The following is a 47,696-nucleotide window of genomic DNA, read 5'->3' as shown; positions in this document are numbered from 1 at the left end:
CGGCCTCATCCATTGCGGCGGTCGCCAGCACCGCCTCGAACCGGGCCGTCGCTGTCCAGGCCCGCTCGCGAGCGGGCCTGGACAGCGCATCCGCGCGCCAGCGTTCGAGTGTTGACGTCGAAATACTCAGCTCGTTGGCAACCGCTTCCACCGAGGCACTCTCGGGCGGCAACAACCGCGCTACAGCTTTGTCTTTAAATGCTTGTCCGTATCTGGCCACTTCATCTTTCCGTTATCGCCCCACAGTTTCAGATTCTAACGAGGCGACATCCATTCTGACTCCGGGGGGACACACGATCCACATCGCGTCACGCATGGAAGGTATCGCCACGCCCACGTCGATCCTGGTGAGCGAATCGACGCACAAGCTCGCCGAAGGCTATTTCGAGTTCAAGGCACTGGGGGCAGCCCAGGTCAAGGGCATTCCCGAGCCGCTCCCGGTGTATGAGGTGCTGGGCCCCGGGGCGCTGCGCACGCGGTTGCAACTGTCGGCATATCGCGGGCTCGCGGGGTTCGTCGGACGCGAGAGCGAAATGGCACACCTGGATCAGGCGCTGAAAATGGCGCAGGCGGGGCAGGGCCAGATCGTCTCTGTGATCGGCGAAGCGGGTGTCGGGAAGTCACGACTCTTTCACGAATTTAAGGAGCGTTCGCGGAGAGGGTGTCTGGTGCTGGAAACGTTTTCTGTTTCGCATGGCAAGGCGTTCGCCAATTTGCCGCTGATCGAGCTCTTGAAAAGCTATTTTCAGATCACCGCGCGGGACGATGAACAACGCTGCCGTGAGAAGGCCGTCGGCAAGGTGTTGACGCTCGAGCGAAGTTTCGAGGATCTCATGCCCTACCTGCTCTATCTGCTGGGCACGGGCGAAGCAAATTCAGCGCTGGCGGATATGGATCCAAAGGTTCGGCGGGACCGGACGTTCAACGCAATCACGCTACTTCTGACGCGCGAAAGTCAGAGGCAGCCGATTGAGTTGCTGTTCGAAGACCTGCAATGGCTGGACCGGGAGACCGAGGCCTTCCTAATCTACCTTGCCGAGCGCGTGCCGGGTACGCGTATCCTGTTGCTCGTGAACTATCGGCCGGAGTATCAGCCTGCCTGGAAGTGCGGCCAGCTCCGCCTCGAATCGCTCGGGCCGGTGGAAGCCCGCGGACTCCTCGCGGCCCTGCTCGGCAACGATGTCTCCCTCTTGCCCCTCAAGCAACTCATCCTCGAAAAGACGGACGGCAACCCGTTCTTCATGGAGGAAGTGGTCCAGACGCTGGCGCAGGAGAGTTCCCTCCTTGGCGAACCCGGGCGATACCGGGTCGAACGAACACCAACCGCCCTTCACATCCCGACCACCGTGCAGGGTGTGCTCGCCGCACGTATTGACAGGCTTCCGCTCGCGGAGAAGGAGATGTTGCAGACGCTCGCGGTGATCGGCAAGGAGTTTCCATTCAGCCTGATCCAGCGTATCTGTGCCGGGCGACTCGCGCGTACGGACGACGATCTGCGCTCATTGCTTGGCCACCTGGAAGCGTTGGAGTTCATTTACGGGCGGCCCGCTTTCCCAGAGGTGGAATATTCGTTCAAACATGCACTGACGCAGGAGGTGGCAGGCCACTCGCTGCTAACTGAGCGGCGCACCGCGTTGCACGAGCGCACTGCGAAGGCCATCGAAGCGCTGTTCCCCACGCGAATCGCGGACTACTGCAGCGAGCTTGCACATCACTACAGTTTGAGCGGCAATATTCCGAAGGCTGTGGAGTACCTACACCGTGCCGCGCAGCAGGCGCTCAGGCATGGGGCCCATCCGGTTGCGATGCATCACCTCGGTGCCGCGTTGGGTCTGCTCGAGCGACTGCCCGATACGCCGGCACGCGCGTCCCGCGAGCTGATGCTGCTGCTTGCACTCGGTCCCGCCTTGATGGATGTACGCGGCTATAGCGCGCCGGAGGTGGGTCTGACCTATACGCGTGCACGGCAATTGTGCGAGCAGCTCGATGAGACGTCGCAGCTTTTCGCGGTGCTGCTTGGATTGAGAATCCACTACGTCTCGCGCGCACAGCACGCAGACGCGCGCGAGGTCGGCGAACAGATGCTTCGCATGGCGCTGCGAGCACAGGACGCGGATTGGCTCGTGGAGGCGCACGGTGCACTCGGTGCTTGTCTGTTCTACCAAGGCGAGTTGGGCTCAGCGGTCGCACACGAGGAACAGGCGCTCGCCCTCTATGATCCCAAGCGGCATCAGGCCCATGCCTTTGCTCATGGCGTTGATCCAGGCGTCCGGGCATTGAACTTTCTGGCCTTGATTCTGTGGCTCCAAGGATATCCCGAACAGGCGCGCAAACGAAGTCTCGAGTCGCTTGCACTTGCGCAGAAGCTCGCCCACGGTCCGACGCTGGCGTTCGCGCTGGCGTACTCGGCCGAGTTGCATCAACTGCGTCGAGAGGCATCGCTGGTTCGAGAGCGGGCCGAAGCGGTCATCGCCGTCTCGAGTGAGCAGCGGTTGCCATACTGGCTTGCGTGGGGAAACATTTTCCGTGGCTGGGCGACGACTGCAACGGAAAGCATGCAAGACGGAATCACTCAGTTGCGTGAAGGCTTGAACACCGAACAGTCTACAGGCGGCGAGGAACATAGCTCATATATTCGGACCATCCTTGCCGACTGCCAGTGGCGGACCGGCGACCGGGAGGGCGGCCTGCGCACGATCGAAGAAGCCATAGCGAACGTGGACGCAACCGGTGAACGTTGCTACGAGGCCGAATTGTATAGGCTAAAGGGAATCATTATGCTCGGAGTGTTGGGTGAAGACGAGCATGTCCCCGCGTGCAGTGAAGCGGCACAAGCTTGTTTTCTCAAGGCGATTGCAGTGGCTCGCGCCCAGGGCGCCAGATCACTGGAACTGCGCGCGGCGTCGAGTCTGGTCCGCCTGTGGCAGCGTGCAGGCAGATCAACCGAAGCGAGGCAAGTGCTGTCTGAAGTGTTCGACTTCTTCTCTGAAGGTTTCGACACCGCGGACTTTCGAGAAGCCGGGACACTGCTTGATACTCTTCCATCGAGCAATGTGTGAGCGATCGATCACGTGCGTGGATAACTGAACCGGTCGAGGATATGGCATGGCGACGAAGCAAACACGACGCCACGGCCCCGCAGCGCCCAGGCAGATCGTGCTGGCTGCAGTAGAAAGTTAGCAGATTTGCGTTCGTGAACTCGCGGGAAAGAGGTGCTTCAGCGATGGAACAAAGTTACTTTAAAGATTGAAACAAGATTGGTTTACCCGACGATAGCACCGGGGGCGGTGAAGGCAGCGAGATTGCATTTAACATAAATATAATGATCGCATTTTGATTTTCAGTCCTATGCTTGTGGTTCGAATCTGTGATGATGTCACAAAGCGATCTGACCTCAAGGGCGATCACGCTCGTGAAAGCAGTGGTTGTGAGAACCGAGGAAACTGCGGGTCGAGTCGGAAGATGAATGAGTGTTCGATAAGAGCGTTCCAGATTACGAGCACTGTTTGCAAATAAAGGGCCTTGTAATATATTTTAAGCGGTCGTGTGTCAAAGCGACATGAATTGCGTGTCTTTGCTGGCATCACGCGTTTATGGAGGCGGATTTCGACGCTCAAAACGACAAGAATTGGTTGGAAAACCGCGACATTAATTGATGAACTCCACAAGACTGTCGTTTAGTTGATGTCGCCATTGTGGTGCACAGTTGTCGGTCGGCTGCGGTCTTCAATCGAATCACTAGTTCGGAATTCTTCAGTGCTCACCTCGTCTCTTGCGCCGCCGATTCCAGTGAACGAAACGCGGTCTCGCGAATAACGAGCCTGGGTGGGTATCCAACTTTCGCGCTTCTCGTAACCCTGTGCCCGCTATTTCGGTAGCGCAGATGCTTTATGTGGTTCTCAACGTCCGGCTATTAGAGCTTGTGATGCGCTGAGCGGGCCCAACGCCATTGACGGTCTCGCAACGCGCATATCGCTCGATTACATGCGTGCAAAGATCCGGCCCCTTTATTCCATCCGACGTCAATTGGCCTCCGAAGTCCAATGTATGTTCGCTAGCGCACGTTCAAATGCAAACTCTTTCCCTAAACATTAGCGATCAGAGCGTATGGTGATTGAGGAAGCAGTTGCGGTGGCCCTCCGTAAGGCCCGTAAGGCCTCTACGATGGCTCAGCCGCATCTGTCGCACTCACTGAAGGCGGTATCAGAGCACCTCTTCGCTGAAGGAGGCACAGGCGTGATGCATAACCAGGAAATCCAATTTCTCGCACGGCGAACGGCACTCGCATTGAGGGATGAGTTCGGGGAGGAGCTACCGAGCGCGGTTGACGAAATACTTGATCCCAGCTCCGAGCGCGAAGAAATCTACGATCTCGCCGTGGTACTTGCAGCCGCTGCATTAGTTGTGGCGTCTGCACAACTCTACTTCCAGATTCTTGACCGAGAGCGCAAGGCAGCGAAGGAAAAGTTAGAGCGAGAGGTAATTCGAATCGAGATGGTCCAGAGAATCCAGATCGAGCATGCCGAGGAGATTAAGCTGGTGCCAGATATTGATGTAATCGTTGAAAAGACTATCCCCGCCGTAGTCAGGCTTAAAAAATCGTTGGACGACCGCCCCCCGGATCCAGAGAGCGACTCATGACGGAGCTTGTTATTGATTGGGACGCAGAGCGCCAATATTCAGTGGAATTTGAAGATTATTGCGAAATCAATCCATCACATCTTATACCCGCCGCGGATCTAGACATATTGCGCTGGTACCTTGAGATATTTCCGGGCCGAGGAGAAAAGGCGGCTCGAGACCGCGCGGAGCGCATCGAGAAGTTGCTGGAGGTATTTTCATCGCGATTGGCAATGCCAGTCTGTCGGATATCAGCCAACGAGAGCGTAAGAATTGTGAGCAGCCGCCCGCTCGTTCACAGCCTTCCGTGGGAGCTCATTGAACAAAGCGCCACATTCCCGTCCACTGGCGCGATAGTCCGCGCCCTTACCACGGAGCCGATAGCGGAGGCCGCAGCCGCTATACCGCTGCGTGTACTCCTTGTCGTTAGTCGTCCGGCAGCACAGTGGGACGTCCCGCCACTTCCCGTCGCGCGAGCACTTGCTTCATTACGGCCGCTCGGAATCGATGTCGAGCTTCTCCTCAAAGCGGACTTTCTGACGCTTCAGCAAACGCTTGCCGAAGCCTATGCACTCAATAGGCCATTCACGGTTGTACAGTTTGATGTGCACGGAGGCAGCAGCAAAGGCGGAGTGTTTGGCATTGCCATGGAGACTCAAGACGGAGGGAGGGAATGGATCCCAGCATTCGAAATTGCTCGAACGCTTAAGGGAACCGACGTTCGCGTGGTAGTTACAAATGCATGCCGATCGGGGCGGTTTGCAACTGGCGATAGCCACGAAACCTCATTCCCCGCGACTTTGCTCGACGCAGGCATCCCGGCAATCGTCGCCATGGCTTACGATTTGCGGGCCGACGCTGCACCGATATTTACAGCCGCATTCTACGGCGCGCTCGCGAGCGGAGAGTCGCTCATAAAAGCAATCAGATCCGCGCGACGAGCTTTACGTGCTTCTCCTAGCCGCAAGACTCGTACCGGGTACATCAAGCTTGCGGATTGGTGGACGCCGGTCGCATATGTCCACGAGGATGTCCGATTCATCGTGAATACGCCAGCTAGTGGACGACTGGACTCAGTCGCAAGGTCGATAGCCACCGACATGCGAGCGATTGAAGACGCGGCTTACCATACTCTGGCGTCACTTCTGCGCGGACGGAACGTCACTATCGGTGGCCTAGGCCTTGGAGGGCAGTGGCTTGCGGCGCTCGAGGTGCTTCGCATAATTGCCTCTTTAAATCCCGAGCGCAACACAATCGTGCTTCGGCACGGTTTGGACCGAAGCGGAGAAAAGCTGTCGCGCGCAATTGAGAAGTCGGTTGCCTCTGCGGCACAGGCGGACCTTGTCGTAGTTGGTATTAGGAACGGTCGTAGCGGTCAAGCTGCACATCGTGCGATTGAACAGTTACGTGCTTTATCTTCGGCCCAATTGGTGATCGTTGTTGAATGCAGCCCGCCTCAATTGCCTTCATTCGATATCGTCAAGGTTACACCCGTCAACGCCGACGACATTCTGTACATGTTGTTCGGTAGAGGCGTTTCCAATTGCGACTTCGTGGACGATGTGCTTCGTGGGCGCACCAAAACTGATTTGTTACGGCTATTCGCCAGTCCCGTTCTGCTGAAGGCGTTTTGTCAGCTAAGTCGAAGCAAAGGATTCGAGGAGACGGAGGAGGAAGTTCAGAATTCTCTCGTTGGACTCGGCCGTAAAACCATTCTAGCCATGACCATCCGAGCTACGGTGGCTCGATACGATTGGACCAACGTCCTCACAATACTAGCCGGGCTGATGCCGCTTCGTGTATCAGAAAGCCTGTTTCTTCTGTGTGTATCAAAACTCAACATACAGAGTCCGATAGGGGATTGGACTGAGACCGCCGAGTCATCCGGCATTCTCACGGTCTGGGACAGCTTCATTAATTTCCACCCGCTACTTGCACCGGCCTTGGCAAGACAGGATGCTATTGATGTTAGGTTGAAGGCGAATGTTGTCGCCGGATTCGTTTCCTCAACCGCCGAATACTTCTGCAGTGATCTGACCGCCTTTGAAGATCAACGTGCTCCGGGTGTCATCTCGAGAGTTTCGGCTGACATCGAAGCTATCGAGCAAGCGATCCTCCTTAGCATGTCTTCAGAGTTTCTTGGTGAAACGCGTTGGGGTCGACTTGCGTGTCCTATGCTCGACGCACTTTTGACAACCCGGACCCGACGAGGAGAGCAACAAGCACTCACATTGTTCGCGGAAAAGTGTCGAAGGCGCATGAAGGATCACGATGGCGAGCGTACTAGGGATGAGCAGGCTTTCTGGATGCGCCTAGCTATCAACGACTACCCAGACCATGTCAAGGTAGAGCGAGCCCCGTCGAATTCGCCGCATTATCTTCTCGGGACAGAACTCGTTGTTCGTCAACTGACACGTCAGCGTGACTTTACCGGCGCGGAAGCTTGCGTACGTCGCGCAATCAATGAGCTAGGTGGACAGGCTCCCGCAATCACCCGACGTCTATACGATCTGATGGCAGAGATAGGCGAGTTGCGCGGATGGCCAGTAATGTCAGAAAGGGCTCGTCAAGCTTCCTCGTTGATATTTGAGAGCACAAACCAACCGGTGCCGATCGCAGTGCACGCGCGTCGCATTCTCGCTGAAGTTCGATGCGCATTTGCCGCACATGTGGCGGCAGGAAGAGCGATGGATAACGTTCCGAGCATAGACGATTTACCCGAGCGTCTTGCTGAGGCAGAACACATCTTCAGAACGCTCCGGAGTAGTGCTGATCTCTGTGATCTTCTTGTGCTGTCGATGCAGGTAAAGGTACATCTCGGTCAGGCCGAGGTAGCTATCGCCAAAGGCGAGGAGGCTTTGAAGCTCGCAATTCGCAGACTTGATGAATGGCGCAGAACGATGGCATTGCTCGCCCTTGGCGATAGCTACCTTGCGTTGTTCGCGATTGAAACTGCGCGACTCTACTACGGCGAAGCAACCGGATGCGCGAACCGGCTGGGCGACAGTAGGCTTGCGGCTGCCGCGTGGGCAGGCTTTGCAGAAACGTCATTCCTCCTTGGTCGTACTGAGCAGCATCCTTTCGGGTTTTCAGCCTATCAGGAAATGGCCAGCGCATTCAGTAAGCTCGCCAAATGGGCGACAAGCGAAGCCCCTCAAGAGGCTGTTCGACGGTCTGGGGCTGTCCTTGTTGAAGGGACGACAAGGTGGACAGCCTTTCAGGAATTAAAACTGCCTACTCCAGAGATGCTTCGCGTCACGGACATTACGCGACGTTTCGTCGAGGCTGATCCGACTGGCGAAACGCTGCGACTCATTGAAGTTTACATTGAAACGCTCCAGGCGCTGGAACCAACCCAATCAGCAATTATCTTCCTGAGGATATTGCACGATCGGTTACAGGGAATCGGCAGAACCACACCGGATATGACGTTTCAGCTCGTCAATGTCGCCGGGACTCTTCCCGCCAACCGTTGGCCCATGATGCTCTTGCTGCTGGTCGAACTCGCGGAAACCGTTCTCAAACATGAGAAAAATGACCTCAGCAAAGCGATGCTTGTGCTTATTCGCTCTCACACCGATCAATCAAGTGAATATGGCACAACGTTAAGGGAAAATTCGCCGCAGGAATGGGTATTCGCACGCTATCAGTTGGCTCGCCTTCTGCTGGAATCTGACGACTTGCCCAACGCATTCAAGGTGGCAGAGGACGTGGTCAATCGGTTTCTCGGAGACGACGACCCTAATGCAGGCAATTTCTTTAACATATACGGCTCGTTGCTGTGGTTTTCAAAAGGTAACAAGGACGCCGCGATCGCAGCATGGGAACGGTCTCGTGAGCTTAAAACAAGGGCAGGTCAAAACATTGAGAGCGTTGATTACAATCTCCGAATGGCTCACACAACAGAGCCCCCGGCGCGAGGGGAGTACATCGGTCTAGCAATCGATAGATTTGACACGGCGCGGATAGTGGTTGATGTCGACCATGCAAAGACCCCGACGGAACTTCTGACTGTCCGAAATTCTTGGCGTGCCGATCAAAGGCCTGAAGTGAAGGCAGCGTTGGCGGATGCATTTCTCAATCGATTGGACAAAAATGTCGATGAGCTCGCGATTATGTTGCTCCATCTTGGTCAAACCATTTCCTCTGAGATGACCGACTTGGGCGATCCTGCTGGTGCAGAAGTCCGGCTGGACCGCTGCGTAGAGTTCCTCGCTCGAATTCGCGCAGATTTAACGATGCAGCAGTGCATCTACAGTAACAGGGGTTACGCACGTCTGACGCAGAACAAGAAAGAAGCAGCGCGATCGGATACGGAAATTGCACTAGAAATTATCACGAGGCAAGAGTACCCGCCGCAAGACCGCCTATCTGATTTCGCAATTGCTTGGGGAAATAGGGTCAACGCTGCCGCCACTCCTGAAGACCAACTTCTCGACGCCGTCCAAGCGGTAGCGGCTATCGACAAGCACGCCTTGCTAAGTCAAGCAAACGACGTTCTATTAGCGGTGCGCCGAATCATCCGGAAGCACCCCCGACATGCCTTCGAAAGAGTATGGCGAGAGATCTATCGCTCGGAATTACCAGACAGTGTGCGAGTACAGCTTGGCGAAATACTTTGACGGGGATCTCAGGTGATCAAGCTTCCCGTGTCCAGTTGGGGTTGCTGTATGACCTGATCCCGCGATTGCTCACCACGTTTCCTGTAAAATACGAACTATTCGTTAGCCACTGGCAACCGAAGTGTGGCGATAGATCGATTGCTACAATCAATTTCTAGGCGATGCAGCGCAATACCGGACTGCTTCCGGAGCAATTCGCAGGACTCGTCTTCGAGCAATACGAAAAGGCCGCGAACGCAGCGTTTCGCGACGACGCGGAGAGTGTGATTGACCGATGTCGAGAAGCTGCGACTGCAGCGCTCAACGCCGAACGGCTTCGCGGATCGGCAGCGCTAGAAACCAACGCCAAGGATCTTGTGCCGCTTGGGAAAATCTGTGCTGCGAAAGGGCGGGAAGTGCTGGGCAATGTGGCGAGCATTCTTGCAACACTGCAAGCAAGCGAGAGGGAAGTAGTCAGCAGAGCAGATCGATCGAGCTACTACTGTACCTTCCGAAGCGGACGCAGAAGCCGCGCTCTCACTGCTTGATTTGATCTATCGAGAGCAGAGTTTTTTTGTTTCATCCCGCCGTTAGCCGATGGTCGACGCGCAACGCGCTGACTCCCAACGCGGCGGTCGCCACGTCAGCACCGCCCTTCCAACATCAGTCTGCGCGATTCATGCTCCCGCAGTTGCTGGGTATTGCAACGGGCGCACGCCAGTGAACTGCCGGAAATGCCGATGCAGTATCGACCGGCTTCTGAACACCGTCGTGCGCCGACTAAGAGCTACCGGGGAGGCTGTTTCACGCAGCCGCCGTCTTTTCCCGAGGCTACCGTTCGTCCAACCGCAGAAGTTCAGCATCAGAAAAGCTGGTCATCTGGTTCGTCCTGGAAAAGGTGTTTGTACCGGATGCGCCACTACGACCGAGGACGATGTTCTCGGAGTCGGAGAACCTTGGTTCGTTACCGGCGACAGCTACTGGTACCAGAGCTATTTGAACGTGGGTTTAATGGTTTTGTAAGCTTCGCAACAGCGGCGGCGCCTGCTGACACATGCGACTGTCGCGGCGTCCGAGCGGAAATGCCTGTCGGCAACTCCGGTGGCCATAGTGTGGCCCGGGAGTCCTCTAAGGAATCTTCTCGCCGGATTGACCACGGCCGCGTAACTCCACGACGCGAAACAGCTCCAGACGGCCGCGAAGGCACGGCCAATCGTGGAACTCACAATCTCGCGCGTTCACCTACAGAACACCATCTCAGAACCTGCACGCCGTTCGACATGGTTGAAGTTGCTGCTATCCGTGTGTTGTGACACAGAGCAGCGACTGGGCAGTTCTTAAATTGGTAGATCTGGGCCAAACGGGTGACGTTGTTCGAATCGCAATTGCTCGCCACGTTTAAGCGTGTTCTCGGTCGACGTGGGTGGGAGAAAGCAATGAGGATTTTTGCTCTCGTAGGTATATTGACAGGAATCTCCTTAACCGCAGCCGTTTGTCTTGCCGATACGGGAACGACGTCTGGGAACTCTACCGCTTCTCTCGCGGGCATCGATTGCACGAGCACCAACCTCACGGCACCGGCAAATGCTTCGTCTGATGCTGTCGCAGCGTATTCTCAGGCCGCAGTTCGATGTGCTGACGCGATCGCGAATCAAGCCAGCCTAGCGAAACTAGCGCCCTACATTCAAGCTCTGAACTCTCTGCAGAATGTGCAAGGTGGAAAGGGGCAGATAACGAATCCGGGAGCCGCAGACCATATCGGAACATGGTTGCAGTCGCTCGCGCTCTACGATGCGGCGCAACAGGTTGGTCAAGCAATCGCGTCCGTGAGCGGGCGCGTATCATTGATTACAGACACTGTTGACGCGGCAGATTTTGTTAACGAACAAGTTGCCTTGATTGAAATGAATCAATTCAAGGAGACCTTGAGCGAGGCGGTCGGTCTCGCGTCGCAGCCACCAAAGGCCATCACGCAGGGGTACGACAACAAATTCTTGGCTCCAGCACTGATGCTGGTTCCTGCCGGAATCAACGCAGTCGTGGGTCTTGCATCCCTCACGAAGAATGATGCATCTCTTTCGCCTATCGCCGGAACACTAGACCCAACAGTGATTGTCGGTGGCATACAGGCGGGCCTCCAAGCTAAGCACTCAAATCTTAGCATTTACCTTGGCCAGTACGCGAGCGCGACCGATAACGCCTTTATCGAGGCTTATCAGGAGACTCAAGCTGAGGCGAGCCAGGCTCGTCTATTACTGAGCTCTGTGACTGCGGAACTCGCGAAGGTAGATAACAAGTTCACCGCCGACTATAAGAACAAGCAAGCGGCTCTGAACAAAGCAATCTCTGCGTGGGAGGGATTCGTATCGTCCTTAAATACCGTACCGACCGGAAAGTCGATGTCAACCTTCCAGACTTTTTCTCAGCTCGCCGCGAAGTTCGGGCGCGGAGTTGACGGACGCCTCTTGGTCATACCTACCGAGATTGGTGCAAGCGGCGGTGTTATCACACATTGGTACCGAAATGGTGAGCTAACATACCGCACGACAGTCCAACTCCTCTATCTCCTTCTCGGTAGCGACGGTAAAGTGCTTGCTGGCGGGCAGGTGGTCCAGCCTAGGACGGCAACCATGTCAGTGGATGACGCTGGTCGCGTGCTCTCAAATGTTGCGACTGCGGAACCCCCATCTCCTCCCATTGGGCCAATCACATTGTCGACGGAAAATAACCAGGTCGCTGGGGGAGCGGGGGGCAAAAGCACCGGACCAGTATCAATAGTCCCAGTGTCGATAATTCCATCTCACTGAACAGTGTGCCGGATGTAGACGTGCAGCCCATCCCATTCGTCAAGACATCGAACACCTGGCGCAAACGGGGGCGTTCATGTAAGCATAAATATAATTGTCCCCAGATTTAACCACTAGACCTGAAGTGCAATGCATTCGAATAGCACCCCGATGCATAGTCGCGCACTAGATTCGCGATTTCGCCCCAATCGTTAGTGTTGACGTCTCACGCCGTACAGGCGGTTGAAGGCTCGAAAAACACGTTGGGCGTAGAAAATTTCGCGCGGCCTAGCGCGTTGTGCAAGCGGAATGGCCGCTAGGCATAACGTGGTAGATGGAGCAGCTCACGTGCGTTGAGATCGTATGGAGTCCCTGCGCACTGGCTGTGGACTCTCAGGAAGGGATACTGGGCTTAGCCGGCGCTGCGGCTGCTGCGACCCGATCGACCGGCCGCGTCGCCTCCACGCGTGGAGTCACTTGAAGTCTTCACGCGCTTTTTGGTCACCTTTGGCGCTTTCTTCGACGAGCTGCGAGCTCTCTTGAGCTTCCGTTCGACCTCGACGAGGAGTTCACTGGGCGAGCACTTCAAAGCAGCCGAAAGCGTGAATAGCATCGTCAATGTCGGCTGATGCTGACCGAGTTCCAGCATGCTGACGTAGTTGCGCCGGATATCTGCCTCAAAGGCGAGCTGCTCCTGCGTTAGCTCGGCGCGAATGCGGTGCTCGCGCAAGACAGCGCCAAAGACTTCGGCCAACTCCAAATTTTTCTCCCAGTGAAATGGGAGCACTGTCCGGTTGGCGCTATAATTTGTCTTCCCAGTACACTGGGAGTTAGGTGTGTATTGCTTCGTCGAAACCCAAGTGCCGTAAAGGTTTGCGGTTTTTTTCTGATGCCCGCGCGGCCAGAAGCCGCCTTAGCCGCCTTAGCCGCCTTAGCCGCGATAATGCGCCTTATCACTGGAGAACGATGGGCGTGGGGCAGTGTGGAGGGCCGCAGCTGACGGACCGGCAGATGCACCGCGTGTGGAAAATCGAACCTGCCGCCGGCCACTCGTTGCCTGCGGCGTGCGATAGGCCGCTGAACCTGGATGTGTGAACAGCAATTTGAAGTAAGGAAGATGGATGCTGGTGACGCAAACTGACTGGGAGGAAACCCACCCCAGGAGGGGAGTACGGGAAGTACCGTCGTGGAAGGCCTGGCGGTTCCTGGCGTGGACGGGTGAGACGTCCAGTTTCCTGGTCATCCCTTCCCGGAACCTGCGTACCAGACCCGACCTTCCGGAAGGCTGGCTCGTCGGCGGCCCCGAGGCGTTGGTCGAAGCCGCAGCTGAGCTAGAGCCCGGGACATTCACTGTGTATGTGCTCGATCCCGCGGACGATGACGACGCGGCGCAACTGTGTCAGGTAACCGGCCTTTGGCGTATGGATGACCCTGCTACGGGTTCGAGTTGTTTCTGGTACGCAACTGACGCAGGTGGCCTGATGCCTTGCACCCGCCCGGCGCCGGCTTCCGGCGGCAGACTCGAACTAGTCAGCGAACTGGTCTTTGGCACGCGCGGGGATCGGTGTTCCTGACGATGACGCTCGCCTCGTGGTCAACCAGCGAAACCCGCGGTGGGACGCGCCCTTCGCAAACCAGGCGGGGGGCATGAGTGACCCTGATCGAAACACGGGCCGGCCACGCGTCCGCCCGGCCCGTTCACTGCGATTTGGGAAATCCATGCTGAGAGTGACGGTTGAACTGTGGCCCAGCGGCCGGGAATCGGACAAGCGGGTGATCGCCACGGCTGACATCTGTCGCGTCGCCGATGGCGTGCACGCGGACTATGAAGCGCGACTCGACGAGGCCGGCGTGGGTCGTGTTGGCACCGGGCACGTGCGGGCCTATCCGCGTTGGTCGGCAACTGTCTGGGACCTCGTTGCCCGCAGCATCGCCGTGGCACTGGGAGGCAATGCCGAGGAGTTGCCGTCGCGTCCGCAGCTGCCGGAGGTGCCGGTGCATACCGCAGTTGGGGGCACCCGATACGTCAGATTGCGCGAAATTCCGGAGCCAGTCCGCACGCACTTTGGACACTGGCTTGATGGCAGCACGTGTCCCCTGATCGAAGAGGAACCGGAGCCGCGCGACTGCGCGTACTGGCATGACTGGGTCTACTTTCTGCAGGGTTGAGGGATGACAGGAATCTCGAAGTCGACTGATGGGCCGGCTGACAGCAGACTAGGGTCTGGACTGCCCTGACCGACCCTGCCATTCACGCCAGATGGTGGGCGGCTGGCGATGTTCGCGCGGTCGTCGGGCATCGCTTCACGCTGGATATGGGGCCGTGGGGCCTGCAGCCCTGTGAGGTCGTCGCCGTCGAGCATGAACGGCTGCTGTCCTATTCGTTCGCACCCGGCACGTTGAACACGACGATCACCTGGCGGCTCGCAGCCGAAGGAAGCGGTACCCGCCTGTCACTCGAGCACAAGGGCTTCGATCTCGATTCACCGCTCGGCAAGGCAGCCTTCCAGGGTATGGGCAAGGGATGGCCGGACGTCATTCAGCGGCTTCAGGACCTGCTGGGCGTGTGAGGCGCGATGGCGCGGGTGCTTGCCGCTAGTGCAACGCCCGTTACTGGCGCTGCGTATTACCTGGCAGTCCTGTAAAACTGCTTGATCGGCCCCATCGGATACGCCTGATGGGTCCGACCGTAGTCGACCCTGGGCGGACGTTCAGCGTGGCGCGGAGCCGAAGTACAAATGACAGCATTCGCCTGCCGAGCATGCAAACCACCGAATGTCCTTTCCCGCGCATGGGTTGATCGCGATCGCGAACCGGATTCTCCTAAGATAACGGCTAGACCTATCACGAAGGAGCCGTCTATGCCGCTCAGTCCAGCATCGTCATTGCAACCGTCCACCGATGCCGCGCCCGCCGAGCGTGTCGATGCGGTGCTTTCGCGGGCGATCGCCGCGCAGAGTCTCGTCGGTGCCGTAGTGTTGGTCGCGCGCGATGGGCGGCTCGTCTATCACTGCGCGGCCGGATTCGCGGACCGCGAATCGCGCGCGCCGATGCGCGAGGACACGCTGTTCAGGCTCGCGTCGGTGACGAAGCCGATCGTCTCGACGGCTGCAATGGTGCTCGTGGCGCAACGCAAGCTGTCGCTCGACGATGATGTCACCCGCTGGCTGCCCGATTTCCGCCCGGCGCTCCCTGACGGCCGCGTGCCCGTGATCACGGTGCGTCAGCTGCTTACGCATAGCGCGGGCCTTGGTTACCGCTTTGCGGAAGCCGACGCGAACGGACCCTATGCGCTCGCCGCTGTATCGGATGGGCTCGACGGGACAGCCATTACGCTAGGCGAAAACGTACGCCGGATCGCGAGCGCGCCTCTGCTATATGCGCCCGGAACGAGCTGGAACTATTCAGTCGCGCTTGACGTGACGGGCGCGCTGATCGAGGCCGTCTGTGGCATGCCGCTCGCCGATGCAGTCAGTGCGCTGGTGCTTCGTCCGCTTGGCGCCCGCGACACGGCATTCGTCGCGCTCGATCCCGCGAGGCTCGCGACACCGTACGTGAACGACACGCCACAGCCGCACAGGCTTGCCGAGAACGAGACCGTGCCTGTAGTGGAAGGAACGGTTGGGGTGACGTATTCAACGGCTCGCGCGCTCGACGCGCATGCTTTCGCATCTGGTGGCGCCGGCATGGTGGGCACCGCGGGCGACGTGCTGAATGTGCTGGACACGCTGCGCGCGGGCGGTGGGGCATTGCTTCCATCTGCGCTCGTGGACGAGATGGGGCGCGTGCAGACCGGCGCCTTCGATTTGCCGGACAGGCCCGGCGTTGGCTTCGGGATCGGCTTTTCGGTGCTGCGGGATCCCCGCGCAGCGGCATCGCCGGAATCGCCAGGGACGTGGCGCTGGGGCGGAGTTTACGGCCACTCGTGGTTCGTCGACCGCGCACGTGGACTGACGGTCGTCTCGCTGTCGAACACGCTGTACGAGGGCATGAATGGCCAATACACAATCGATTTGCGCGATGCCGTTTACGGCGCCGGACAACGAGCAGGCCTCGATTGCTCCGTCGTTTGAGCGGCAATGTAGTCACCCTTCCCGGGGAGCGTCACAGCGGATCGTCGTGGCATTGGCTTTTTCCACCGTCAGGTTGATCGAGCGTGCGCCGCCAGGACGAGTGCGGTGGCGCACGCCTGCGGGGACGGTCAGCAGCTGACCCGCGCGCAACTCCGTTGCCCCTTCTTCAAAATCAATGATCAATACGCCTTCGATTCCGATGAACGTCTCATCGGAATCGGGATGGAAATGCCAGAAGAACGGCACTTCCATCACGCTGACGTGAATGTCGTGATTGTTGACCGTCGTGACGACCTCATTGCGATAACCGTCGCGTAAGGCAGCTGTCATGGCCAGAAAATCAGTAGCTTCAATCATGCGCTCGCTCCTACCTGTGGGCGGATAAAAACGGTACGCATCGGTCGTTCCTGCTCGATGGCAGCAGCCTGATCGATTTGCACCTCGTCCAGCCGAGTTCGTTCATGCGATCCGAATAACCGGTTCGGGCACTTTTAGCGCAATTGCGCGCCTGCATGAAAATCTGACACGCGTGAACTCAGTCGTCTTCGCCGTAAACATGCTCGTACATGTTGGACCGATTATGCGAAGCGCCTAACATGCGAAGTTGCGTCAGGAGTTCGCTTGTTTAGTAATTTCTGATAAACACAAAACACCAATAGATAATCAATTGACGCCATTCAAATGTCTCGTATAGCATGACTTCGAGCCAGATACCACATGCTACCTGGATAAACAGGATAACTAAACAAAACCAGATACGCGTAGTAATACTCAGGAGACAGCCATGATAGATTTACGCCGTCTTGCGGCCGCCATGATCATCATTGGTTCTTTGGCGGGTTGTGGAGGAGGTAGTCCAGGCCAGTCCGGCTCCGCCGCTGTCGCGGCTGACCAGCTTCAGGGTGCAACTCAGGGTAGTTCCAGTGCCGGTTCCAGCAGTGCCAACGCGGCTGTCGCCGCGGCCGGGCAAATTCCCGCTTCAGATCATGGCACCATGCAATTGACGCGGTATGTCAACCCGTTGATCGGCACGTTGGCCAGCAACTCTCCGAACCCCGTGCCAGCAGGGCAGGCCGGCAGTGTGGTGCCGGCAGCGGGACTGCCGAACGGCATGGTGCAGTGGGCACCCGATACGAATACCACCTCGGCTCCCTCGAACAGCGCGGAGCCCGGTTCGCCGGCCGGTTACTACTACGACATCGGCTCGATCCAGAGTTTCAGTCTCACCCATATGAGCGGCGCCGGTTGTTCCGGAAATGACGGCGAATTCCCCGTCATGCCGACGCTCGATGCCACCAGGCCGCTCACGCAGACGTTTAGCCATACCAACGAGAAGTCAGTAGCGGGAGCCTATTCCGTAGTGCTCGATAACCAGGTTAAGGTCGAGTTGACTGCAACCCTGCGTACCGGCTTTGGTCGCTTCACCTATCCTGACAATCAGCCTTCGACGCTCGTGCTCAACACGACGTATACAAACACGCAGACCAGCGTAGCCGGCTCGGTCACGCAGGTCGACGCGAGAACCATTTCGGGCAGCACCACGGGTGGCCATTTTTGCGGTAATTCAACGAATGTCCCGGTGTACTTTTATGCGGAGTTCAGTCAGCCATTTGTAAAGACTTCATCCTTCAACAATGGCGTTGCCGTGATGAATTTCGGCAAAGGCGCCACTGTCATGATGAAGATCGGTATTTCATATGTGAGCATCGCAAACGCCAAAAACAATCTCCAGGAAGAAAACCCCTCCTGGGATTTTGACGGTGTCAGGAAGGTTGCCGATGCGATATGGAATCAGCGCCTCAACACCATTCAGGTAAGCAGTAGCGATACCACAGCGTTGACGAAGTTCTATACGGCTTTCTATCACGCATCATGGGCACCGAGCGTATTCAGCGATGTGAACGGTCAATATATCGGCTTCGACCAGAAGGTTCATCAGGTCAGCGCTGGCCATGCTGCGCAGTACACCAGCTTTTCGGGGTGGGACATCTATCGTTCGCTGATACCGCTCAAAGCCACGCTATTTCCTGAGGAAACGAGCGATATGGCGCAGTCGCTCGTCAACGATGCGGATCAGTGCGGGGCAATTCCGCATTGGGTGAACGACAACGTCGAAGACGGCGTGATGCCGGGCGACGCCGGCTCGATTATCGTGGCGGGCGCATATGCTTTCGGTGCGCGCAAGTTCGATACTGCGGGCGCCTTGAGCCATATGATCCAGATGGCCAACATTCCCGGCACCGCGTGCAACGGCGTGACGACCAATGGCGGGCGCGCCAGCTATCTACAGTTCGGCTACATCACGAACGGTGAATGGGGGCAGGCTTCGTCCACGCTGGAGTACGGCAGCAGCGATTTCGCGATCTCGCAGTTTGCCGGTGCACTGGGCAACACGGCGATCCGGAAAATGCTTCGTAGCCGCTCGGCCTACTGGCAGAACCTGCTCAACACTTCCTTGACGCCGCCTCTGATCGCCGCACGCAACTCCGACGGCACGTGGATTCCGGAGAACCAGGGCAGCACCGACAACTACGTGGAGGGCAACGCTGAGCAGTACACATGGATGGTGCCGTTCAACCCGACCGGGCTGTTCGCACAACTTGGCGGAAATACGGCGGTGGTGTCGCGGCTGAACACGTTCTTTACCGTGCTGAACGCGGGTACGACGCTGCCCAATTTCTATATGGGCAACGAGCCGACCTTCGAGGTGCCCTGGTTGTATAACTGGGCGGGTTCGCCGTCGGGTACGCAGAATGTCGTCCAGCAGATCATGGCGAGCGCCTTTGGCACGGGGCCGAACGGTTTGCCCGGCAATGACGACCTGGGCGCCGTGTCGGGCTGGTATGTGTGGGGCGCGCTAGGCCTCTATCCGGAGATCCCGGGTGTCGGGGGTTTTGCGATCGGCAGCCCGCAATTTTCCTCGATAGTCGTTCATCTCGGGAACGGCAAGACGTTGCGCATCAATGCACCCGGCGCGCCCAGCGCGAATTATGTGCAGGGGCTCACCGTCAATGGCAGGGCTCACAATAGTTCCTGGCTGGACGTTGACGCACTCGCCGACGGCGCGACGCTGAACTTTGCGATGGGTTCGTCACCTTCGCAGTGGGGCTCGAACCCGGCCGAGGCGCCTCCGACCTATGGGGTGCCGGTCGCACGTAACGTGGCGGATGCTTTCAACAATCACGGCATCAGTGCCGACGGCAGCACCGACACCGACGGCCTCGGTTCGGACTTCGACGGCTCTCTGTTCAGCTACTCGTCGACTGCCTTGGCGGCGGCCGGCGCGGCGCCGGGCAAACCGTTCGTCGTCGGCGGAGCAAGCTTCGTTCTGTCCGGTGGACCGCTCGACAACGCGGTCGCGGTAGGACAGACGATTGCGATGCCGCCCGGCACGACCGGTCATTCGCTGGTTCTGCTGGGTTCGGCCAACAACGGCCCCGGATCGGGCGCCGCGCTCGTGACCTATGCCGACGGCACGACCACGCCGTTCACGCTTGCCTTCGACGACTGGACCCTCAATGGCGGCGGCGCGGCTCCGGTGGACCCTATCGCGTTGACCACCGCGTATCGCAATGCCGGCAGCGGTTCGACCGACGGCGTCAAGACCTATCTGTTTGCGCAGTCGGTGCCGCTGACACCCGGCAAGCTGGTGGCGAGCGTCACATTGCCGAGACAGTCCAGCGAAGGCAAGTTGCACGTGTTCGGTATCGCGGCAGCGCCTTGAATACGTTGGGCGCCGCGCAGGCGGCGCCCAACGTGCGGCCTGGTACGACAGCAAGGGCATCGATCACCCGATATCGTCGATGCAGGCTGGTGGGCAAGCGCATAATCGGGAGCTAACTGACTACAGGAGTCCGCAAATGGTAGATGCAGTGAATCTTCCAGATGTCTGGTCGCCGTTCGGTGCGTTCTCGATGGCGGTTATTCAGGGCGACGGCCACGTGGTTCATTTGAAGGGCCAGGTATCGCTCGACCGGGAAGGGCGAGTCGTTGGACCCAACGACATGCGAGTACAGGTGCGCAAAGTCCTCGAAAATATTCGCGACGTGATGGCGGCGATGGGAGGGCAAATGACTGACGTGATTTCCCTCGTTCACTACGCGACGGATATCGACGCATTCATGGCTGCTGGAGACATTCGAAGTGAATTCTTCGATGCACCTTATCCGGTTACGACTACCGTTCAGGTCGAGCGCCTGTACCGTCTGGAATTGATGATTGAGATCACTGCGATTGCAGAAATCGCACGCTCCCGATTTCGCCGTCCGGGGTCGGACAACTGACACTCACCAATGGTCATCATGACACTATCGGCAGCGGAGACCGCGATGTGGCGGCTCGTGCAACGCTATACAGGGCGAGTCGGATACCGGCGGGGCGCAAAGGTCGAAGGGCTGTTGGAGAACCCTCCAGTCATCGACTGTTCCGGGTGGACTGGCCTGCTGCTTACCCAAGCCATGTGCGCGGAGAATAATGCGGCTGGCCATATCATGTTTAGTGATACTCATATTCGAACTATGCAAGCGTGCTCGGATCGCATCATTCAGGAAATCGCGGTTCGGACGGGATATACTCTTGCGGGATCCGAGATCAATGCATGCAGCCTTCCTCGATGCGCCACCATCGGGTTGAAGATGGGAGCGCCAGGTTGGGCGGCAAACCATCCACGGGTTCGCGGTGTCACCCACATCGTTCAGATCGTTCGTCGTCCAGAAGACGATGTGCCGTTCGTTTCGGAATCGTTCGGCGACCCTGTGCGGCCAGGAATCAGCCTGACGTCGCTTGCCGATTGGCTCGTGCGTTCACAGCCGCTTCTCCAGGCCGACGCATTGTGGGCCGTCGATGCTTTTCGCCTGGCGTCGGCAAATTAAGCGAGCGCACTGAAGGTCGGAACGTGCCGATTGCTGCGCGATGCGGCCGGCAGACATCGACCTTTCTCAGTCCTCGGACGGCTATTTGCGAGCGCCTCTAACACGAACTATTGCGGTCGTTCGTGGAAATATTTCTTGAGGGATGATCCGAAGCATTCGCCTCCACTCTCTATCGCAACACGTCAACTTGATGGGCGTCGTCCAGCGGCGATGCGTGAATACTCAAACGCACCCAGTTGTTAGAGCGGCAATGTCTCGTTGGTGTCGATCGCATTGAGCAGTCTGACAACGACTTCTCGCGTTTCACTGAGTTCGCGCAGCCGAACGTCGAGCTTTTCGACTTCGCCGCGCAGCAACGCGCGCGCTTGAACGCATGGATGAAACACAGGTTTTTCGCCGAGCACGCAAGGCAACAACAGCCGGATACTGCTGATCTTCAATCCTGCAGCGCTGAGCATGCGGATGCGCTGTGCGGCGTCCACTTCGTCGGGGCCGTAATCGCGGTAGCCCGAATCGCTCCTCTTCGGATTGAGCAAACCTTCGTGTTCGTAATACCGCAGCATCCGCTCACTGACGCCGATGCGGCGAGCCAGCTCTCCGATACGCATGACAACTCCCGAAAGATGCGCTTGACCTTGACAGCGATGTCAAAGTTTAACCTCTTTCGACCGGCCGGATTGTCCGCCGCTCCATTCGTCAGGGAACCAAAATATGACACCATCGAATGACACGTTTGACGGAACGTTTCCGTTTGCGCCGCGCTTCAGCGAGGTCGCCGGCTTTCGCATGCATTACGTAGACGAAGGACCCGCTGATGGCGAGGTCGTCCTGTGCATTCATGGGGAACCGACGTGGGGCTACCTGTTTCGTGATCTGATCGCGGCACTCTCGGGCAACTACCGTGTGATCGCGCCCGACCACATGGGATTCGGCAAGAGCGAGACGCCGGAACATCGGACGTACTGGCTGCAGGATCATATCGACAACCTTGAAAAGCTCGTGCTTGACCTGGATTTAAACGACATCACTCTCGTCATGCACGACTTCGGCGGACCCGTTGGCATGGGACTCGCCGCACGGCATCCCGGCCGCATTCGCCGAATCGTCAGCACGAACGGCCCGACGCCGTTTGGTCAAAGCACGTTATTCGACCGGCTGAACGCGAATGCCGCAGTCTCGCCATGGTTCCAGTGGGTCCTCCGCGCCCATTCGCAACGCCGTCTCGAACCCGTGCTAGACGAACTCGGCTTCAATATCTTGAGTACCTTGAAGCTAAACGGCTTCGAAAACCACGCGCGTATTAACGATACGTGGCTGCGTGCCTATGGCTCGCGTTTCGCCATGCCAACTGACAGTGCCGGTGCGATTGGTTGGGCAAAGGGCTTCGCGGTCGGGGCACATCGTTTCGAAGTGCCACACGCGATGGCACTCGACACGATCCGTTCAAAGCCGGCGCTCGCCATTTGGGGCGAGGCCGATCGCACGCTGGCAGCTGAACACTTTCTGCCGCTGTTCAGCGAAATCTTTCCCATGGCGCCGATTCACCGGCTCGCGGGAGTTGGCCACTACAGCCTCGAGGATGCGCCGCAGGAGATCGCCGAGCTGATTGCCACATTCTTGAAGGCCCACTAACTCGTGCTCAGCCGGTTCTCAAACCGGCTTGCTGCGTCCGGGATCGAGCGTTTCTATTTTTCTGGGCAGTTTGGTGCCGGTTCGAGTGTCGTAAGGTCCGAGGAGAGCGGCCAGTCGCTCGTGCTCTATCGAAGTCTGTTCATGGCCGACTACTGCGCGACACAGTGCGGACGGCGACCCGAACTGGCCACGTAGTTTAGCGACAGGGCACGCCGCGCTCAGAGGAAGTTCCTGAATAGCATCGTCACCCACCACCAGGCACCGCCGCAGCCGGCGGCCCGGCAGCGCGCATCGGGATCCGCCAGAAGGCGGCCATTGGCGTCGCTCACCGAACTTGAGTTGCGCAGGAAGTACGCCACGCTGTCCTGCAAGGGATCGAGCCCGTCCTCAGGGATATCTATCCACAGGCCGTTTTCGGTATTCAGGCGGGCCGACAGCGAATCGAAGTTGAAACTGCCGAGATAATATCGATGGCCGTCGATGAGGACCAGCTTGGCGTGCATCATGCGGTTCTCCTGGTCGGAATATTCGCGCACCTCGATCCCGGCATTCACCAAGCCGGGCAGATCGTCGGCATAGGCGCGCCCGACGGCGGGGAATTCCTGCGTGATGCTCGCCAGCGAGGCGCTCACCAGGATCACGTGGACACCTTCGCGCCGCTTGCGCTCAAGCGCCTCGCGCAGTTCCGGCACCAGGATCAGGTAGGGGTTGATGATCAGGATTTCGTGCTGCGCCGTATCGAACGCTTGTAGCATGTCCTGCAACGTGCCTGGCGAGCGCTTGTCGGGCCAGTCGTGGACATAGTGCAGGCGCTCGCAGGCGATCGGCATCCAGGCGGGATCAAAATACGCCCCGGGAGCGGGCGGAGCGGCGGGATCATTGGGCGTATCGGAGGCAGTTGGTGTATCGGTAGCGGCCAGGTCTGTCGCCTGGGCTGCAGCATCGAGCGGAGCCAGCAGCCATTCGCGCCAATAATGGATGCGCGCCGGGTCCAGCGTCGCATAACCCTCCGAGACGCGATAAGGACTTGCGACTTTGAGGAATTTTTCCGGCTCGGGGCGAACCACTTCCGGGCTATTCCAGAACAGGGCGAAATGCTGGTACATCGCGTGCAGGGAGGAAGCATCCTGGCCGGCGTCGCCCGACACCATCAGATCTCGCTCGCTGAGCCAGTTGCGGAAGCTCGCATCCCAGATCGAGGTACTGCCGATCACGGCCGTGTCGCCAACCAGGAACAGTTTGTCGTGCATGCGATGCGAAATCTCGACGAGATCGGATCGTGGATGGAAGATTCGGAGTTCAATGCCGGGAGCCACCTCGTGCAGGGCGACGATGAACTCGTCCTCGAACGGGTAGTGCGGCTCGGGGCCGATGCCGTCGATCAGCAGCTTGACCGGCACGCCTCGGCGCGCCGCCTCGACCAGATGACGCAACAGCAGGCCGCCGGTCTGATCGATTTCGAAGATGTAGGCGAGGATGCGGATCTGTTCGGTAGGCGTGGCACGGTCGACCAGCGCAATCCGCGACTGCATCAACTGACCGTCGTCAAGACTGGCGACCAGGTCGACACATTGCGCGTGGCCTTGCTGAGAAGAGGCAAACACGCATGCCAGAATGAGCGCCAGGCTTCTTGTTGCGGTCATGATGTGGCGAACTGGTTCGATGTGTCTCCGGCCCTACGTCCTTGAAGGTCTGGAAGGCTTTGTCGCGTAAGCGCGGTCAAGTAGCCCGCTGTTACTTCGAGAAGGTGAACAGAACGGCGAGCCTGCACATTCAGCACGCAGTGGACAGGACATCAGCGCAGTTGAAAGAATGGCTTTCCAGAATGTCCGATTGTCGCCGATCTATGAGCACTGTTCCAACGACCGCTCATGGCCGCACAGAGACGTTGCCGCATCGCAGGAGCTCGGCCAGCACGAACACTCAGGCGGTCCCGGCCCCGCTTACGACACAAGCGCCTACCTCTCATGATTCGGCCGCTGCCCGCCGCGCGTTTCCCGCCGACTTCAGTCAAGGCCCCGCATCCTCTGGCTTGGGGCCCCTGGCCTCAGCAAAGCGGCTTTGTACCGCGACGAGTTGGTCGTCAGTGGTCGCCACCAGCCACAACCGTGCGTGCTCCGCGATTTGGCGGTTGTGGTCCTTCAACGGGCCCATTGCCGCGGCAGACTTCCAGACCACGGGGCCAATTCGGCTACTCCTGCCCGATGGCGCACCCACCAGCAGGCAGTATGGCCCAAGAGGAAGCGAGACAAACGGCAGGGCCGGACTAGCGCGCGTGCGCCAGTCGATGAACGGCGCCTCGCTGATGAGCAGGGGCGTGGGCAAGCCGTAAAGCACACTGAAATCGTACAGCGCCAATTGCTCGCGCATGCCCGCGTAGATACGCCGGATATCGTCGACAACTGCAGCGCGGATTTCATCCTCGAACATGGGTTCTTGCGCATAGCGTGCGGCCGCCGCCTGGGCACTCAACTGATATGCGCTGAACAGGCCGAGTTCCATGCAGTCCTGCACTGCGCGCTGGACCTCTACGATAGTGCCGGCTTCCTCGGGCCTGCCTGACTGCGCTGCCCTCAAAAACCGGGCAAGCCCCGCCTCCTGGATCGCAGGGCCTTCCACAGGCGCATCGTCGTGAGCATCCTTGTCGAGCGGCACGTAAATGTATTCTTCGGCCGCGAAGCGCGACTTCTTGCCGTCGTCAAACTTGATTTCGCCATCGGTGCAGTCCAGATATCGAGTGCCGATTCGGCCATGCTCCCAAACCCAATTCTTCAGGAGAGGACGTAGCGGATGCAGTCTGTCTTGATTAGTCATTGGCGCCTCCAGGTGCCCCAGTATAGATCCACATGACCGCTTTCTACGTTGGGGAGGGGAGCAATCGACTCTCTGGAGATGACATCGAAAGGCGACGGATGATAGTTTCGACGGCCTGCTCGACCGAAACGTTGGCCGTGTCGACAACGAGATGCTCAGATTCCCATGCATCATATTGGCGTTCAAGCACGCTCTTCCACGTCGGCAGCTTGTGGCCCGGAATATCTGCTCGTCGTCCCTCGACCCTCGAACGGTGCGCCGTCGTATCAGAACAAATCAACTCAATCTCGAAGATCCGCACACCTGCTTCGAGCGCGACACTTCTCCAGGCGCTACGCGTCATACGCAACGAGTTGACCGAGTCGGCGACGACGGTCAAACCAAGGCGCAAATTATCTTTCGCAACTGCATATCCGGCCAGATATCCGGCAGGTCCGATATCCGCCGCTTCGCTCCCGGCCTCGATAAATGCCTGTTCCAACGTATCAATGCGCAGATAGACCGCGGTGAGTTTGCGAGCAAGTGTTTGCGCTATGGTTGTTTTTCCGGTGCCTGGTAGTCCTCCGAAGGCAATCAGCATTTTCGACGCTCTCCCTATTCGAATGTTGGCTGATTGTCGCAGGATTCCTGTCGCGACTTCCAGTGACCGCTCCTGGGCGCATAGAGTCGCACGCCGAGTGCGTCTCGGGCGCGCACTGTCACAAAAAAAAGCATAGGTCGCCAGCAGTGACACTGACAATCCAAATCTCCGGACACTTCAAACGGATCCAGTCGAGTCGTCATCTGGAGTGCGGCGCAAACGCAATGTCGAGTTGATATTGCCCACGGCCTGGCGCTGTACTTGCGTTCAGCGCGCATCGCGGCGCAATTCACGCACGCCTCGTCCGAGGCGTCTGCGAAGCAGTGTACGCAGCGTCACGCCATCGGCGTAGCCGACCTCAGCGGCGATCGCCTCGATATCCAGGTGAGTTGTCTGAATCAGGTAAAGCGCACGCTCGACGCGCAAATCCTGAAAGTACGACAGAGGCGATTTGCCGAGCACCGACTCGATACGACGCTGCAGGGTTCGCTTGCTCGTCGCCAGAGCGTCGGCCGCCGATTCCAGCGAAAAGCCTTCTGCTAGCCGCGAACGGGCCCAGCGCTCGAACCGTTCGACAAGTGGATCCGCGCGCGCCAGGTGCTCCGGGATCATATACGGCGCCTGCGACGGCCGCCTGTCTACCAGCATATAACGCGCGACGAGAGCGGAAAGCTCGGGGCTCGACTGACGTATCAACCACAGTGCGAGGTCGAGATGCCCCATTGCGGCTCCCGCTGTGACGAAATCGCCCGAGGGAACCAGCATTCTCGATTCGTCGAGACGTACGTCCGGATAGCGCTGGCGAAACAGGGGACTGAGCCACCATGTCGTCGTGGCATCGTGGTCCTGCAGCAGCTGCGATTCCGCCAGCACGAACGTGCTGATGCATGACGCCGCAATGCGCGAGCCACCGGCATGCCAGGCACGCAATCGGGCCATGGCGTCGACGACGTCGCGCCGCCCAAGGGCCGGCACCAGCTGCTCGGGCTGCTTCGTGCTCAGCCCAGGCAAGATGATCCAGTCGGACCCGTCGGCGGCGCTCGTCGCCTGAACCGACATCCGCATCCCGAGCGCCGTGCGCACCTGACGCTTCATTCCCACCACACAAACATCGAAAGGCTGCGCATGCGGATCTTGCTGCGCCGCCAGCTCGTTCGCAGTGTTGAAGGCATTCAGTACTGCAGTCAGGCCGGTATCGAACACGTTATCGAGGGCCAGGACGCTCAGCTTCATGGCGTAAACGCTATCAAAGTTGACATTTATCGCAATGGTACAGCGAAGACGCGGCACATACATTACTCACCAACGAAACCCGTTTGACGAGCTTTGAGCAGCTGCCGGAACGGCCGCTCCTGCCCGGCGCTAACGGCATCCTCAAAGACGTAACGCTCGCACAAGGAATCGATATGAATTACCCGTCCCGACATATCCTCGACACCCCCATCTGGTCGGCGTTGACGACCCGGCATGGGCATCTGCGGCAAGGCGGTTCGTTTGCGCGTCGCTATCGTCCGGACATCGCTCCGTTTGCAGACGTCGTGTCGGACACGGCGATGGCCTGGCATGAGCTTCACGGGCTTCTGCAGCCCGGCGAGCAGGCGAGATTGATGACACTCGATCCCATAGAACCGGTCCAGGGACTGCAAGCCGACCAGGTTGGCATACTCCATCAAATGGTGGCCGCGAGTCGTGTGCCCGACAGCACGCATGATCCGGCGGTGCTCCGCCTGAGCCATCTCGACGCCCAGGATATGCTCGACCTCGCAACAATGACCAAACCTGGTCCTTTCTCCAGGCGCACGCACGAGACGGGCAACTACATCGGAATCCGCGAGCGAGGACAGCTCATCGCAATGGCAGGTGAGCGCATGCACATCGACGGTTACGTCGAGATAAGCGCGGTTTGCGTGCATAACGAGCATCGCGGCAAGGGCTTTGCAGTGCGACTTGTGAATGTCCTGCGCAGGGATATCGAGGCACGCGGGGATACGGCGTTCCTGCATGTCCGCAGTGACAATCAAGCTGCAATCGGTTTGTATGAACGCCTTGGGTTTGAGTTAAGGCAGGCCTTTCACCTGATCAGGATTGAGCGCAATCCGGGGTGAGTGAGGAGCGTCACGCTCCAGGCAGATCCAGAAAAATCACGCCGACAATCACCCCCGCAATCGCGGGTACGCATCAGCGTGCGGCGTGGTGATTCACCCCGGACGGGCTTACAAGTTGTTCTGGTCTGGCGCCCACATCGAAGGACGAAAGGTACATACGCACAGGGAGGTCTCCACGTAAGCTGGGTACTTTGCAAATACATAATGTCTTTGAGTTGTCGACGAAATTGAGTACTTCGTCGAATGTCCCAAAGTAGTCGCGCGCAGCCGGATGCTCGCAGTCTGGTCAGATGGATCGGTACTGTGAGACCGGCGCGCGACAAATTCGCGCTTTTGCCACTGCGTCAAAGATTGAAACGACCCGCAGGAAGAAAAACAGAAGGGAAAAGGCGCGTCATGCGGGTGGACACGACGCGCGAAGGGGATAACTGCCGATTCCGACCCGGCACGTAAGCGTCTGAGTTCCAGACCTGACTTGCCCTCTCACGGTGTCGTTCGGCATCCAAAGTCTACCCAGTCACATACGGGACAGAAAGTAAGGATTTTCTGAAAATATTGTCGTCTTACGAGCAATTTGCCCGTGCACACACAGCCACCGACGAACGATCAGAGGAGCGTGCCCGCCTTTGCTGGCACGTCAGTGGGTTCGGTAGAACAGTTCTGTTCAGAAGCAGCGATAGGGTCAGGAAGTGCTGACGAAATTTTCAGGAATTCCTTACGGGCTCACAGATCAAGTTGTGGTTGATGCGAGTCGTATACCTTGAAACAGGCTGGTCGAAATATGAAAACGCTAACCGTGCGCCTTGTTTTTAAAAGTGTACTTCAATCAGGCCTATTTGTGTCTCATTCCTGACGAGATTATTACGTACGCGAGAAGCGCGGAGAGGGCGACACAGAATGTAATCTACCGGATACCTTTCATGAATATCTGGATTCCTCTGCAACGATTCGAGTTAATCCAGTTTTGTGACTAAGCCATGGCGTGGGCGCATACCATTTGGCCGGACATGCGTCCCGATCTTGATTGTTTGTACCCCTCCTGGTTTTGGAATTGACACATGCTGAATCATCGGTCAGTGAAAGCAAAACTCTCGATAACTTTCGGAATCCTGACAGTTATCGTTATAACCGTGTCCGGGCTGTCGCTGAAGCAGCTGAACGACGCGAACGACCGGTTTTCCGGCTATATCAGTGGTATCAAAGCACGAGCAGACGCGGCGGATGCTGTTCGTGCCGCGGTCGATGATCGCGCCATGGCGGTACACAACCTGGTGCTGGCCATCACGCCTGCCGATATCGCACTGGAAGGCGCCGCTGTCAACGACGCTGAACGCAAGGTGGAGGCCAGACTGGAGAAGTTTGAGGCCCTGGTGGCAAGCGCTTCCGACATGAGCGACAAAGCTCGGAGTCTCGCGGCCGAAATTCCGCGAAATGAAGGACTTTTCCGTCCCGTGGCCATGGAGATTGTCAGGCTTGCAGTCAGTAATCAGCGCGACGCAGCAATCGTGGAAATCAACGCCAAAGGCAAGCCGTTGCTCTCGGCCCTAATCAAGGCGTCGAACGAGTATCTGGATTTCACTCGTGAACGTGCGGAGCAAATGGTACGGCAATCGAGTGATCAATTCGAGAATCAGCGGAACCTGCTGATTTCGATCTGTCTGGCCGCGGTCGTAATGGCGGTCGTGGCTGGCGTTGTCATCACTCGGGGCCTGCTGCGAGCCTTGGGTGCTGAGCCCGACGCATTGAGCGATGTGACGCAGCGCGTCGCCGGCGGTGATCTGAGTTCGGTATCGGGGGCAACGACTGCACCTCCGGGAAGTGTGCTCGCCTCGATGGGCGAAATGCAGGTCAGCCTTGTTCGCCTGATTGGTCAGGTTCGCACTTCCGCCGACAGCATCGCTATCGGTTCGAGCCAGATCGCGACGGGCAACGTGGATCTTTCCTCACGCACGGAACAGCAGGCGGCATCGCTGCAGGAAACCGCCTCCAGCATGGAAGAGTTGACGTCAACGGTGAAGCAAAATGCCGAGAACGCTCAACAGGCAAGTTCGCTTTCGGCCAGCGCATCCGAAGTGGCGGGGCGGGGTAATCAGGTCGTGGGCAAGGTGGTCGACACGATGAGCGAGATCAGCACGAGTTCCGCCAGGATCGCGGATATCACCGGGATCATCGAAGGGATCGCCTTTCAGACCAACATCCTCGCGTTGAATGCTGCTGTTGAGGCTGCCCGGGCAGGCGAACAGGGGCGCGGATTCGCGGTGGTGGCGAGCGAAGTGCGCAGCCTCGCCCAGCGGTCCTCCAGTGCAGCCAAGGAGATCAAGGATCTGATCAACGCTTCCGTACAGAAGATTCACGCCGGATCGTCGCTCGCCAATGAGGCTGGAAAGACAATGGCGGAAGTGACGCAGGCCGTGGCACGTGTGACCGACATCATGGGGGAAATCGCCGCTGCATCGACCGAGCAGAGCCGCGGTATCGAGCAGGTCAATCTGGCGATCACACAGATGGATGAAGTGACGCAGCAGAATGCTGCGCTGGTGGAGGAAGCAGCGGCAGCCTCGAAATCACTCGAGGATCAGGGGCGGCTGTTGAACCAGGCGGTTTCGTTCTTCCGTCTGGATTCCCTGGCCGCGGCCTTGTCAACGGGCGGATCTGCTGCCCCGGCGAACCTTTCGGAATCCCGCGGGCGCGCCGCGCGCCCGGCACTCCGGAAAGCTTCGGCGGCCGCGAGACCGCTCACAGCGGCAGTTCACGCGATAAGCCCGGCTGCAGCCAATAGTGAAGGCTGGGAGACATTCTGAGGCCGGCCGAACACAAGCGGTAATATCATCCCGCCCTATGACTTCGCCATTCCTGCATCGACTCAAGATCATGCTTTGGACAAGTGAGCCCCACACGCGCATTCGCCTGCAGCACTGGTGGCTCACCGTCGTGATCTATGCGGGAACTGCCGCAGTGATGATCCCGTTCACGGATTCAAGAACTGACTTTGGCGATGCGATCTTGATCTGGTTGCTCGTGGTCGTGTGTTCCCTGTCTGTGTTCCATTGCTTGATTCGGAGCGGTTGGAGCAAGCGCCTCGCTGATCCCGCACTTGCCCAGGCTCAGATCCTCTTTGCGGTTCTCGCGGTTATGGCGGGCTACGCGATCACTGACATTGCTCGCAGTGCGGTGCTTCTCCCACTAGTGCTGGCGCTTAATTTCGGGGCATTCTCTATACGCTGGCGACGCATGATTGAATTGACGTTGCTCGCTCTCGCCATCATGGCTTCAGCCATGATCTGGATGCATGTGCAGTGGCCGGGCCGTTATTCGACAACCGTAGACCTTTCAAACTTTCTCGTCAGCATGGTCACTTTGCCCGGAGTGGCCGGACTGGCAATGAGGCTCAACGCCTTACAGGCGCGACTGCAGCGACATCGGGTGGATCTGAAGGACGCGTTGGATCGAATTCAGGAACTTGCTACCCGCGACGACTTAACAGGTCTGGTCAACCGACGACGTGCTCGCGAATTGTTGCGCGAGATGGCGCTCATCGAAGGCTCCAGACGTCCGTTTGCCGTTGCGCTGATTGACCTTGATTCCTTTAAGCAATTGAATGATCGATTCGGGCATAGCGGAGGTGATCAGGTCCTGCGTCGATTTTCAGACGAGGCGCGTGCACTCTTGCGCAGTGTCGATACTGTTGCCCGTTGGGGTGGAGAAGAATTCTTGATTCTTATGCCCGCGACCGATGAAGCCCGCGCCTTCGAACGTGTGGAACGGCTGCGGTTGTGTATAGCCGCATTGCGGATTGACAACCTGGAAGGCAAGATGACTTTCACCTTCTCTGCTGGTATCGCTATCCACCGCCCCGGTCGTACGATGGACGACACCATTGCCCGGGCCGATCAGGCTTTGTATGCGGCCAAAAACGCCGGTCGAAATCGGGTTGATCTTGCGCTGGAAACAGAAGGGGATAACTTGCATCGGCGCGCCGACGACAAATAGACGCCCTCCGCATAGCGCCTCGCGCCGACGTTCACTACGTCTGCGAACCCGGCTCGCGCCAGGCTTTCAGGAGCCGCATGCCCACCGAAGCGAATGTATCGATTGCCGGAAGTAATTCGCGCCCAAGATCCGTGAGTTCGTATTCTGCTGAGGGCGGCGAACTATCGAGTTCGCGCCGTGCGACGAGTTTCCGCGTCTCGAGTTCACGGAGTCGAATGCTAAGCACGCGCGCGGAAATGCCGGGCAGGTCATGGCGAAGCTCACCGAAGCGCCGCGCCTGATGACGCAATTGCCAAATGACAAAAAGTCAACTCCGGTTTGTGTGCGCTTTGACTCAATGTCCACCCGTTCGAGTCAACCCGAAGGGAAACGTACCCGTACTCGAACTGGACGACAAGGATTTGCTTACGGAAGGCCCTGCAATCATGCAGTACCTTGCAGACTTGAACCCAGAATACGAACTCGCGCCGCGGAACGGGACGATGGCGCGCTACCGCCTGCAGGAATGGCTCGGTTTCGTTAATTCAGACTTGCACAAGAGTTACTCCCCGCTCTTCAAGCACTCGACGCCCGAACTAATCCGTGCGGAAAGGGGAGAGGCACTCTTCAAAAACTACGCATTACTGGAGCGGTCCCTTACGTCCCAGCAATGGTTGCTGGGAGAGCGTTTCTCGGCCGCAGACGCCTATCTCTTCACGGTAACAAACTGGGCGCCGCACGTTGGCCTGGATATATCGCGGTTACCTGCTATCACAGCGTTTCAGCAACGCGTGGCCAGCCGACCGCGAGTTCAGGAAGCACTATTAGCGGAAGGGTTGTTGCGGGGCTAATCAGGTAAGCGGTCTTGCGACCGCTTTTCGCAACGCAAGGTGCCAGGTACCGAGTCAATTCGCAATTCAAGGGTAGTCAGCGTTCGGTCGCAAGCAGCGAAAGCAAACGTTGATTTTCTGATTGTTGACGATCTGAAAGGCTACGATGAGTGTCGGCACCTGCGGTGTTGAATCAGTTGTCGTCGCTTCTGGACGGGAGATGCTCGTGAGGCTCGGGCTCTGCCGCGTCGGCGTCGGGAAGGTCGTCTGGGGCCGGATTTTTCCGGCCCTTCGGATCGGGCTGGCCAGTCGTGCGGGTGGAAGTTTGCGCGGGGTCGAGGGAGGTGCCGGTCGGCTCACTGGATGGATTCGACGTCATGATGTGCTCCTGCGCTGAAGAATGCAGCTTCCCATCATGATAGTCTGCTTTGTCGCCTTACGCCGATGACCCGATTGCGATTGGGCTTCCTGGCTGCACAGCTAAACTCCTGGTAACTCTCCGCTCGCCGCTGGACCTGCGGTAACGCACCGGGCACACAATGGTTCCCTCAGCCCCAAAGTGGCGGCAGTTCGCCCTAAAGGAAGTCGAGCAAAGTGCAGGATTGCGACAACGAACAATCAGGCTAACTGAGCAGCGGTTCGATACAAGGCCGCACCCACACCGGATACCAGCCGCTCAACATTCTCGTCCTTGAGTTTCCCTTCGACATCGAATGCCTGATGCGCGTGGCTCAACGCAAACGACTCGGGAATGACCAGCATGCCGAGTTTGTCGAGCACCGCGCGCATGCCTGTCTGCGAGCGAACGCCGCCAAGCTGTCCCGGTGACGCAGAGACGAGCGCCGCGACTTTTCCAGTCAGCAACGCGATGCCCGATGAGCCGTCATTGCACGGTCGGCTGATCCAGTCGATCGCGTTTTTCAACAACGCAGTGTAGCCGCCGTTGTATTCGGGCGTCGCGATAAGGATCGCATCGTGCTTCGCGACAAGCGCCTGGAGCGCATGTGCTCCGTCAGGCAGTCCATATTCGGCCTCAAGGTCGCCGTCGTACAGTGGCAATGAGTAGTCTGCGAGCCGGATCGGTGTCACTTCGGCGCCGGCGATTCTTGCGCCGACTACGGCAACGTCCAGCAATTTCTGATTGAGCGAGTCGCGGCGAGAACTGCCGCTGACGGCGAGAATCCTGATGCTCATGACGGTTCCCAACAAAAGTCTGACAAACGCGCAGCAGGTGCACTCACGCGGCTGGCGGCGTACGATATTCGATCTCTCCGCCGGGCAGAAAATAGAGCATGAGCGCGTTGCCGGTCACAGTCGGAAAGTGTTCGCTACGTGGCGGGAAAACGCGCCAGCCGGCGCCGTGGCCACAGAATTGCGCCCCTTCTTCGAGCGGGACGATCATGTTGATCTCCCCGTTCGTGTGACAGTGGTACTGACCTTTCACGTCGCGCAGCAGTCCGCTCTCTACGCTCATTTGCGCTGTTTCACTCGACGGATCTGCAATCCGGCCTCGGCGATAATCCCCGCCCTCGACCTTGACATAGGCGGCCCAACGTTCCTGAACGCCGAGCTTCAGGAGGCGTACCAGCTCGGCATACGATTCGGTTCCCGGGCCGAACGCCTGGTTCAGATGCGCCTCGAGATCGGCATCGAGCGGGCGGTCCCGAATGTCGTCGCACAGGCGGCGCACGGCCTGCAACATCTCTTCCTTGTGTGTTCCAGATGGCAACATGATCTTCGCTGTCTCCGTTCCAATCGCACGAGCATCGACTACTAACCGCCCAGCAAACTAAAGGACCCTTGCGCGTTCTCACGGGATAGGGCCGTCTTGCTTGCCGGGTCAAACCGGAATACCAGTCGATCAGACACCAGCTAGTCTAGGCGGCCGCGTAACGGCCGGATAATCAAAAGTTGCGATGGCCGTATTCCAGATTCGAATACCAGGACTTTCGAGGTGAGTCTGGACGGAGCCAATGAAGAACGGGTCTCCATCCGCGCCTGGGCTCGAAAATCCGCGCGATTACCGTCCTGCCGAGCCGTTACGCCGTAGCTGAGGCACGGGGGCGTTGGACGATCTGGTTGTCCTTACCCTGGACAAGCGGCGTGAGCGTGAGGTTGAACTCGATGTCCTTGTACGTATCGGCCTTCAGGCCCAGCGCAGTGCCACCGGTCATTTCCGTCACGGGCGGAATCAGCTCTTCGCGCGTTGCGTAGGCGAAGTCGTCCCAGATCAGCGGGTCGCCTTCGATGTTGAACTGTGTGGTCAGCTTGCGATGATCGTCGCTTGTGACGAAGAAGTGCACATGCGCGGGGCGGTTCCCATGACGGCCCAACCCGTTCAACAGTTGCTGAGTCGAGCCCTGCGGCGGGCAGCCGTAGCCGACCGGCATGAGCGTACGGAATTCGTACTTGCCGTCCGCGCCGGTCTTGACCGCGCCGCGCAGGTTGAAGTCGTCCTGNGCGCCGGTCGGGTCGAAGTGCGAATAGAAGCCCTTCGAATTGGCGTGCCAGCATTCGACCANGGCGCCGGCGAGCGGCTTGCCGTCGAGNCCGGTGACCGTGCCGTGNATGACGAGCGGCCCCGCNTCGGCGTCNGCGTTGAGGTCGATGCGCGAAACGCTCTCGCGCACCGGNGCGCCNGCAACNTANAGCGGCCCTTCGATCGTGCGCGGCGTGCCGCCTTCGAGACCCACNGCCTTGTCTGCGGCNTCCATGCGGATGTCNAGNTACTTCTCGAGACCNAGNCCNGCNGCNAGCAGCGCCGCTTCGCCGTCCTGGCCGAGCTTGTTCAGATAGTTCACGCCGGCCCAGACTTCATCGGGCGTGATGTCGAGATCGTCGATGGCCTTGAACAGGTCGCCCAGCAGACGATGGACGATCTGCTGGAAACGCGCGTTGCCGCTGCCGCCGTTGAGATTCGCAGCGGCCTTCAGCAGGTCCTGCACTTCCTTCGTGTCGAATACTTTTGCGCTCATGATTACTGTCTCCACCTGGATTTAGGAAGGCGGTCCCAGGACAGGCTCGCCCGTTGCACAACATCAATCTTTCCGCTTTAGACATCGCTGTTACGCACCGACGATGGATGACGGCACAACGGTGTCACTACGATCTCCGATGCCTGCCGGTTACGCCATCGCTGCAGTACACCTCACCAGCATCAGGGTTTGCCCGTGCATCGTGGCGACGGATAGCTTGTGAGGGCGAATCGTCATCAGATCGACGAGGCGGGTTTCGATACGGTCGATCCTCGCTGCGTTCATGGCGGAAAGTCAGTGATGCACGTGGAGCCCTGTGGACACTGATCAGCGCGGACGCTCGACCCGGGGGCGTTCTCGGCATTAGATACCCGAGCCTGCGCGATCGCTATCCGTCTACTCGGTACTCACTATCCGTTTTTTCCGGCGCGGCCGCGTGGCGCCGCCGCAGCCGACGTCGCACGGCGTCGCGCAGACGCATCCAACGAAGCGGCAAAAAAAGCGGATAGCGAACGGCGACCAGGTGGATAGCGCCCGCAACGCATCGGGTATTCAATCCAGCTCATCAAGGACCTGGTCACAAGACCGCTAAATGGCAGGAGGAGAACCCATCGTGAGCGCAGAGAAAACCACGACGCAATGGCAGGATTTCATTGGCGGATGCCTCGATTTCCGTCCGGCAGAGGGCGTCTATCGCATCGCACGGGAGATGTTCACGGAGCCGCAACTGTTCGACATGGAGATGGAGTTCATCTTCGAGAAGAACTGGATCTACGCGTGCCACGAGAGCGAGATTCCCAAGCCCCATGACTTCATGACGATGCGCGCGGGTCGCCAGCCGATGATCATTTCGCGTGACGGCAACGGTCAGCTCAACGCGATGATCAACGCGTGCCAGCATCGCGGCGCGACGCTCACGCGTATGGGCAAAGGCAACCAGTCGACTTTCACATGCCCCTTTCATGCGTGGTGCTACAAGAGCGACGGCCGTCTCGTCAAGGTCAAGGCGCCCGCCGAGTACTGCGACGACTTCGACAAATCCACGCGCGGCCTGAAGAAGGCGCGCATCGCGAGCTACAAGGGCTTCGTGTTCATCAGCCTCGACGTCGACGCCACCGACACGCTGGAGGACTACCTCGGCGATGCGCGCATCTTCTTCGACATGATGGTGGCGCAGTCGCCCACGGGCGAGCTTGAAGTGCTGCCCGGCAAGTCCACGTACACCTACGAAGGCAACTGGAAGTTGCAGAACGAGAATGGCCTCGATGGGTATCACGTGAGCACGGTGCACTACAACTACGTCGCCACGGTGCAACGTCGCAAGGAGGAGAACGAGCAAAACGGCGGCGCGGCGAACGGAACGCTCGATTACAGCAAGCTCGGCGCCGGTGATTCGGAGACGGACGACGGCTGGTTCGCGTTCAGGAATGGCCATAGCGTCCTGTTCAGCGACATGCCGAACCCCAGCGTGCGTCCCGGCTATGGCAGCGTCATGCCGCGCCTGGTCGAGGCACAGGGGCAGCAGAAAGCCGAATGGATGATGCATCGCCTGCGCAACCTGAACATCTATCCGAGTTTGTTCTTCATGGACCAGATCAGCTCCCAACTGCGCATCGTGCGTCCGGTTGCCTGGAACAAGACCGAGGTCATCAGCCAGTGCATTGGCGTGAAGGGCGAATCCGACCAGGACCGCGAGAGCCGCATTCGGCAATTCGAAGACTTCTTCAATGTATCGGGCATGGGCACGCCGGACGATCTCGTGGAGTTCCGCGAGCAGCAGCGCGGCTTCCAGGCGCGCCTCGAGCGCTGGAGCGACATTTCGCGCGGTCATCACAAGTGGGTCGCAGGCGAAACGGCGAACACGCGCTTGCTTGGCATTGCACCCCTGCTGTGCGGCACGGAGCTGACTCACGAGGGCCTTTACGTCAACCAGCATGGCGCGTGGCAGACGTTTCTCATGAAAGGTCTTGCACAAAAGTCGAACGTCACCAAGGAGGCCTGAATCATGCCTGTTACGCAAACGCTGCAACAATCGGTCGAGCAGTTTCTCTATCGCAAGGCCGAGCTTTGCGATGCTCAGAGCTGGGACGAGTACCTCGACCTGTTCGACGAAAGCAGTGAATTTCATGTGCCCCAGTGGGACTCCGAGCACGTGTACACGACCGATCCGAAGCGCGGCATGTCCCTGATCTTCTACGCGAACCGCACAGGGCTCGAAGATCGCGTGTTCCGCCTGCGCACGGGCAAGTCGGCGGCGTCTACGCCGCTGCCACGCACGTTGCATCAGATCACCAACGTGCGAATCGCGGAGCACGAGAGCGGCGAGCTGGAAGTGAAGGCCAACTGGGCCACGTTCTACGCACGCAACGGCGTTGCCGAGCACTTCTTCGGACGTGTCACGTACCAGTTGCGCCCGGCCGGCGACACGTGGAAGATCGCGCGCAAGCATGTGCTCCTGCTGAACGACACGATCAACGCCGTGCTCGATTTCTACCATCTGTAAGTGGGAGCCACGAAATGAGCCATAAGGTCGCGTTCAGTTTTGCCGACGGCAAGACCGTGTTCTTCGATATCCGTTCGGGCGAGCTCCTGCTCGACGCCGCGCTGCGCAATGGCGTGAACATCCCGCTCGATTGCCGCGAGGGCGTGTGCGGAACTTGCCAGGGACGTTGCGAATCGGGCAGCTATACGTTGGACTATGTCGACGAAGAAACCCTGTCTGCCGACGATCTTGCCGCGCGCAAGATCCTGTCCTGCCAGACGCGCGTGCAGTCCGATGCGTCGTTCTACTTCGACTTCGATTCGAGTCTGTGCAATGCGGGCGGCACCACATTGCTGACGGGCCAGGTCACGGCCGTTAAGCAGGTATCGGAAACGACAGCTATCCTGAATCTGGACGCGAGCGCCCATCCGGGACGGCTCGACTTCCTGCCCGGACAATATGCTCGCCTGAAGGTCCCCGGCGCGGGTGTGTGGCGGTCGTATTCGTTCGCCAACCGGCCCGGCGACAACAACCAGCTTCAGTTCCTGATTCGTCTTTTGCCCGACGGCGCGATGAGCAACTATATGCGCGAGCGCTGCGAGCCGGGCCAGACGATCGAGTTCGAGGCGCCGCTCGGCACGTTCTATCTGCGGGAGGTGGAACGGTCGCTGGTGATGGTCGCGGGCGGGACTGGCCTGTCCGCGTTCCTGGGCATGCTAGACGATCTCGCGCACAAGGGCGGCTGTGGACAGAAGCTCCATCTCTACTATGGCGTGACGAACGCGCGCGATCTATGCGAGCTCGATCGTTTGAAGTCCTACGGGGAGCGCATCGCGAACTTCGCGTGCGACATCGTCGTGATGAATCCCTCTGATGCATGGCAGGGCAAGACGGGGATCATTCCCGAACACTTCGACCGCGGGATGCTCGAAGCGAGTCCGTTCGACATGTACGTGTGCGGACCGCCGCCGATGGTTGAGGCAATCAAGACCTGGCTCGCGAGCGAATGCCTGGACGGTCACCGTCTCTACTACGAGAAATTTGGGGACAGTAACAGCGCGCAACTAGCGCCCTGAAGCGGCGGCGCAGCACGCATTTGGGTTGTTCGGTATTTTGTCCAGGCGTGGCGTGGTTTACCATTGAGCGATTGCCAATCCTTCAGTGACACGCCATGCAAACCCCTGCCGCCAACGATAGTCGAGGTATTGACGCGCTGCGTCACGACCTCGAAGGCGCGCGGGACTGGATGGCGTCGATTTGCGGACCGCACGGACTGCAGGTACGTAGCCCGCAGGAACTGCAATTCCATCATTCGGGAACGGTGATGCGCTCCATGGCGAGCACGTTAGGCTACGTCGAGTACGGCACCGACGTCACTGTTTCTGTGCACAACGACGCGCCGCTCAATTGCTATAGCGTGAGTCTGCCGCTCACCGGGCAGCAGGAACTCGCCGCGCACGGTCGCCTGTGGCTGTCGGACCGGGACAGTGGTCTCGTTCTGTCACCGCATGAAACTCAGGATCTTGCGATCACGGGCAATTGCCGGAAAATCATCGTTTCGATTCCGAGTCCGGCCTTGCGCCAGGTGCTTGAAGGACTTCTGCAACGACCGCTCGACGCGGCACTGACGTTCGACCCGCAGATGAATGCCGCCGACGGTGACCAGGCCGCCTGGTGGCGCATGGTCAAGTTCCTGCTGGCGGAGATGGGACAGTCCGGGCCGTTGCTCAATCATCAGCAGATGGTGGGGGATCTCGAGCAGGCGTTGATCAAAGGCCTGTTGCTCTCCCAGCCACACAACTACTCGCAAGCGCTCGCCGAGGCGATGCGCCCGTCGTGTCCGCACTATCTGTTGCGCGCGAAACAGTTCATTCACGAGAATGCGCGTGAAGATATCGCGCTCGAGGACATCGAACGTGCGGCTGGCGTGTCGCGCTACAAGCTGTTCGAGGGCTTCCGGCAGCACTTCGGGCATGCGCCGATGGCCTATCTGAAGAAGCACCGGCTCGAAGCAGTGCGGCGCGATATTCTCGCCGATTGCTCGGAGCGGAACGTTTCGTCCATCGCGATGAACTGGGGATTTTCGCATCTCGGCCGCTTTTCCAGCGATTACAAGCAACTCTTTGGCGAAACACCTTCGCAGACACTCAAGCGGGCGGCAAGACGTTAGATCGTCCGACGTTTGGCCACATGAAGTGACCGATAATTATATTGGAATACTTATCAAATATAATCCATCCAAAAGATTTCAACGCTCAAGGCCATGACACCGTTTCGCCAACGATTGAAACTCCGCCATATCAGCGTCGTGATCGAGGTGGCACGGCAAGGAAGCCTCCAGAAAGCAGCCGATGTCCTGATGGTCAGCCAGTCCGCCGTCTCGAAAGCACTTGCTGAAATCGAATCGATCGTTGACGCCCAGCTTTTCGAGCGAACGCCATCCGGTGTGCGGCCCACGTTACTCGGCGAAACGCTGGTTCGACACGGGCATCTGATCCTCGCCGATGTACTGCGCGCCGAAGCCGAGATCGACGCGCTCCAGAGCGGAGAAACTGGCAATCTGGCCGTCGGGGTCTTCCGGCCGCTTAGCTGGTGGGGGAGTCTCTCGACCTGCATTCAGTCGTTTCGCACGCAGTCACCGCGAGTTCGACTGGTGGTCCAGGAAGAGTCGATGGAGACGCTGCTGCAGCGCCTCGACCAGGATCTCGTCGACGTCGTGATCGGCCGCCTTGCAAGTGGCCACGGTAGCGATCACTATGCGGTGAAAAAGCTCTGCGAGGACCACCCGCTTTTCGTTGCACGCGAAGGCCACCGTCTCGCAGGTGGGGCGGCCGAGCTTCGCGACCTGCTGGGTTTTCCGTGGATACTGCCCGCGCAGCCCAACATCGTTCGCCAGCAGCTCGAGTTCGCCGTGCAGAACGCGGGCCTGGGGCCAATTACCGAGATCATTTCGGCTCAGTTGTCGAACCTGATGCTGCGGCTCGCGAGCCAGAGTGACGCGTTGATTCTTGTGCCTCAGTGCATTCTGGGCGAGCTCCATGAGCACTATCGCCTTCATCCCGTGCAATGCAAGCTGCCGCTTCATCTCAGCACGCTGGTCGCCATTACCCGGAGCGACAAGCCTTGCACTGCGACCCTGTCTGCGTTTCTTGCGCACTTGCACCAGGAATTGCAGCACTAGGTCAGCGTGACTCGGTGCCTCGGTGTCGCCGGTATTCCAGTGTGGAATACCGCAAACGGAAACTTTGATTATTCGCGGTCCCGCGCGCTGCCTAGACTGACGAGCGCGAGATGATGCTTTGAACGGCTCAGCTCCGATGGCAAAACGTATGACGATAGGACAGTCGAATGAACCAGACAATTGAACACCGCGTGGTCGAAGGCAAGGCCAAGCCGCGCGGGCGCTTTCCCCATATCGTTCGCGCCGGCGATTTTCTGTTCGTCTCGGGCACGAGTTCACGGCGCGCCGACAACACGTTCGCCGGGGCGACGGCGGACGGCTTCGGCACGGCGACGGTCGATATCCGGGAGCAGACCCGCACGGTCATTGAAAACATCCGCGATATCCTCCGTACTGAGGCAGCGGACCTGACCAACGTCGTCGAAATCACGACGTTCCTCGTCAACATGAACGATTTCGGCGGCTACAACGAAGTCTATGCCGAGTACTTCGACGAGACTGGTCCGACCCGCACAACGGTGGCCGTTCACCAGCTGCCACACCCGCTGCTGACCATCGAGATCAAGGCGATCGCCTACGCGCCGCGCGACGGTGCGGTCCAATAGTCCAGCAAAACCACGGCCATATTCAGCAATAGACAGGAAGGGGACAACCATGGCGCATTACGGCAAGCCGTTCAACTTTGCTCGCTGGATCGACGAGCATGAGAATTTGTTGAAACCGCCTGTCGGCAACCAGCAAGTCTGGCAAGACAGCGATCTGATCGTGACCGTCGTTGGAGGTCCGAATCATCGGACTGATTTCCACGACGATCCGCACGAAGAGTTCTTCTATCAGTTGCGCGGCAATGCGTACCTGAATCTGATGATCGATGGCAAGCGCGAACGCGTCGAGCTGTGCGAGGGCGACGTATTTCTGCTGCCGCCACATGTGCGTCATTCGCCACAGCGCCCTGAGGAGAACAGCGCTTGCCTCGTGATCGAACGCCAGCGAGCGCCGGGGACGATAGACGGATTCGAATGGTATTGCCTGCACTGCGATGGCCTTGTGCATCGCGTCGAGGTGCAGTTGAAGGACATTGTCGAGGATCTGCCACCGCTCTTTGCAGGGTTCTACGAATCGCGGGAAAAGCGCACGTGTCCGCATTGCGGCGCCGTACACCCCGGCCGCGACGCGATATGAGCGGGTTCGGCGCCCGCTAACGGCGCCGCCGGGCCGCCGCTGATAAGATCGAGCTTCACGATTCCCTGATCGACGGCGCCATCATGCATCGCTATCCTCTCAGCCAGATAGGCCTGAGCCGCAACCTGAAACTCAGTCAGCTGCTCGTATTCGACCGCGTGATGGAGACCGGATCGATCCGGCGCGCCGCGACCGACATGGGCCTCACGCAGCCCGCCGTTACGAAGGTCATTCAGGAACTCGAATCGTCATTCGAAGGCGTGCTGTTCGAGCGTCATAGCCGCGGCGTCATTCCGACCGATCTCGGCCGTGTCGTCGGTCGGCGTGTCAAGTCGCTGATCGCCGAGTTTCGGCACATGTCCGAAGAACTCGACACCTTCCGCTTCGGCACGGCGGGCCACGTGGTCATCGGCACGCTGATCTCGGCGTCGGCTCATCTGTTGCCGGCTGCGATCACCCGTTTGAAGTCGCGCGCCCCGGACGTGCTTGTCACCGTGCGGGAAGGGCCAACGGCGCAGCTCTTTCCCTTGCTTGCTACCGGCGAACTCGACATCGTCGTCGGCCGCCTGCCGGAGGTCGAGCTGCCGATTGCCGACGCATTCCCGCTCACGCATCACAAGCTCTTTGACGACTCGTTGGCCGTCGTTGTCGGCAACGGGCAGGAAATGGCCAGCGCATCGATCGGTTCGCTGCGTGATCTTGCGGACGCGCCGTGGATTCTCCCGACGATGGAGTCGCCGCTGCGCTACGCAGTGGAGCGCATGTTTCGCCAGGCAGGGCTCAAGCTGCCCGCGGATATCATCGAATCGCTTTCGGTACTGACCAATCTCGGCATCCTGCTCGAGGCTCCGCGCGTGGCCGTCATGCCGCGCGTAGCGGCCACGCGCTTCATGCGGGCTGGCCTGCTGCGTATCCTCGAGATTCCCGAAAGCGGGTCGTTCGGCACCGTAGGTTATTCCGTGCGCTCCGACAAGGAGCTGAATCCGGCCTGCGAGTCGTTCGTCGAGTGCCTGCGCGAGGTTGCCAGGGCATCGGCATAGTCGCCGTGTGAGTCTGCGCCGGTGAGTTAGCTATTCCATGTCTTTATATCGGCAGCGCAAGTTTTGATTATTCAGCGCACGGAGGCACTCCTACACTGACTGCACATCAATCAGTCAGCAGGAAGGCCCATGAATGCCAACGCCCGAGCAAGCGCTGCCTTACCGACGCGCCTGCGCCATTTCATCGACGGCGAATTCGTCGACGGCGCCGATACCTTTGCCAACCTGAGCCCGATCGACGGTCGGGAACTATCGCGTGTCGTCGAAGCGGACGCGGCTGCAGTCGATGCCGCCGTAAAGGCCGCGCGTCGTGCGCAGCAGGGCCCGTGGCGTCGCCTGAGCGCCGCACAACGCGCTGGCTGGCTGCATCGCATCGCCGATGGTATTCAGGCGCGCTTCGACGATTTCGTTGCGGCCGAAGTCGCCGATACGGGTCGCCCCATCACCCAGGCGCGGAGCCTGGACGTCGCACGCGGCATCGCGAACTTTCGCACGTTCGCCGATCTCGTGCGAACCGCGAGCGGCGAGTTCTTCGAAACCTCGACGGCCGACGGCGAGATGCTCAACTACGTGACGCGCAAACCCCTCGGCGTCGTCGGCGTAATTTCGCCGTGGAATCTGCCGCTGCTGCTGTTCACATGGAAGGTCGCGCCGGCGCTCGCAATGGGCAACTGCGTCGTGGCCAAGCCTTCGGAAGAGACGCCCACTTCGGCCACGCTGCTCGCGGAAGTCATGCGCGATATCGGCCTGCCGCCGGGCGTCTTTAACCTGATTCATGGTCACGGCGGCAGCGCGGCCGGCGAATGGCTCACGCGTCACGCTGGCATTGACGCAATCACGTTCACGGGCGAGTCGAAGACCGGCAGCACGATCATGAAGGCTGTGGCAGATGGCGTAAAGAACGTGTCGTTTGAACTGGGCGGCAAGAACGCGGCCGTGGTGTTTGCCGATGCGGACTTCGACGCGGCAGTGGATGGCGTGCTGCGTTCGAGCTTCACGAACGCGGGGCAGGTGTGCCTGTGTTCCGAACGGGTCTACGTCGAGCGGCCGATCTTCGAGCGCTTCGTCGCGGCGCTCAAGGAGAAGACGGAGATGTTGAAGGTCGGCTCGCCGTATGAGGCGGGCACGACGACCGGGCCGCTGATCTCGAAGGGCCATCGCGAGAAAGTGCTCGGCTACTACAAGCTTGCCGTCGAAGAGGGCGCGACAGTCGTGACTGGCGGGGGCGTGCCGCAGTTCGGCAACGATTGCGATCACGGCGCGTTCGTTCAGCCGACGATCTGGACCGGTCTGTCCGACACCGCACGCTGCGTGACCGAGGAAATCTTCGGGCCGGTTTGCCATATCGCGCCATTCGATACCGAAGAGGAAGTGGTGCGCCGCGTAAACGATAGCGCCTACGGCCTCGCCGCCTCCGTGTGGACCACGAACCTTAGCCGTGCGCACCGCGTCGCGCCGCAATTCGAAACCGGCATCGTGTGGGTCAACGCCTGGTTCGTGCGCGATCTGCGCACGCCATTCGGCGGTGCCAAGCTCTCGGGTTTCGGTCGCGAAGGGGGGCGCCATTCCATGGACTTCTACTCCGAGCTGACCAACGTTTGCGTGAAGGTGGCGTGATGACGACCCAGCTCCAGGCACTTCAGGTCATTGCGGACACGCTCTGGCAAGCGCAGCACCAGCAGCCGTTCGGCGCAGTGCAGCCGGTTCGCGAGGCGATCGCCGCCCTCGATGGCGACCCGCTCTCCAACGCTTACCGTGTACAGCAGATCAACACGCAGCGGCAACTCGAAGGTGGCGCGCGGCTCGTCGGCCGCAAGATCGGACTGACGTCTGTGGCCGTGCAAAAACAACTCGGCGTCGATCAGCCGGACTTCGGCATGCTGTTCGATCACATGGCGTATGGCGATGGTGAAGAGATTCCGTTTGCACGCACGCAGCAGCCGAAGGTCGAGGCGGAGATCGCGCTGATTCTCGAACGCGATCTGAGCCACGAACGTCATACGATCGCAGACATCATCGGCGCAACCGCATACGCGCTGCCGGCAATCGAAGTGGTCGGCAGCCGCATCGCGCAGTGGGATATCCGCCTCGCCGACACCGTGGCCGACAACGCTTCGAGCGGCCTCTTCGTGCTCGGCAACCGGCCGGTCAATCTCGAAGCGTTCGACGTTGTTAGCTGCGGCATGGTCATGGAGCGCGGCGCGGACCCGGTGAGCGTTGGCGCGGGCGCGGCGTGCCTCGGCAATCCGCTCAATGCCGCCGTGTGGCTCGCGAACAAGATGGTTCAGGTCGGCGCGCCGCTGCGTGCCGGCGACATCGTGCTGACCGGCGCGCTTGGCCCCATGGTTGCAGTCAATCCGGGCGACGTGTTCACCGCCCACATTCAGGGCCTCGGCGGCGTCCGGGCGCAGTTCTCCAATCAAACGGAATCGGCATCGTGAAAGACAACTCTCGACTCTCCGTTGCCGTCATCGGCTCCGGCAACATCGGCACGGATCTGATGATCAAGATCCTGCGCAACAGCAAGCATCTGGAGATAGCGGCGATGGTCGGCATCGACCCGAACTCCGATGGTCTTGCGCGTGCTGCGCGCCTCGGCGTGGCGACCACGCATGAGGGTGCGGAGGGGCTCACGCGCCTGCCGTGCTTCGACGACATCGACTTCGTGTTCGACGCGACTTCCGCCGGCGCGCACGTGAAGAACGACGCGCTGCTGCGCACGTTCAAGCCTTCGATTCGCGTGATCGACCTCACGCCCGCTGCCATCGGCCCGTACTGCGTGCCGGTCGTGAACCTCGACGCACACATCGAAGCGCCCAACGTCAACATGGTGACGTGCGGCGGCCAGGCCACGATTCCGATGGTGGCAGCCGTGTCGCGCGTCGCGAAGGTCCACTACGCGGAAATCGTCGCGTCGATCAGCAGCAAGTCGGCGGGCCCCGGCACGCGCGCCAACATCGACGAGTTCACCGAAACGACGTCGAAGGCGATCGAAGTGGTGGGCGGTGCGGCGAAGGGCAAGGCCATCATCGTGCTGAATCCGGCCGAACCGCCGGTCATGATGCGCGACACGGTTTATACACTTTCCGAGATGGCTGACCGAGAGAAGGTCGAGCAGTCCATCGAGGAGATGGTCGCGAAGGTGCACGCCTACGTGCCGGGCTATCGCCTGAAGCAGAAGGTGCAGTTCGACGAGATTCCCGCGAACGCGCCTTTGAATATTCCGGGCCTCGGCAAGTTCAGCGGCCTGAAGACCTCGGTGTTCCTCGAAGTGGAAGGCGCCGCGCATTATCTGCCCGCTTACGCAGGCAATCTCGACATCATGACTTCCGCCGCGCTCGCCACCGCCGAACGCATGGCGCAGACGCTTCTGAGCGTGGAGGGATAAGACCATGAGCAAGAAACTCTATATCTCCGACGTGACGCTGCGCGACGGCAGCCACGCCATTCGCCATCAGTACTCGATCCAGAACGTGCAGGACATCGCCCGCGCGCTGGACCGCGCGAAGGTGGACAGCATCGAAGTCGCTCACGGCGACGGCCTGCAGGGTTCGAGCTTCAATTACGGCTTCGGCGCGCACAGCGACCTGGAATGGATCGAAGCCGTGGCCGACGTGGTCACGCATGCGCAGATCGCCACACTGCTCCTGCCGGGCATCGGCACGATTCACGACCTGAAGGCCGCGTACAACGCGGGGGCGCGCATCGTGCGCGTGGCCACTCACTGCACGGAGGCCGACATTTCGAAGCAGCACATCGAATACGCGCGCGAACTGGGCATGGACACCGTGGGCTTCCTGATGATGAGCCACATGACCACGCCGGAAAACCTCGCGGTCGAAGCGAAGAAGATGGAAAGCTACGGCGCGACCTGCATCTACGTGGTCGATTCGGGCGGCGCGCTCACGATGAACGACGTGCGCGACCGTTTCCGTGCCGTCAAACAGGTGCTCAA

Annotated in this window: 39 protein-coding genes and 3 pseudogenes; 28 read left to right on the top strand and 14 right to left on the bottom strand. The window is 59.2% G+C overall.

The features are described 5' to 3' along the window. Positions 1-220 (bottom strand): transposase (locus tag A3CW_RS51650; RefSeq protein ID WP_154678188.1); only part of this gene is annotated, 220 nt, incomplete at its 3' end. A 61-nt stretch (positions 221-281) separates the two neighbouring features. Here A3CW_RS51650 and A3CW_RS49215 point away from each other — a divergent pair. From A3CW_RS49215 to A3CW_RS0140175, 5 genes and pseudogenes are all read left to right on the top strand, one after another. After that, a pseudogene (locus A3CW_RS49215) lies at positions 282-3,059 on the top strand (AAA family ATPase); the annotation flags it as partial. A 1,048-nt stretch (positions 3,060-4,107) separates the two neighbouring features. Then, the gene (locus A3CW_RS0140190; RefSeq protein WP_028208574.1) at positions 4,108-4,641 is read left to right on the top strand and encodes a hypothetical protein; all 534 of its coding nucleotides are present in this window, start codon (positions 4,108-4,110) and stop codon (positions 4,639-4,641) included. Continuing rightward, positions 4,638-9,242 carry a CHAT domain-containing protein gene (locus A3CW_RS51645; protein ID WP_081772035.1) on the top strand — a complete coding sequence of 1,535 codons (4,605 nt, stop codon included), beginning with the start codon at positions 4,638-4,640 and terminating at the stop codon, positions 9,240-9,242. The genes A3CW_RS0140190 and A3CW_RS51645 overlap by 4 nt, the downstream gene beginning before the upstream one ends. 161 nt (positions 9,243-9,403) lie before the next feature. Then, the gene (locus A3CW_RS52825) at positions 9,404-9,769 is read left to right on the top strand and encodes a hypothetical protein (RefSeq protein WP_154678187.1); all 366 of its coding nucleotides are present in this window, start codon (positions 9,404-9,406) and stop codon (positions 9,767-9,769) included. 888 nt (positions 9,770-10,657) lie between these two features. Further along, a complete protein-coding gene (locus A3CW_RS0140175; protein WP_154678186.1) occupies positions 10,658-12,028 on the top strand; it encodes a hypothetical protein in 1,371 nt (456 codons plus the stop codon). A 391-nt stretch (positions 12,029-12,419) separates the two neighbouring features. On the opposite strand, the gene A3CW_RS50670 is transcribed toward A3CW_RS0140175, so the two are convergent. Beyond that, positions 12,420-12,767: a helix-turn-helix domain-containing protein gene (locus tag A3CW_RS50670; protein WP_063750906.1), complete on the bottom strand. Its 348-nt coding sequence runs from the start codon at positions 12,765-12,767 to the stop codon at positions 12,420-12,422. A 959-nt stretch (positions 12,768-13,726) separates the two neighbouring features. Between A3CW_RS50670 and A3CW_RS0140160 the strand changes: the two genes are divergently transcribed. The 3 genes and pseudogenes from A3CW_RS0140160 to A3CW_RS0140150 all read left to right on the top strand — a co-directional run bounded on the left by A3CW_RS0140160 (position 13,727) and on the right by A3CW_RS0140150 (position 16,080). Next, positions 13,727-14,176, top strand: a complete 450-nt coding sequence (locus tag A3CW_RS0140160; protein ID WP_028208570.1) for a hypothetical protein — start codon at positions 13,727-13,729, stop codon at positions 14,174-14,176. A gap of 50 nt (positions 14,177-14,226) precedes the next feature. Beyond that, positions 14,227-14,577: pseudogene (locus tag A3CW_RS49205) on the top strand (SRPBCC family protein); the annotation flags it as partial. Positions 14,578-14,868: 291 nt separating this feature from the next. After that, a complete protein-coding gene (locus A3CW_RS0140150; RefSeq protein ID WP_051482039.1) occupies positions 14,869-16,080 on the top strand; it encodes a serine hydrolase domain-containing protein in 1,212 nt (403 codons plus the stop codon). A gap of 12 nt (positions 16,081-16,092) precedes the next feature. Here the strand turns inward: A3CW_RS0140150 and A3CW_RS0140145 are convergent, their stop codons facing one another. After that, complete coding sequence (locus tag A3CW_RS0140145; protein ID WP_028208568.1) at positions 16,093-16,437, bottom strand: cupin domain-containing protein; 345 nt, start codon at positions 16,435-16,437, stop codon at positions 16,093-16,095. 427 nt (positions 16,438-16,864) lie between these two features. Between A3CW_RS0140145 and A3CW_RS0140140 the strand changes: the two genes are divergently transcribed. From A3CW_RS0140140 to A3CW_RS52820, 3 genes are all read left to right on the top strand, one after another. Continuing rightward, a complete protein-coding gene (locus A3CW_RS0140140; protein WP_028208567.1) occupies positions 16,865-19,804 on the top strand; it encodes a GH92 family glycosyl hydrolase in 2,940 nt (979 codons plus the stop codon). A 136-nt stretch (positions 19,805-19,940) separates the two neighbouring features. Continuing rightward, complete coding sequence (locus tag A3CW_RS0140135; protein WP_028208566.1) at positions 19,941-20,363, top strand: RidA family protein; 423 nt, start codon at positions 19,941-19,943, stop codon at positions 20,361-20,363. A 9-nt stretch (positions 20,364-20,372) separates the two neighbouring features. Beyond that, a complete protein-coding gene (locus A3CW_RS52820) occupies positions 20,373-20,951 on the top strand; it encodes a hypothetical protein (RefSeq protein WP_028208565.1) in 579 nt (192 codons plus the stop codon). Between the two features lie 239 nt (positions 20,952-21,190). Here A3CW_RS52820 and A3CW_RS49200 read toward each other — a convergent pair whose 3' ends face one another. Further along, on the bottom strand, positions 21,191-21,559 hold the full coding sequence (locus A3CW_RS49200) for a MerR family transcriptional regulator (RefSeq protein WP_035515375.1): 369 nt from the start codon (positions 21,557-21,559) through the stop codon (positions 21,191-21,193). Positions 21,560-21,662: 103 nt separating this feature from the next. Between A3CW_RS49200 and A3CW_RS0140120 the strand changes: the two genes are divergently transcribed. Further along, complete coding sequence (locus A3CW_RS0140120; protein WP_028208564.1) at positions 21,663-22,583, top strand: alpha/beta fold hydrolase; 921 nt, start codon at positions 21,663-21,665, stop codon at positions 22,581-22,583. 218 nt (positions 22,584-22,801) lie between these two features. On the opposite strand, the gene A3CW_RS0140115 is transcribed toward A3CW_RS0140120, so the two are convergent. The 4 genes from A3CW_RS0140115 to A3CW_RS0140100 all read right to left on the bottom strand — a co-directional run bounded on the left by A3CW_RS0140115 (position 22,802) and on the right by A3CW_RS0140100 (position 27,210). Then, positions 22,802-24,226: a phospholipase D-like domain-containing protein gene (locus tag A3CW_RS0140115; protein ID WP_245623860.1), complete on the bottom strand. Its 1,425-nt coding sequence runs from the start codon at positions 24,224-24,226 to the stop codon at positions 22,802-22,804. A gap of 367 nt (positions 24,227-24,593) precedes the next feature. Continuing rightward, positions 24,594-25,397, bottom strand: a complete 804-nt coding sequence (locus A3CW_RS0140110; RefSeq protein ID WP_028208562.1) for a hypothetical protein — start codon at positions 25,395-25,397, stop codon at positions 24,594-24,596. 43 nt (positions 25,398-25,440) lie between these two features. Then, on the bottom strand, positions 25,441-25,977 hold the full coding sequence (locus A3CW_RS0140105) for an AAA family ATPase (protein WP_035515372.1): 537 nt from the start codon (positions 25,975-25,977) through the stop codon (positions 25,441-25,443). A gap of 267 nt (positions 25,978-26,244) precedes the next feature. Further along, the gene (locus tag A3CW_RS0140100; protein ID WP_028208560.1) at positions 26,245-27,210 is read right to left on the bottom strand and encodes a GlxA family transcriptional regulator; all 966 of its coding nucleotides are present in this window, start codon (positions 27,208-27,210) and stop codon (positions 26,245-26,247) included. An 83-nt stretch (positions 27,211-27,293) separates the two neighbouring features. On the opposite strand from A3CW_RS0140100, the gene A3CW_RS0140095 reads away from it, so the two are divergent. From A3CW_RS0140095 to A3CW_RS49195, 3 genes are all read left to right on the top strand, one after another. Continuing rightward, a complete protein-coding gene (locus A3CW_RS0140095) occupies positions 27,294-28,082 on the top strand; it encodes a GNAT family N-acetyltransferase (protein WP_322787987.1) in 789 nt (262 codons plus the stop codon). A 1,058-nt stretch (positions 28,083-29,140) separates the two neighbouring features. Then, positions 29,141-30,883, top strand: a complete 1,743-nt coding sequence (locus tag A3CW_RS0140085; RefSeq protein ID WP_035515369.1) for a methyl-accepting chemotaxis protein — start codon at positions 29,141-29,143, stop codon at positions 30,881-30,883. A gap of 37 nt (positions 30,884-30,920) precedes the next feature. Further along, complete coding sequence (locus A3CW_RS49195; RefSeq protein WP_081772033.1) at positions 30,921-32,072, top strand: GGDEF domain-containing protein; 1,152 nt, start codon at positions 30,921-30,923, stop codon at positions 32,070-32,072. Positions 32,073-32,106: 34 nt separating this feature from the next. Here A3CW_RS49195 and A3CW_RS49190 read toward each other — a convergent pair whose 3' ends face one another. Further along, complete coding sequence (locus A3CW_RS49190) at positions 32,107-32,361, bottom strand: winged helix-turn-helix transcriptional regulator (protein ID WP_245623859.1); 255 nt, start codon at positions 32,359-32,361, stop codon at positions 32,107-32,109. A 7-nt stretch (positions 32,362-32,368) separates the two neighbouring features. Between A3CW_RS49190 and A3CW_RS49185 the strand changes: the two genes are divergently transcribed. Then, positions 32,369-32,902: a glutathione binding-like protein gene (locus A3CW_RS49185; protein ID WP_081772032.1), complete on the top strand. Its 534-nt coding sequence runs from the start codon at positions 32,369-32,371 to the stop codon at positions 32,900-32,902. A 172-nt stretch (positions 32,903-33,074) separates the two neighbouring features. Here A3CW_RS49185 and A3CW_RS51640 read toward each other — a convergent pair whose 3' ends face one another. The 5 genes and pseudogenes from A3CW_RS51640 to A3CW_RS52815 all read right to left on the bottom strand — a co-directional run. Continuing rightward, positions 33,075-33,260, bottom strand: coding sequence for a hypothetical protein (locus A3CW_RS51640; RefSeq protein WP_081772031.1), 186 nt, complete (start codon positions 33,258-33,260; stop codon positions 33,075-33,077). Between the two features lie 239 nt (positions 33,261-33,499). Continuing rightward, positions 33,500-34,075: an NADPH-dependent FMN reductase gene (locus A3CW_RS0140065; protein WP_028208557.1), complete on the bottom strand. Its 576-nt coding sequence runs from the start codon at positions 34,073-34,075 to the stop codon at positions 33,500-33,502. Positions 34,076-34,118: 43 nt separating this feature from the next. Then, complete coding sequence (locus tag A3CW_RS0140060; RefSeq protein WP_245623858.1) at positions 34,119-34,583, bottom strand: 4-hydroxylaminobenzoate lyase; 465 nt, start codon at positions 34,581-34,583, stop codon at positions 34,119-34,121. A 337-nt stretch (positions 34,584-34,920) separates the two neighbouring features. After that, entirely contained in the window at positions 34,921-35,856 is a 936-nt protein-coding gene (catA, locus tag A3CW_RS0140055; protein ID WP_028208555.1) for a catechol 1,2-dioxygenase, read from the bottom strand. A 145-nt stretch (positions 35,857-36,001) separates the two neighbouring features. After that, positions 36,002-36,141, bottom strand: a pseudogene (locus A3CW_RS52815) (muconate cycloisomerase); the annotation flags it as partial. Between the two features lie 307 nt (positions 36,142-36,448). Between A3CW_RS52815 and antA the strand changes: the two are divergent. The 12 genes from antA to dmpG all read left to right on the top strand — a co-directional run. Beyond that, positions 36,449-37,858, top strand: a complete 1,410-nt coding sequence (gene antA, locus A3CW_RS0140045; protein WP_407669814.1) for an anthranilate 1,2-dioxygenase large subunit — start codon at positions 36,449-36,451, stop codon at positions 37,856-37,858. Positions 37,859-37,861: 3 nt separating this feature from the next. Next, positions 37,862-38,359, top strand: coding sequence for an anthranilate 1,2-dioxygenase small subunit (gene antB, locus A3CW_RS0140040; RefSeq protein WP_028208553.1), 498 nt, complete (start codon positions 37,862-37,864; stop codon positions 38,357-38,359). Positions 38,360-38,373: 14 nt separating this feature from the next. Then, positions 38,374-39,414 (top strand): anthranilate 1,2-dioxygenase electron transfer component AntC, encoded by a 1,041-nt coding sequence (gene antC, locus A3CW_RS0140035; protein WP_028208552.1) that lies wholly within the window; start codon positions 38,374-38,376, stop codon positions 39,412-39,414. 95 nt (positions 39,415-39,509) lie between these two features. Continuing rightward, complete coding sequence (locus tag A3CW_RS0140030; RefSeq protein ID WP_028208551.1) at positions 39,510-40,508, top strand: AraC family transcriptional regulator; 999 nt, start codon at positions 39,510-39,512, stop codon at positions 40,506-40,508. A 93-nt stretch (positions 40,509-40,601) separates the two neighbouring features. Next, a complete protein-coding gene (locus A3CW_RS49180) occupies positions 40,602-41,519 on the top strand; it encodes a LysR family transcriptional regulator (RefSeq protein WP_081772030.1) in 918 nt (305 codons plus the stop codon). A gap of 167 nt (positions 41,520-41,686) precedes the next feature. Beyond that, entirely contained in the window at positions 41,687-42,124 is a 438-nt protein-coding gene (locus tag A3CW_RS0140020; RefSeq protein WP_028208550.1) for a RidA family protein, read from the top strand. Positions 42,125-42,173: 49 nt separating this feature from the next. Beyond that, positions 42,174-42,701 carry a 3-hydroxyanthranilate 3,4-dioxygenase gene (locus A3CW_RS0140015; protein ID WP_028208549.1) on the top strand — a complete coding sequence of 176 codons (528 nt, stop codon included), beginning with the start codon at positions 42,174-42,176 and terminating at the stop codon, positions 42,699-42,701. A gap of 83 nt (positions 42,702-42,784) precedes the next feature. Further along, positions 42,785-43,741: a LysR family transcriptional regulator gene (locus A3CW_RS0140010; protein WP_028208548.1), complete on the top strand. Its 957-nt coding sequence runs from the start codon at positions 42,785-42,787 to the stop codon at positions 43,739-43,741. A gap of 129 nt (positions 43,742-43,870) precedes the next feature. Next, entirely contained in the window at positions 43,871-45,358 is a 1,488-nt protein-coding gene (locus tag A3CW_RS0140005) for a 2-hydroxymuconic semialdehyde dehydrogenase (protein ID WP_028208547.1), read from the top strand. Next, positions 45,358-46,182 (top strand): fumarylacetoacetate hydrolase family protein, encoded by an 825-nt coding sequence (locus A3CW_RS0140000; RefSeq protein ID WP_028208546.1) that lies wholly within the window; start codon positions 45,358-45,360, stop codon positions 46,180-46,182. The genes A3CW_RS0140005 and A3CW_RS0140000 overlap by 1 nt, the downstream gene beginning before the upstream one ends. Continuing rightward, on the top strand, positions 46,176-47,129 hold the full coding sequence (locus A3CW_RS0139995; RefSeq protein ID WP_154678189.1) for an acetaldehyde dehydrogenase (acetylating): 954 nt from the start codon (positions 46,176-46,178) through the stop codon (positions 47,127-47,129). The genes A3CW_RS0140000 and A3CW_RS0139995 overlap by 7 nt, the downstream gene beginning before the upstream one ends. A 4-nt stretch (positions 47,130-47,133) precedes the next feature. Then, positions 47,134-47,696 (top strand): 4-hydroxy-2-oxovalerate aldolase (gene dmpG / locus A3CW_RS0139990; protein ID WP_028208544.1); only part of this gene is annotated, 563 nt, incomplete at its 3' end.

It is taken from the genome of Paraburkholderia nodosa DSM 21604, from assembly GCF_000519185.1.
GTDB classification, from domain to species: Bacteria; Pseudomonadota; Gammaproteobacteria; order Burkholderiales; family Burkholderiaceae; genus Paraburkholderia; species Paraburkholderia nodosa.
This window is presented reverse-complemented; position numbering and strand designations above follow the sequence as displayed.

What these genes read in the sequence shown, in the direction of transcription:
- A3CW_RS0140190 (WP_028208574.1), top strand. Translation starts at nt 4,108, where the DNA reads ATGGTGATTGAGGAAGCAGTTGCGGTGGCCCTCCGTAAGGCCCGTAAG.
- A3CW_RS51645 (WP_081772035.1), top strand. Translation starts at nt 4,638, where the DNA reads ATGACGGAGCTTGTTATTGATTGGGACGCAGAGCGCCAATATTCAGTG.
- A3CW_RS52825 (WP_154678187.1), top strand. Translation starts at nt 9,404, where the DNA reads ATGCAGCGCAATACCGGACTGCTTCCGGAGCAATTCGCAGGACTCGTC.
- A3CW_RS0140175 (WP_154678186.1), top strand. Translation starts at nt 10,658, where the DNA reads ATGAGGATTTTTGCTCTCGTAGGTATATTGACAGGAATCTCCTTAACC.
- A3CW_RS0140160 (WP_028208570.1), top strand. Translation starts at nt 13,727, where the DNA reads ATGCTGAGAGTGACGGTTGAACTGTGGCCCAGCGGCCGGGAATCGGAC.
- A3CW_RS0140150 (WP_051482039.1), top strand. Translation starts at nt 14,869, where the DNA reads ATGCCGCTCAGTCCAGCATCGTCATTGCAACCGTCCACCGATGCCGCG.
- A3CW_RS0140145 (WP_028208568.1), bottom strand. Translation starts at nt 16,437, where the DNA reads ATGATTGAAGCTACTGATTTTCTGGCCATGACAGCTGCCTTACGCGAC.
- A3CW_RS0140140 (WP_028208567.1), top strand. Translation starts at nt 16,865, where the DNA reads ATGATAGATTTACGCCGTCTTGCGGCCGCCATGATCATCATTGGTTCT.
- A3CW_RS0140135 (WP_028208566.1), top strand. Translation starts at nt 19,941, where the DNA reads ATGGTAGATGCAGTGAATCTTCCAGATGTCTGGTCGCCGTTCGGTGCG.
- A3CW_RS52820 (WP_028208565.1), top strand. Translation starts at nt 20,373, where the DNA reads ATGGTCATCATGACACTATCGGCAGCGGAGACCGCGATGTGGCGGCTC.
- A3CW_RS49200 (WP_035515375.1), bottom strand. Translation starts at nt 21,559, where the DNA reads ATGCGTATCGGAGAGCTGGCTCGCCGCATCGGCGTCAGTGAGCGGATG.
- A3CW_RS0140120 (WP_028208564.1), top strand. Translation starts at nt 21,663, where the DNA reads ATGACACCATCGAATGACACGTTTGACGGAACGTTTCCGTTTGCGCCG.
- A3CW_RS0140115 (WP_245623860.1), bottom strand. Translation starts at nt 24,226, where the DNA reads ATGACCGCAACAAGAAGCCTGGCGCTCATTCTGGCATGCGTGTTTGCC.
- A3CW_RS0140110 (WP_028208562.1), bottom strand. Translation starts at nt 25,397, where the DNA reads ATGACTAATCAAGACAGACTGCATCCGCTACGTCCTCTCCTGAAGAAT.
- A3CW_RS0140105 (WP_035515372.1), bottom strand. Translation starts at nt 25,977, where the DNA reads ATGCTGATTGCCTTCGGAGGACTACCAGGCACCGGAAAAACAACCATA.
- A3CW_RS0140100 (WP_028208560.1), bottom strand. Translation starts at nt 27,210, where the DNA reads ATGAAGCTGAGCGTCCTGGCCCTCGATAACGTGTTCGATACCGGCCTG.
- A3CW_RS0140085 (WP_035515369.1), top strand. Translation starts at nt 29,141, where the DNA reads ATGCTGAATCATCGGTCAGTGAAAGCAAAACTCTCGATAACTTTCGGA.
- A3CW_RS49195 (WP_081772033.1), top strand. Translation starts at nt 30,921, where the DNA reads ATGACTTCGCCATTCCTGCATCGACTCAAGATCATGCTTTGGACAAGT.
- A3CW_RS49185 (WP_081772032.1), top strand. Translation starts at nt 32,369, where the DNA reads ATGACAAAAAGTCAACTCCGGTTTGTGTGCGCTTTGACTCAATGTCCA.
- A3CW_RS51640 (WP_081772031.1), bottom strand. Translation starts at nt 33,260, where the DNA reads ATGACGTCGAATCCATCCAGTGAGCCGACCGGCACCTCCCTCGACCCC.
- A3CW_RS0140065 (WP_028208557.1), bottom strand. Translation starts at nt 34,075, where the DNA reads ATGAGCATCAGGATTCTCGCCGTCAGCGGCAGTTCTCGCCGCGACTCG.
- A3CW_RS0140060 (WP_245623858.1), bottom strand. Translation starts at nt 34,583, where the DNA reads ATGTTGCAGGCCGTGCGCCGCCTGTGCGACGACATTCGGGACCGCCCG.
- antA (WP_407669814.1), top strand. Translation starts at nt 36,449, where the DNA reads ATGGCAGGAGGAGAACCCATCGTGAGCGCAGAGAAAACCACGACGCAA.
- antB (WP_028208553.1), top strand. Translation starts at nt 37,862, where the DNA reads ATGCCTGTTACGCAAACGCTGCAACAATCGGTCGAGCAGTTTCTCTAT.
- antC (WP_028208552.1), top strand. Translation starts at nt 38,374, where the DNA reads ATGAGCCATAAGGTCGCGTTCAGTTTTGCCGACGGCAAGACCGTGTTC.
- A3CW_RS0140030 (WP_028208551.1), top strand. Translation starts at nt 39,510, where the DNA reads ATGCAAACCCCTGCCGCCAACGATAGTCGAGGTATTGACGCGCTGCGT.
- A3CW_RS49180 (WP_081772030.1), top strand. Translation starts at nt 40,602, where the DNA reads ATGACACCGTTTCGCCAACGATTGAAACTCCGCCATATCAGCGTCGTG.
- A3CW_RS0140020 (WP_028208550.1), top strand. Translation starts at nt 41,687, where the DNA reads ATGAACCAGACAATTGAACACCGCGTGGTCGAAGGCAAGGCCAAGCCG.
- A3CW_RS0140015 (WP_028208549.1), top strand. Translation starts at nt 42,174, where the DNA reads ATGGCGCATTACGGCAAGCCGTTCAACTTTGCTCGCTGGATCGACGAG.
- A3CW_RS0140010 (WP_028208548.1), top strand. Translation starts at nt 42,785, where the DNA reads ATGCATCGCTATCCTCTCAGCCAGATAGGCCTGAGCCGCAACCTGAAA.
- A3CW_RS0140005 (WP_028208547.1), top strand. Translation starts at nt 43,871, where the DNA reads ATGAATGCCAACGCCCGAGCAAGCGCTGCCTTACCGACGCGCCTGCGC.
- A3CW_RS0140000 (WP_028208546.1), top strand. Translation starts at nt 45,358, where the DNA reads ATGACGACCCAGCTCCAGGCACTTCAGGTCATTGCGGACACGCTCTGG.